The organism is Nocardia sp. 852002-51101_SCH5132738, from assembly GCF_001665695.1.
Classification (GTDB): Bacteria; Actinomycetota; Actinomycetes; order Mycobacteriales; family Mycobacteriaceae; genus Nocardia; species Nocardia nova.
Map to the genome: position 1 here is coordinate 1 of NZ_LZML01000061.1, position 57,009 is coordinate 57,009.

Annotated in this window: 54 protein-coding genes and 1 pseudogene (1 of these 55 only partly in view); 23 read left to right on the plus strand and 32 right to left on the minus strand. The window is 68.8% G+C overall.

Translation table 11 applies throughout. The features are described from left to right. Positions 1-109: 109 nt before the first annotated feature. The 4 genes from A5789_RS08730 to A5789_RS08745 form a co-directional block, all read right to left on the minus strand. A complete protein-coding gene (locus A5789_RS08730) occupies positions 110-1,900 on the minus strand; it encodes a long-chain fatty acid--CoA ligase (protein ID WP_063019029.1) in 1,791 nt (596 codons plus the stop codon). Between the two features lie 124 nt (positions 1,901-2,024). After that, positions 2,025-2,951 (minus strand): alpha/beta hydrolase, encoded by a 927-nt coding sequence (locus tag A5789_RS08735; protein ID WP_064902044.1) that lies wholly within the window; start codon positions 2,949-2,951, stop codon positions 2,025-2,027. Positions 2,952-2,973: 22 nt separating this feature from the next. Continuing rightward, positions 2,974-3,804 (minus strand): SDR family oxidoreductase, encoded by an 831-nt coding sequence (locus tag A5789_RS08740; protein ID WP_064902043.1) that lies wholly within the window; start codon positions 3,802-3,804, stop codon positions 2,974-2,976. Continuing rightward, positions 3,801-5,420 carry an NAD(P)/FAD-dependent oxidoreductase gene (locus tag A5789_RS08745; protein ID WP_082940561.1) on the minus strand — a complete coding sequence of 540 codons (1,620 nt, stop codon included), beginning with the start codon at positions 5,418-5,420 and terminating at the stop codon, positions 3,801-3,803. Before A5789_RS08745 ends, A5789_RS08740 begins: the two co-directional genes overlap by 4 nt. Before the next feature lie 60 nt (positions 5,421-5,480). Between A5789_RS08745 and A5789_RS08750 the strand changes: the two genes are divergently transcribed. Then, positions 5,481-6,140, plus strand: a complete 660-nt coding sequence (locus A5789_RS08750) for a TetR/AcrR family transcriptional regulator (RefSeq protein WP_063019023.1) — start codon at positions 5,481-5,483, stop codon at positions 6,138-6,140. A 27-nt stretch (positions 6,141-6,167) separates the two neighbouring features. Here A5789_RS08750 and A5789_RS08755 read toward each other — a convergent pair whose 3' ends face one another. The 5 genes from A5789_RS08755 to A5789_RS08775 all read right to left on the minus strand — a co-directional run bounded on the left by A5789_RS08755 (position 6,168) and on the right by A5789_RS08775 (position 12,702). Beyond that, on the minus strand, positions 6,168-7,913 hold the full coding sequence (locus A5789_RS08755; protein WP_227462695.1) for an MFS transporter: 1,746 nt from the start codon (positions 7,911-7,913) through the stop codon (positions 6,168-6,170). Positions 7,914-7,920: 7 nt separating this feature from the next. After that, the gene (locus tag A5789_RS08760) at positions 7,921-8,484 is read right to left on the minus strand and encodes a hypothetical protein (protein WP_063012320.1); all 564 of its coding nucleotides are present in this window, start codon (positions 8,482-8,484) and stop codon (positions 7,921-7,923) included. Positions 8,485-8,553: 69 nt separating this feature from the next. Continuing rightward, a complete protein-coding gene (locus A5789_RS08765; RefSeq protein WP_064902041.1) occupies positions 8,554-10,614 on the minus strand; it encodes a phosphatase PAP2 family protein in 2,061 nt (686 codons plus the stop codon). Between the two features lie 31 nt (positions 10,615-10,645). Further along, positions 10,646-11,563, minus strand: coding sequence for a DMT family transporter (locus tag A5789_RS08770; protein WP_063012324.1), 918 nt, complete (start codon positions 11,561-11,563; stop codon positions 10,646-10,648). A gap of 98 nt (positions 11,564-11,661) precedes the next feature. Next, a complete protein-coding gene (locus A5789_RS08775; RefSeq protein WP_064902040.1) occupies positions 11,662-12,702 on the minus strand; it encodes a glycine betaine ABC transporter substrate-binding protein in 1,041 nt (346 codons plus the stop codon). 178 nt (positions 12,703-12,880) lie between these two features. Between A5789_RS08775 and A5789_RS08780 the strand changes: the two genes are divergently transcribed. The 3 genes from A5789_RS08780 to A5789_RS08790 all read left to right on the plus strand — a co-directional run bounded on the left by A5789_RS08780 (position 12,881) and on the right by A5789_RS08790 (position 15,487). Next, positions 12,881-13,555, plus strand: a complete 675-nt coding sequence (locus tag A5789_RS08780) for a response regulator transcription factor (protein ID WP_063026572.1) — start codon at positions 12,881-12,883, stop codon at positions 13,553-13,555. Continuing rightward, positions 13,552-15,051 carry a HAMP domain-containing sensor histidine kinase gene (locus tag A5789_RS08785; RefSeq protein WP_082940563.1) on the plus strand — a complete coding sequence of 500 codons (1,500 nt, stop codon included), beginning with the start codon at positions 13,552-13,554 and terminating at the stop codon, positions 15,049-15,051. Before A5789_RS08780 ends, A5789_RS08785 begins: the two co-directional genes overlap by 4 nt. 106 nt (positions 15,052-15,157) lie before the next feature. After that, positions 15,158-15,487, plus strand: a complete 330-nt coding sequence (locus tag A5789_RS08790) for a heme-binding protein (RefSeq protein WP_064902039.1) — start codon at positions 15,158-15,160, stop codon at positions 15,485-15,487. 79 nt (positions 15,488-15,566) lie between these two features. Here A5789_RS08790 and A5789_RS08795 read toward each other — a convergent pair whose 3' ends face one another. From A5789_RS08795 to A5789_RS08810, 4 genes are all read right to left on the minus strand, one after another. Further along, the gene (locus A5789_RS08795) at positions 15,567-16,787 is read right to left on the minus strand and encodes an NADP-dependent malic enzyme (protein WP_369817480.1); all 1,221 of its coding nucleotides are present in this window, start codon (positions 16,785-16,787) and stop codon (positions 15,567-15,569) included. Positions 16,788-17,389: 602 nt separating this feature from the next. Further along, positions 17,390-18,973 carry an FAD-binding protein gene (locus A5789_RS08800; RefSeq protein ID WP_369817479.1) on the minus strand — a complete coding sequence of 528 codons (1,584 nt, stop codon included), beginning with the start codon at positions 18,971-18,973 and terminating at the stop codon, positions 17,390-17,392. 51 nt (positions 18,974-19,024) lie between these two features. After that, on the minus strand, positions 19,025-19,291 hold the full coding sequence (locus A5789_RS08805) for a hypothetical protein (protein ID WP_063012332.1): 267 nt from the start codon (positions 19,289-19,291) through the stop codon (positions 19,025-19,027). Then, positions 19,288-20,142 (minus strand): PHP domain-containing protein, encoded by an 855-nt coding sequence (locus A5789_RS08810; protein WP_064902056.1) that lies wholly within the window; start codon positions 20,140-20,142, stop codon positions 19,288-19,290. Before A5789_RS08810 ends, A5789_RS08805 begins: the two co-directional genes overlap by 4 nt. Positions 20,143-20,174: 32 nt before the next feature. Between A5789_RS08810 and A5789_RS08815 the strand changes: the two genes are divergently transcribed. Next, the gene (locus tag A5789_RS08815) at positions 20,175-21,257 is read left to right on the plus strand and encodes a magnesium and cobalt transport protein CorA (protein WP_063012334.1); all 1,083 of its coding nucleotides are present in this window, start codon (positions 20,175-20,177) and stop codon (positions 21,255-21,257) included. Between the two features lie 35 nt (positions 21,258-21,292). On the opposite strand, the gene A5789_RS08820 is transcribed toward A5789_RS08815, so the two are convergent. The 4 genes from A5789_RS08820 to A5789_RS08835 all read right to left on the minus strand — a co-directional run bounded on the left by A5789_RS08820 (position 21,293) and on the right by A5789_RS08835 (position 24,685). Continuing rightward, positions 21,293-21,892, minus strand: a complete 600-nt coding sequence (locus A5789_RS08820) for a suppressor of fused domain protein (protein WP_082856862.1) — start codon at positions 21,890-21,892, stop codon at positions 21,293-21,295. A 22-nt stretch (positions 21,893-21,914) separates the two neighbouring features. Next, the gene (locus A5789_RS08825; protein ID WP_030514914.1) at positions 21,915-22,406 is read right to left on the minus strand and encodes a general stress protein; all 492 of its coding nucleotides are present in this window, start codon (positions 22,404-22,406) and stop codon (positions 21,915-21,917) included. A gap of 161 nt (positions 22,407-22,567) precedes the next feature. Then, positions 22,568-23,617: a fused (3R)-hydroxyacyl-ACP dehydratase subunits HadA/HadB gene (locus A5789_RS08830; RefSeq protein WP_082940566.1), complete on the minus strand. Its 1,050-nt coding sequence runs from the start codon at positions 23,615-23,617 to the stop codon at positions 22,568-22,570. Between the two features lie 120 nt (positions 23,618-23,737). Further along, complete coding sequence (locus tag A5789_RS08835) at positions 23,738-24,685, minus strand: CoA ester lyase (protein ID WP_063012496.1); 948 nt, start codon at positions 24,683-24,685, stop codon at positions 23,738-23,740. A 50-nt stretch (positions 24,686-24,735) separates the two neighbouring features. Between A5789_RS08835 and A5789_RS08840 the strand changes: the two genes are divergently transcribed. The 9 genes and pseudogenes from A5789_RS08840 (at position 24,736) to A5789_RS08880 (ending at position 33,878) form a co-directional block, all read left to right on the plus strand. Further along, on the plus strand, positions 24,736-26,103 hold the full coding sequence (locus A5789_RS08840) for a magnesium transporter MgtE N-terminal domain-containing protein (RefSeq protein WP_082856864.1): 1,368 nt from the start codon (positions 24,736-24,738) through the stop codon (positions 26,101-26,103). Continuing rightward, the gene (locus tag A5789_RS08845) at positions 26,100-26,708 is read left to right on the plus strand and encodes a DUF1003 domain-containing protein (protein WP_063012338.1); all 609 of its coding nucleotides are present in this window, start codon (positions 26,100-26,102) and stop codon (positions 26,706-26,708) included. The genes A5789_RS08840 and A5789_RS08845 overlap by 4 nt, the downstream gene beginning before the upstream one ends. Before the next feature lie 163 nt (positions 26,709-26,871). Continuing rightward, positions 26,872-28,317 (plus strand): lytic transglycosylase domain-containing protein, encoded by a 1,446-nt coding sequence (locus A5789_RS08850; protein ID WP_227462873.1) that lies wholly within the window; start codon positions 26,872-26,874, stop codon positions 28,315-28,317. Positions 28,318-28,480: 163 nt separating this feature from the next. Beyond that, positions 28,481-29,317 (plus strand): lytic transglycosylase domain-containing protein, encoded by an 837-nt coding sequence (locus A5789_RS08855; RefSeq protein ID WP_030514908.1) that lies wholly within the window; start codon positions 28,481-28,483, stop codon positions 29,315-29,317. Between the two features lie 141 nt (positions 29,318-29,458). After that, positions 29,459-30,595: an Mrp/NBP35 family ATP-binding protein gene (locus A5789_RS08860; RefSeq protein ID WP_030514907.1), complete on the plus strand. Its 1,137-nt coding sequence runs from the start codon at positions 29,459-29,461 to the stop codon at positions 30,593-30,595. A 62-nt stretch (positions 30,596-30,657) separates the two neighbouring features. Continuing rightward, a pseudogene (locus A5789_RS08865) lies at positions 30,658-30,931 on the plus strand (DivIVA domain-containing protein); the annotation flags it as partial. Positions 30,932-31,913: 982 nt separating this feature from the next. Continuing rightward, on the plus strand, positions 31,914-32,486 hold the full coding sequence (locus A5789_RS08870) for a DNA-3-methyladenine glycosylase I (RefSeq protein ID WP_030514905.1): 573 nt from the start codon (positions 31,914-31,916) through the stop codon (positions 32,484-32,486). 180 nt (positions 32,487-32,666) lie between these two features. Continuing rightward, positions 32,667-32,834, plus strand: coding sequence for a DUF3117 domain-containing protein (locus tag A5789_RS08875; RefSeq protein WP_064902036.1), 168 nt, complete (start codon positions 32,667-32,669; stop codon positions 32,832-32,834). A 291-nt stretch (positions 32,835-33,125) separates the two neighbouring features. After that, positions 33,126-33,878 carry a methyltransferase domain-containing protein gene (locus tag A5789_RS08880; RefSeq protein ID WP_227462874.1) on the plus strand — a complete coding sequence of 251 codons (753 nt, stop codon included), beginning with the start codon at positions 33,126-33,128 and terminating at the stop codon, positions 33,876-33,878. A gap of 16 nt (positions 33,879-33,894) precedes the next feature. On the opposite strand, the gene A5789_RS08885 is transcribed toward A5789_RS08880, so the two are convergent. Continuing rightward, complete coding sequence (locus A5789_RS08885) at positions 33,895-34,755, minus strand: sigma-70 family RNA polymerase sigma factor (protein WP_063012500.1); 861 nt, start codon at positions 34,753-34,755, stop codon at positions 33,895-33,897. 87 nt (positions 34,756-34,842) lie between these two features. Between A5789_RS08885 and A5789_RS08890 the strand changes: the two genes are divergently transcribed. Next, positions 34,843-35,334, plus strand: a complete 492-nt coding sequence (locus A5789_RS08890) for a DoxX family protein (RefSeq protein ID WP_082940570.1) — start codon at positions 34,843-34,845, stop codon at positions 35,332-35,334. Here the strand turns inward: A5789_RS08890 and glgA are convergent. Beyond that, entirely contained in the window at positions 35,310-36,467 is a 1,158-nt protein-coding gene (gene glgA / locus A5789_RS08895; RefSeq protein ID WP_064902053.1) for a glycogen synthase, read from the minus strand. The genes A5789_RS08890 and glgA overlap by 25 nt on opposite strands. A 171-nt stretch (positions 36,468-36,638) precedes the next feature. On the opposite strand from glgA, the gene glgC reads away from it, so the two are divergent. Beyond that, a complete protein-coding gene (gene glgC / locus A5789_RS08900; protein WP_030514900.1) occupies positions 36,639-37,853 on the plus strand; it encodes a glucose-1-phosphate adenylyltransferase in 1,215 nt (404 codons plus the stop codon). Positions 37,854-37,881: 28 nt separating this feature from the next. Here the strand turns inward: glgC and A5789_RS08905 are convergent, their stop codons facing one another. The 5 genes from A5789_RS08905 to A5789_RS08925 all read right to left on the minus strand — a co-directional run bounded on the left by A5789_RS08905 (position 37,882) and on the right by A5789_RS08925 (position 42,343). Beyond that, entirely contained in the window at positions 37,882-38,130 is a 249-nt protein-coding gene (locus A5789_RS08905) for a hypothetical protein (protein WP_030514899.1), read from the minus strand. A 129-nt stretch (positions 38,131-38,259) separates the two neighbouring features. Then, positions 38,260-39,918, minus strand: coding sequence for an ABC transporter permease (locus A5789_RS08910; protein ID WP_082940568.1), 1,659 nt, complete (start codon positions 39,916-39,918; stop codon positions 38,260-38,262). Next, complete coding sequence (locus A5789_RS08915) at positions 39,915-40,880, minus strand: ABC transporter ATP-binding protein (protein ID WP_064902035.1); 966 nt, start codon at positions 40,878-40,880, stop codon at positions 39,915-39,917. The genes A5789_RS08910 and A5789_RS08915 overlap by 4 nt, the downstream gene beginning before the upstream one ends. Positions 40,881-40,904: 24 nt before the next feature. After that, positions 40,905-41,558 (minus strand): TetR/AcrR family transcriptional regulator, encoded by a 654-nt coding sequence (locus A5789_RS08920; protein ID WP_064902034.1) that lies wholly within the window; start codon positions 41,556-41,558, stop codon positions 40,905-40,907. Positions 41,559-41,704: 146 nt separating this feature from the next. Further along, complete coding sequence (locus tag A5789_RS08925; RefSeq protein WP_104364296.1) at positions 41,705-42,343, minus strand: O-methyltransferase; 639 nt, start codon at positions 42,341-42,343, stop codon at positions 41,705-41,707. 215 nt (positions 42,344-42,558) lie between these two features. Between A5789_RS08925 and sigE the strand changes: the two genes are divergently transcribed. The 5 genes from sigE to A5789_RS08950 all read left to right on the plus strand — a co-directional run bounded on the left by sigE (position 42,559) and on the right by A5789_RS08950 (position 46,865). Continuing rightward, positions 42,559-43,401 carry an RNA polymerase sigma factor SigE gene (gene sigE, locus A5789_RS08930; protein WP_063012350.1) on the plus strand — a complete coding sequence of 281 codons (843 nt, stop codon included), beginning with the start codon at positions 42,559-42,561 and terminating at the stop codon, positions 43,399-43,401. 65 nt (positions 43,402-43,466) lie between these two features. Further along, entirely contained in the window at positions 43,467-43,856 is a 390-nt protein-coding gene (locus A5789_RS08935; protein ID WP_030514893.1) for a hypothetical protein, read from the plus strand. Further along, complete coding sequence (locus A5789_RS08940) at positions 43,841-45,415, plus strand: S1C family serine protease (RefSeq protein WP_064902050.1); 1,575 nt, start codon at positions 43,841-43,843, stop codon at positions 45,413-45,415. The genes A5789_RS08935 and A5789_RS08940 overlap by 16 nt, the downstream gene beginning before the upstream one ends. A 9-nt stretch (positions 45,416-45,424) precedes the next feature. Beyond that, the gene (tatB, locus tag A5789_RS08945) at positions 45,425-45,889 is read left to right on the plus strand and encodes a Sec-independent protein translocase protein TatB (RefSeq protein WP_063012354.1); all 465 of its coding nucleotides are present in this window, start codon (positions 45,425-45,427) and stop codon (positions 45,887-45,889) included. Positions 45,890-46,028: 139 nt separating this feature from the next. After that, on the plus strand, positions 46,029-46,865 hold the full coding sequence (locus A5789_RS08950; RefSeq protein ID WP_030514890.1) for a hypothetical protein: 837 nt from the start codon (positions 46,029-46,031) through the stop codon (positions 46,863-46,865). A gap of 48 nt (positions 46,866-46,913) precedes the next feature. On the opposite strand, the gene A5789_RS08955 is transcribed toward A5789_RS08950, so the two are convergent. From A5789_RS08955 to dapE, 6 genes are read right to left on the minus strand one after another with little or no spacing between them, the layout of a single operon-like run. Next, positions 46,914-47,837, minus strand: coding sequence for a glucosyl-3-phosphoglycerate synthase (locus tag A5789_RS08955; protein WP_082940569.1), 924 nt, complete (start codon positions 47,835-47,837; stop codon positions 46,914-46,916). Continuing rightward, on the minus strand, positions 47,834-48,712 hold the full coding sequence (gene folP / locus A5789_RS35400; protein WP_082856867.1) for a dihydropteroate synthase: 879 nt from the start codon (positions 48,710-48,712) through the stop codon (positions 47,834-47,836). Before folP ends, A5789_RS08955 begins: the two co-directional genes overlap by 4 nt. Before the next feature lie 45 nt (positions 48,713-48,757). Next, on the minus strand, positions 48,758-50,527 hold the full coding sequence (locus A5789_RS08960) for a long-chain-acyl-CoA synthetase (protein ID WP_082856868.1): 1,770 nt from the start codon (positions 50,525-50,527) through the stop codon (positions 48,758-48,760). A 41-nt stretch (positions 50,528-50,568) separates the two neighbouring features. After that, entirely contained in the window at positions 50,569-51,132 is a 564-nt protein-coding gene (locus A5789_RS08965; protein ID WP_104364295.1) for a TIGR00730 family Rossman fold protein, read from the minus strand. Beyond that, positions 51,129-51,932: a TIGR00730 family Rossman fold protein gene (locus A5789_RS08970; RefSeq protein WP_063012360.1), complete on the minus strand. Its 804-nt coding sequence runs from the start codon at positions 51,930-51,932 to the stop codon at positions 51,129-51,131. The genes A5789_RS08965 and A5789_RS08970 overlap by 4 nt, the downstream gene beginning before the upstream one ends. Before the next feature lie 18 nt (positions 51,933-51,950). After that, positions 51,951-53,051, minus strand: a complete 1,101-nt coding sequence (gene dapE, locus A5789_RS08975) for a succinyl-diaminopimelate desuccinylase (RefSeq protein WP_063012362.1) — start codon at positions 53,049-53,051, stop codon at positions 51,951-51,953. A gap of 109 nt (positions 53,052-53,160) precedes the next feature. On the opposite strand from dapE, the gene dapD reads away from it, so the two are divergent. Next, positions 53,161-54,114: a 2,3,4,5-tetrahydropyridine-2,6-dicarboxylate N-succinyltransferase gene (dapD, locus tag A5789_RS08980; RefSeq protein ID WP_064922994.1), complete on the plus strand. Its 954-nt coding sequence runs from the start codon at positions 53,161-53,163 to the stop codon at positions 54,112-54,114. A 75-nt stretch (positions 54,115-54,189) separates the two neighbouring features. On the opposite strand, the gene A5789_RS08985 is transcribed toward dapD, so the two are convergent. Next, on the minus strand, positions 54,190-54,561 hold the full coding sequence (locus A5789_RS08985; RefSeq protein WP_030514882.1) for a PPOX class F420-dependent oxidoreductase: 372 nt from the start codon (positions 54,559-54,561) through the stop codon (positions 54,190-54,192). A 68-nt stretch (positions 54,562-54,629) separates the two neighbouring features. Beyond that, positions 54,630-56,054 (minus strand): acyl-CoA synthetase, encoded by a 1,425-nt coding sequence (locus A5789_RS08990; protein WP_064902031.1) that lies wholly within the window; start codon positions 56,052-56,054, stop codon positions 54,630-54,632. 164 nt (positions 56,055-56,218) lie between these two features. Between A5789_RS08990 and A5789_RS08995 the strand changes: the two genes are divergently transcribed. Next, positions 56,219-57,009: the 5' portion of an oxygenase MpaB family protein gene (locus A5789_RS08995; protein ID WP_063012366.1), read on the plus strand. The gene runs 58 nt beyond the window's last position; 791 of the gene's 849 nt are visible here — the first part of the coding sequence; it begins with the start codon at positions 56,219-56,221; the stop codon falls past the right edge of the window.

Below are 57,009 nucleotides of genomic sequence, written 5' to 3' on the forward strand. Positions count from 1 at the left end.
ACGGCGGCAGCCGGAGAAAATCATCGCCGGATATCGCGCATATCGTCGCACGTCGAAACGCCGAACGGCCCGCCTTCGAGAAGGCGGGCCGTTCGGCGTTCGGGCGGGCTCAGCCGTAGATCGCCTCGACCTCGTCCGCGTAGTTCTTCATCACCACGTTGCGCTTGAGCGACATCTTCGGCGTCAGCTCACCGCTCTCCTCGGTCCAGTCGACCGGCAGGATGCGGGTCTTCTTGATCGCCTCCGCGTGCGAGACCAGCTTGTTGGTGTCCTTGACCGCCTTGTCGATCTCGGCGTTCAGTTCGGGCAGCTCGATCAGCTTCTCGATCGGGGTGTCCTCGGGCACGTTGTTGCGGGTCTTCCAGCCGGGCAGCGCCTCCGGGTCGAGGGTGATCAGCGCGCCGACGAACGGCTTGCCGTCGCCCACCACCATCACCTGACTGATCAGCGGATGCGAGCGCAGGGAATCCTCGAGCATCGCCGGGGAGACGTTCTTACCGCCGGCGGTGACGATGATTTCCTTCTTGCGGCCGGTGATCGTGATGAAACCCTGTTCGTCGATCGCACCGAGATCGCCGGTCTTGAACCAGCCGTCGTCGAAGGCGTCCTCGGTCGCTGTCGGGTTGTTCCAGTACCCGGCGAAGACGACCGGGCCGCGCAGCAGCAGCTCGCCGTCGTCGGCCACCTTGGCGGCGTGACCGCCGAGCGGGCGGCCCACCGAGCCGACCTTCAGGTGTTCGGGGGTGTTCACCGAAACAGCGGCGGTGCTCTCGGTCAGGCCGTAGCCCTCGTAGATCGTGACGCCGATGCCGCGGAAGAAGTGGCCCAGCCGCGCGCCGAGGGGGCCGCCGCCGGAGACGGCGGACTTGCAGCGCCCGCCCATGGCCTCGCGCAGCTTGCCGTAGACCAGTTTGTCGAACACGGTGTGCTTGACCTTGAGCACCAGCCCCGGGCCGCCGTTGTCCAGTGCCTGGCTGTACTCCACGGCGGTGTCGGCGGCGAGATCGAAGATCTTGCCCTTGCCGCCGTCGTGCGCCTTCTGCTTGGCGCCGTTGAACACCTTCTCGAACACCCGCGGCACCGAGAGGATGAAGTCCGGCTTGTACTCGCCGAACTGCTCGACCAGCGTTGACCAGTCGGCCGTGTGCGCGACGGTGACACCGGCGTCGAAGGCCGCCAGCGCGACCGCGCGGGCGAAGACGTGGGCCAGCGGCAGGAACAGCAGCGACCGGTGGCCCGGCTTGAGGAACTGCGGCATCGCGGCGCGGTCGGCAGCCGATTCGGCGTAGAGGTTGGCATGCGAGAGCATGACGCCCTTGGGCCGGCCGGTGGTGCCCGAGGTGTAGATCAGCGACGCCGGCGAGGCGGCCTCGACCTGCTTGCGGCGCTCGTGCACGACCTCGTCGCCGAGATCCTTGCCGCGGGCGACCAGGGTGTCGATCGCGCCGTCGTCGATCACCAGCGGCTCGCCCAATTCGGGCAGACCGTCCTCGATCTCGGCGATGGTGGCCCGGTGCCGGGCGTTCTCGACCACGATCAGCTTCGTGCCCGAATCCGAGAGGATCCAGCGCGCCTGTTCGGCGGAGGAGCTGTCGAAGATCGCGACGGTGCAGCCGCCGGCCGCCCAGATGGCGAAGTCCAGCACGACCCACTCGTACCGGGTGGAGGCCAGGATGGCGACCCGGTCGCCGAGTTCGATGCCCGAGGCGATCAGTCCCTTGGCCACCGCGGTGACGTGCTTCGCGAACTCCGCCGCGGTGACATCTGTCCAACCGCCCTTGCCGTCCGGCCTGTTGAACACCACCAGGCCGGGCGTGCGCTCGGCGTGCCGGAAGGCGCCATCGGACATATTGGCGTCTTCGGGGATGGTGTAGGTAGCCGGGACTTCGAACTCTCGCATCGGTGCCCTTCCACGTGGTCTACTCGCCAGTAATTTACGCCAGCCGCAACGGCAGGTTCCGCCCGGCCGCCCGGTCGAGGATTTTCGACGTGGGTGCGGCCGGGCGGAACCTGTCCTACGGCTCCTATCCTATGGATCCGGTTTGCGCTGGTTGCAGCGATTGACCGAGGAATCCCGCCAGTTCGCGCGCGGCGAGCGCGGCCGGCGCCACCAGCGACGCCTGCAACTGCGAGACGTGCCAGAGCCCGCGCGTCACCGAGAACTGCATCGGCACCTCCGCGGCCCGCAGCGCCGCCGCCAGGCGCACGCACTGCGAATGCAGCAACTCGCCCTCGTCGACCTGGACGTAGGTCGCGGGCAGCCCACCCAGGGACCCCAGCAGTGGCGCGTAGCCCGGATCCAGCGGATCGCCGTCGCCCAGATAGGCGGCGGCGCACAACCGCGACCACGCCTTGTTGACCACCAGATCCCGCTCGCGCGCCGGCAGCTCGTTCGGATCGGCCCACGGGGCGATCAAACCCAGTGCGGCGGGCCGCATTCCGTGCCGGTCGCGCAACCGCAACGCCAGCGCGAGCGACAGTCCGCCGCCGGCGGAATCGCCCGCGACCGCGATCTGCTGCGGCGCGAGTCCGGTGGACACCAGCTCCAGGAAGGCCGCCTCGGCATCGTCGAGCGCGGCCGGATACGGATGTTCCGGCGCCAGCCGATAGTCCGGAACATAGACCGGACAACCGATTTCGCGCGCCAGATGCGCCGCCAGCGACCGATGGGTCGCCGACGACCCGATGGTGTACCCACCACCGTGCAGATACAGCACCGCAGCCGGGCCGTCGGCCGGTCCGGCGGTCACCCGCTCGGCGGGACGGCCGCCCAGCCGCATCCGATGCACCCGGGTGCCGGCGGGCAGCCTCTGCAACACCGAACCGGCGTCGAGCAGGTAGCGCTGGGCCTCCCACGGCAGCCGGCTGTGCATCGCGAACCGGAACATCGGCCCGAGGACGGCCCGCGCGACGGGCAGCGGCAGGGACAAGGGTTTCGAAAGACCAGGCATCACAGTCGGTTCCCGCGGCGGATCAGGGCAGGAACCGGCTGTTGACGACGTTCGCGATGCGCTGATAGTAGGACGCGGTGGTGCGCACGAACAGATCGAGCGCTTTCGCCTCCCAGCCGATCAGCACGCGGCCGTGGCCCTTGCGCACGGCCTCGGTGATGGTCTGCGCGGCCATCTCCGGGGTGTGCAGGGCGAGCTGCTTGTCGAAGAACGAGGAGAACTTCTGGGCGTCGATCCCCTCGGCGTAGGTGGCGTTGCGCGCCACGGCGGTCTTGATACCGCCGGGATGGACGCAGGTCACCTTGATCGGATGCTTGCGCGCCATCATCTCCTGGCGCAGCGATTCGGTGAAGCCGCGGACCGCGAATTTGGCCGCGTTGTACGCACTCTGACCCGGCACCGCGATCAGGCCGAACAGACTGGACACGTTGATCACGTGCCCGTCACCGGATTCGATGAGGGCCGGCAGGAACGCCTTGGTGCCGTTGACGACGCCCCAGAAATCGACATCCATGATGCGCTCGATGTCTTTGAACTGGGAGTCGATCACCTCGCCGTGGAAGGCGATACCGGCGTTGTTGTAGATCTGGTGCACCACGCCGAAGTGCTTTTTCACCTCGTCGGCGTAGAGCAGCACCGCTTCACGCTCGGCCACGTTGAGCCGATCGGACTTCACCTGCGCGCCCAGCGCCTCGACGCGGCGGACGGTTTCGGCCAGACCCTCGGTATCGATGTCGGAGAGGGCGAGTTTCGCGCCCCGGCGGGCCAGATTCTCGGCCAGCGCGCGGCCGATACCCGAGCCGGCGCCCGTGATCACACATACCTTGCCCGTGAAATAAGCGTCATTGCTCACTGTGCTGCTACCACTTTCAGATCGGGACCCGCGGCCCCGTCGGTCGATCGGGTCGTGTCGTACGCCGCGACGTCGAATTTCTCGGTCAGCTTGCGGAAGCGGAACGTGAAATCGGGCCACAGCGTGGTGTTGTTGCCGTGCTTGTCCAGATACCAGCTGGCACAACCACCGTTGAGCCAGACGCTGTTGGACATGCGGTCCTGCAGATCGCGGTTGTAGCTGTCCTGCGCGTCTTTCCTCACCTCGACCGTACGCAGGCCGCGCTGGTCGAAGGTGGCGATCGCGTCGGCGATGTAGTTGATCTGCGATTCGATCATGTACACCATCGAGGTGTGGCCGAGGCCGACGTTCGGGCCGAGCAGGAAGAACATGTTCGGGAAGTTGTGGATCGCCGCACCCTTGTAGCCCTGCTGCCCGATCTCGTCGAACAGTTCGGTGAGCGTGCGGCCGTCGCGACCGGAGATCGTCTCGTACACCGGCGAATCGGTGACGTGGAATCCGGTCGCCACGATGAGCGCGTCGATCTCGCGCTCGGTGCCGTCGGCGGTGACGATGGAATTCGCGCGGATCTCGCGGATGCCGTCGGTGACCACGTCGACGTTGTCGCGCCCGAGCGCCGGGTAGTACTCGTTGGAGATCAGCATGCGCTTGCAGCCGATGCGGAAGTTCGGCGTGACCTTCTCCCGCAGCTGCGCGTCCGGCACCTCGAGCCGCAGCTTCAGCCGGGCCAGGCCCTCCAGCGCGAGCATAGCCGGCGGGAATTTCGCCAGGCCGACGACCTGCGTTTCACGGGCGGCGTAGATGGCCGCGCGCGACAACTTCTGCACGCCCGGAACATATTTGAAGGCCAGGCGCTCGGGCAGGGTGTACGGGCGGTCGATCCGCGGCAGCAGCCACGGCGCGGTGCGCTGGTAGACGTCGAGATGGGCCACCTTCGGCGCGATCGACGGCACGATCTGGATGGCGGAGGCGCCGGTGCCGATCACCGCGACCCGCTTGCCGGTCAGATCCGCGTCGTGATCCCAGCGTGCGGAGTGGAAGATGCGGCCCCGGAAGTCGTTGATGCCCTTGATATCCGGAAGATTCGGCTCGCACAGCGCGCCGACGGCGGAGACCAGGATATCGGCGGTGAACGCGCCCTTGCTGGTCTGCACCTCCCAGCGGGCTTGCTCCTCGTTCCACCGGGCGCCGGTCATCTCGCAGTCGAAGATGTGCTTGTCCCGCACGCCGTGACGGTCGGCCACGCCCTGGATGTAGGACTGGATCTCCGGCTGCTTGGAGAACGAGCGCGACCAGTTCGGATTGAGCGCGAACGAGTAGGAGTACAGCTGCGACGGCACATCGCAGGCCGCGCCGGGGTAGGTGTTGTCGCGCCAGGTACCGCCGACGTCGTTGCCGCGCTCGAGCACCAGGTAGTCGTCACGACCCTGCCGGCTCAAACGGATGGCCAGGCCCAGGCCCGAGAATCCACTGCCGACGATCAACGTATGCACATGACGCGCCCCCGCTGCACTGCGGCTCCGCCCATCACGGCCTTCGCGGCGCTCTCCGTGGTCACGCAAGCTACCGCCTTCGAGCGCGTCGCTACGGCCGTTGTCTGTAACCCTACGACTCATGTATCAAACCCTACGATCCTATTGAGCAGGAGTCAACAGTATTGACTACCGTTCAGTAGGATGGCAACCGTGAGTGACAACGGTCCCGGCACCAAACGGGTGCGGCTGAGCCCGGACGAACGCCGCGAACAGCTGGTGTCCCTGGGCGTGAAAATGCTGCGCGACCGCACGCTGGAGGACATTTCCATCGGGGAGATCGCACGGCAGGCGGGAATCTCGCGCGGCCTGCTCTTCCACTACTTCGCCTCGAAACAGGATTTTCAGCGCGCCATCGTGCGCCGCGCCAACGAGGAACTACTCGCTCGCACCATGCCCGACCGCAGCCTCGATCTGTTCAGCATGCTGCGCGACGCGGTCGAACGCTACATCGACTACGTCAGCGAGAACCGGATCTCCTATCAGGGCCTGCTGCGCGGACCCGCCAGCGGCAGCCCCGAACTGGTAGCCCTCGCCGATGCCACCCGCGATGCCATGGTGGACCGCATCCTCACCGAAACCCCGCTGGCGGCAGACGATCCCGAACTGCCGCGACTGCGCCTGGTCTTCCGCGGCTGGATCGCGTTCGTCGAGGAGACGACGCTGATCTGGTTGCGGGAGGAGCAGATCGGCCGTACCGAGTTGATCGACACCCTGGTCGGCGCACTACCCGCGCTCGCCATGCATCCCGTGCTCACCGAATGGCTGGCCGGTTCGGCCGACGGCAGCGTGCTGCCCGCGTGATCCCGGCCGCGTGCTGCCCGCGTGGTCTCAGTTTTCGTGCAGGTATCCGGCGCGATCGCCGCGCCGCGGTAACCAGAGCGCGGTGACCACGGCGGCGACCAGGATCATGATCGCCGACACCAGCAGCGCCACCTCGAGTCCGCGGTGGAAGGCCTCGTAGGTGGCATGGATGACCCGGTTCACGATCGGCCCGTAGGCGGCCGAGGCCGCCGCGTCACCGCCGGCCGGAACGTTGCCGGTCTCGATGGCGTCGATGACGATGGCCTGGAAATTCGCCGGAACGCCGATCTGCTGCAACCGATCTCGCAGATCGGAGTTCAGGAATGAGTTGACCAGCGACCCCAGCGCGGCCACCCCCACCACCGCGCCGACCTGACGCATGGTGTTCGTGGCCGCGGCGGCCATACCGGAGTGTTCGGCCGGAACACCGGACAGAACGGCGGAGGTCAGCGGCACCACCGCGATCCCGAAACCGAGTCCCGCCAGCATCAGGGCCAGCGCCAGGGGCGTGAATTCGACTGTGACGCCGAGGAACTGGCGAGTGAGCAGAATACCTGCGGCGCCGAGCACACAGCCGGCGATCATCGGCGTGCGGGAGCCGCGCAGTGCCACCCAGAATCCGGAGATCAGCGAGCCGACGATGATGGCCACGGCCATCGGGCCGAACACCGCGGCGGTTCGCCACCCCGAATAGTCGACCACTTCCTGCAGATACAGCGCGGTAAAGAAGAAGATCGAGAAGATCCCGAAGTACACCGCGAACGCGACCACCAGCGCACTGCGCACCAGCGGTCGCTCCAGGTAGCGGAAGTCGAACATCGGATTGGCCGCGCGCGACTCGACCACCAGGAAGGCGACGAAGGCGATCGCTCCGATCACGAACAGCGTGATCACCGAGGCGGCCGAATACCCCACCTGCTCACCGGAGATGGCCGCGTAGATCACGCAGCCGAGAAAGGTCGCGCCCAGGAAGAATCCGGCCCAGTCGACCGGGCCGGGCTGCGGATCGGCGCTTTCCGGGACGAATTTCAGCGCCGCTGCCAGCACCACCACGCCGACGATCAGGTTGAACCAGAAGATCGAGCGCCAGCCGAACGCCCCGACCAGCAGGCCGCCGATCACCGGCCCCAGCGCCAGCGCCAACCCGGAGACCGCCGCCCACGCGCCCAGCGCCTTCGCGCGGGCGCCGCGATCGGGGAAGATGTGCCGGATCACCGACAGCGTGCCCGGTTCGGAGGCCGCCGCACCGACACCCATCACCGCGCGCCCGGCGATCAGGATCGAGACACTGCCGGCCACCGCGGACAATACCGAGCCGAGGGCGAACACCACCAGCCCGCCGACCATGACGCGTTTGCGGCCCCACCGGTCGCCGAGAGTGCCCGCGGTGAGCATCAGACTCGCGAACACCAGCGTGTAGGCGTTCACCACCCACTGCAGCGACACCACACCGGCATGCAGGTCGGACTGGACGGCGCCCAGGGCGACGCTGACGATCGTGGTGTCGAGGAAGGTGACGAACAGGACGGCGGTGACCACCGCGAGCGCCACATAGGGACGCTCGGCACCGGGCGACACAGGCTGCGCCGCAACGGAATCCATCGAAGCCGCACCGCTCGCCGCCGCGGGCTCGGCCCGTGCACTCGCGGCGGGGCCGGTACCGGGCACAGCGGATTCGGAGCCCGCCCCGGCAGCCGAGGCGGCCGATGCGGCGCGGTGCGGCGGGCGGCCCGATCCGGCGCCGCGGCGGTCCGACGGGTCCGACGACGTCATCGCGATCTCAGCTGGTCGGCGCGGGAAGGATGGTGGGGTTCGCGGGTGTCGCGCCGGGGGCCGGCGTCGCACCCGGACTCGGGGCGCCCGAGGCCGTTCCGCAGACCGGCGGGGCCGCGCCCTCCAGGGTGAGCAACGCGCAGAAGGTCGCGGCCGTCACCTTCCAGGTGCCCTCGACCTGCACCGCGCCGCCCTGCTGCCCGGACAGGGCCGGGGTGCCGTTGAACAGCACGTCGAAGGTCACGTCGGCGTGGTCGGTGCTGGTGCTCGCGACATTGGTGACCTTGGCCGAGGCGGATTTGGCCATCGGCGAATCGGCCTGTGCCTTGATCGCGGCGGCGAATGCGGGCCCGTTCTCGAGGAGGGCGATCTTCTGGTCGGCGGGGGTGGATCCGTCGAAGAAGCGCTCGAAGTTCCGGCTGACCGCCTGGGTCACCGTCGGGGTCCCGCTACTGGACGATTCGGCGGATTTGCTGCCGGAATCATCGCTGCCGCAGGCGGCCGCCACGGTCACCAGCGCGGTAAGTGCGCATGCCGCAAGCATTTTCGCCGCGATCCCATGATCGAACATAATGCGGCCTCCCTCGGTGACGGTAGGCTCGGTGATCAACTCGCTCGAAGACTACTCGCCGGACCGGGGCTACGGACGCTTATCGGCCACGAATGCGGTATCGGCGAGTTCGGCCAGTACGTCGGGCAACTCGGCGGCGACCGCCCGGGCATCGAGGATCGCCGGATCCACCGAAAGCCCGATCCCCAATTCGCCGTTCCAGCTCAGCACCCCGGCGACCAGCGGCACTCCAGGCGCCGACGGCAGAATCGGAAATACCTGGGTGATCGGCATATTCGCGAAAGTCATCGCCATATCGGGGCCGGCCATATTGGAGACGATCGCGTGGAAGAACCGCCCGCCGTACACCGACCGCGCGAAGGCCCCCACCGCCGGTTCGGGAAACAGCCGGAGCACCCGATCCATCACGAAATGCGAGGCGAGCGCCCGGGTTCCGGAATGCAGCCGGTCGCTGCGGGAGCGGATCTCGGCCAGTCGCTGCGCCGGGGTCGCCGCCGTCAGCGGGATATCGATCATCACGGCGGCGGTTGAATTGCCCTCCGCTCCCGACGTGGGGTCGCGCACCATCAACGGCACCGCCACCCGGATCTGCCCGCGCAATCGCTCGTCCAGGTCGGGGCGCAGCCGGTGCAGCGCGGTGACGGTGACGCTCAGCAGCACGTCGGTCACCCGGGCACGGTGCGAACGAGCCACGGCCCGAACGGTTTCCAGGTCCAGCGAGCAGACGGTGAACACCCGTCGCAGACAGTCGTCGGGCAGTATTCCCTTCGGCTGCGCGTCGGCGGCCAACTGCGCCAGACCGGCCGCGGTACCGGCGACGAGGGTGCCCCAGCTCGGCGGTTTGCGCTCGGCCACCGGCAGATCGATGGTCGGTCGCAGCAGGCGCAGCGCCTGCACCACGGTGCCGATGCCGTCGGCGACCACATGGTGCAGCAGCAGGACCACGCCGATCGCGCCGGCCTCCGGGTCGCGCACCAGGACGAGGCGCCACAACGGCCGATCCTTGGGCAGCACCTCGGCGGCCAGATCCGTCACCACCCGGCCGATTCCGTCCACTCGCCGCGCCACCGCGCTCGGCGTCATGGTCGCTTCGGCCGTCGCCGCACCGAAAGCCGTCCCGGGGCCGGCCTCTCGACCACTCGGGTCGGCGACGGTAGCCGGATCGGTGCCCGGAACCGTGCGCTCGGTGACATGCCAGTCCCAGTCGACCGGACTGTCCACCCAGCGTGCCCTGCGCCACCGCCCCGGCTGGTCCAGACGCTGCTGGAACCGCGGCAGATGGGCCAGCTCGCCCTGGACCAGTTCCCGCACCACGTCGAGGCCGGGCCCGCCGTCGGCCCGCGGCCGGAACACGACCATGCCGCCCACCTGCTGCGGAATGCCGGACTTCTCGATGTGCAGGAAGAACGCGTCGGCAGGAGGCACCACGGGCGGCCGCGCGTACCAGCGATCGACCAGCTGGATACTCACAGCGACGAAGGCCACCGCGATCACCGCGTCGAGGACGAAGTGGTTCGCGGTCGCGACGATGACATAGGTGGTCAGCCCGACGTGGAAGGCGCTGAGCACCTGCACCACCCAGCCGCCGGAGACGCGGGCCAGCACCACGCTCACCCACAGTGCCCAGCCGACGTGCAGCGAGGGCACCGCCGCGAGTTGATTCGCCCCCGACACCAGCGACGAACCCCAGGACCCCCAGGTGTGGCCGTCGACGACGGTGTCGGTGAAGCCCAGCTCGGGCAGCAGCCGCGGCGGGGTGACCGGAAAGAGCGCGAAACACGCGATGGACAGGATGTTCAGCAGCAGGAAGGAGTCGCGGGCGCGGGCGTAGTCGGCGCGGCGGCGAAAATACATCCAGAACAGCAGCGCGAAGGCACTGACGATGTAGGTGAACGCGTATTCGTAGTTGGCCAGGGTCGCGAGCAGCACGCGCGACTCCAGCCAGCGGTTGAGTGGACGCTCGAAGTCGATGGCGAGCCACTGCTCGAGATCGAAGATGCGATGGGCATTGCGATCGGCCAGTTCGCGGCGGGCCGGGGTGTGCAGCGCGTCGACCGCCAGGTACAGCCCGAATACCGCGAGCCCGACCACACAGTCCCGCCACAGCACCGGACGCGACGGATTGCCCACACAACCGTCATAACACATGTGTCGCAAGCTTTTACGACATCAAGCTGGGCGATTCGTCGGTTATCTCCTTGTTACCGGCGTAGAAGGCGCGGGCCAGCGGCGAATGGGCGAGTCCGCCGATACCGGCGGCGATCAGCGCTCCGGCGACCGCGACCCCGGCCAGCGCCCCGGCGGTGTGCGGTAGCGCGACCTTGAAGGCCAGCACGCCGACCACGTAACTGACGATCGGATTCGTCACGCTCATGGCTGCGATCGCCCATGGCAGCGGCCCGGCGGCGAAGGCGGTCTGCTCCAATACCAGCCCGCTGAGGGTGGAAACGGCGAGCAGATAGCCGGGCCAGTCGCCGGCGGTGGCGGGAATGCCGCGATAGATCAGATCCTCGGTGGTCAGCTTCATGAAGACCGCGCTCATCGCGAAACAGACGCCGGCGGCCACCGCGACGAGATTCGCCGCCACCCAGATCGGGCAGCGGATGCTGATCAGGGCGAGCAACGCCACCAGCGCCGCGGCGGAGAAGGTGGCCAGCAGTACGCGGCCGCGATCCGGGTCGCCCTCGAGCGGCGCCACGCCGCCGACGCCGAACAGCACTCCCAGCCCGGCGCAGACCAACAGCGCGAACCAGATGTCGCGCCCGCGCGGGCGACGACGGCGGCCGAACGCCTCGAGCGGAACCGCGAACAACAACTGCGTCGACATCAGCGGCTGCACGGCCGCCACCGAACCCAGATGCAGCGCTGCCGCCTGAGTGAGGAAACCCGCGAGATTCGTGATCCAGCCGCGCAGCCACGTGCCACTGCGCAGCAGACGGTGCATCAGTGTGGTCATACCGAAGACCCGGGCCGCCCGGGGTTGTTCGGCGACCACGGTGCGTGCCGCGCGCTGTTGCAGATAACCGGCCGCGGCGAACAGGAATGCGGCCAGCACTCCCAACGCAATGACCAGGACCATGCGGAACTCCGCTCAGGTGATCTATTCGCACTGTACGCCCGACTCCGTGTCGAACCTGATCATGAACGATGAGCGGGAACGGCGGACGAGCGGGGTGCTCAGAGGGCGTGTTCGTCGAGCCAGGTGCGGGCGAGGTCGGCCGCCGAGGCGTGTTCGTCACGCACGCGGCGGATCATGGTCGCGAATTCGGCCGTGGTGAGCTCGCCGGCGACGTAGTTGAGTTTCTTGATCTGCCGCTGGTCCAAGGCGCCCTGACGCAGCAGCGGGACGACGTTCTGCGCGCGGAAGGCATATGCCGGATCCGTGACGACGGCCGGATCCGTGCGGGCGGCCGAATCGCCGGGGCCACCCGGCAGCAGTGCGACGGCCGAGGTGAACACGCCCGCGTCGACGGTTCCGTCGCGCAATGCCTTTCGTAGTTCGGCATCGCCGGGAAATTCGACGTGACGGGTGATATCGCAGCCGTAGACCGTGCGCAGCGGCGTCACGACGTCGCGCTGCGGGTCCGGCGGCGGCCGCAGCGGGTCGAGTTCGCGTCCGCCGGCGATGCCGACGGTCAGCTCACCGCAATGCGGTGCCAGATCGGCGGCATTCGCCGGATAGCGCGCGGCCGCGGCGGCGCCGAGCGCGAGTTGCGGGCGCAGGTCCGTGGCGTCGGCGAGATCCGACACCGCCAGTCCCTCCGGAACGGCCCGGCTCAAGTCGTCGGCGACCGAGCCGACATAGCGCGCCTCGAGCGTGACCGGCGACCCCGCCGTCATGTCGACCGCCGGGCCGGGGGCATGGTGTGCCGCGACGCTCTCGGCCGTCGCCCGGTCCGGCGCGGTCGCCGAGGACGAGGAGTCGAAGGTCGTCAGGAGATCGCCGCTGGTATCGCCGACCAGAGTGATCGTGCCCGCGTCCAGGGCCGCCAGATAGTCCGCACGCTGTCCGAGATGCTTCTTCACCGTCGTCGGCGTGCCGGCGCGCGCGAGCGCCTGCGCGTAGATTTCGGCGAGCACCTCCGACTGCGCCGAATCGCCGGCGCCGACGGTGATCGTCGCTCCACCGTCCTCGTTGGCACATGCCACCGCCAGCGTGGCGGCGGTGACGGCGACCAGAACCCGGGCCGTCACTCGCACCGATCCGGCCAATCCCATCCGGCGACACCCACTCCCGATAGTCAGCGACAACCACATCCGGCGGCCGGGGCGCCCCGGCACAGGAATCGTAGGTGGGCCGCGTCCGTGCCGACGCCCCGCACCCCTGCCGGCCCGCGAACCGGACTCTCGAGCAGTATTCAGCCGGGTCTCAGCCGGGGCGACGAATAATGTGCGGGTGCAGCCGGGACGCATTCTCCTGATCGAAGACGCCGACGCCATTCGCACGGCGGTCGCTGCGGCCGTGCACGCCGCCGGGCACGAGGTTCTGGCACGCGAACACGGCGACCGGCTCGAGCCCGACCTGGAGCGATTCCGTCCCGATGTCGTCGTGCTCGACGTGATGCTGCCGGGCCGCGACGGTTTCGGCCTGCTCGAGGTGGTGCGCGCCCGCAGCAGCGCCGGAGTGGTGATGCTGACCGCGCGCGACGGTGTGGAGGACCGGGTGCGCGGACTGCGATCCGGTTCCGACGACTACGTGGTGAAACCCTTCGACCTCGCCGAACTGGTGGCACGGATCGAGGCGCTGCTGCGGCGGATGGGGCGCATGCACAGTCGCATCGCCATCGACGATCTGGTGCTGGAAACCGATTCCGGCGTGGTGCTGCGTGGCCGCGAACCGATCAGCCTCACCGCCACCGAATTCAAACTCCTCGCCTACCTCGCCGCGCACCGCGACCGAGTCGTCACCAAAACCCAAATCCTCACCGCGGTCTGGGGTTACGAGGACTACGACCCGAACCTCGTGGAGGTCTACGTCAGCGCGGTGCGCCGCAAACTGGAGGAACACGGACCGCGACTGCTGCACACGGTGCGCGGTATGGGCTACGCGTTACGGGCGAATCCGCGATGAGCGGCACCCCCGGCCACCGCGCGCCCCCACCGCCCGATCTCCCGGACGACGCGGGCGACGCGGGCGAATCCGGACCGCACACGTTGCCGACGATATCGCTGCGCCGCCGGGTAACCCTCACGGCGGCAACGGTTTCCGGGCTCGCACTGGTCGTGGTGGCGCTGGCGGTGCACAGTCTGTTCGGCATCGTGGCGGCGCGCAGCGAGAACACCGTGCTCACCGATCGGGCGCAGCTGGCCCGGCAACTCGCGCAGCAGAACACTCCGCCCGCGGAATTGATCGCCCGCGTGGACAATCGCTCGGTCCGGGCGCGGCTGGTCCTGGCCGACGGCACCGCCTACGGCAGTCTCTCGCCCCGGCACGCCGGCGACAGCGGTATCCGGACCAGAACCATCACCCTGGGCGGTGGCGGCACCGTGGACCGCGCCCGGCTCACCCTGCAGGTCGACACCCCGCTGCTGACCAAGCTGCGGTCGCGCCTGGGCCTGGTCCTGATCGGGGTGACCGCGACCGCCCTCGTCGTGATCATCGCGGCGCTGTGGTGGGGACTGCGCCGAGCGCTGGCACCCTTGGATTCGATGACCCGGCTGGCCCGCGACATCGCCCGCGGCCGCCGTGGACGCCGCCTCTCCCCCGCCCGTACGGATACCGAATTGGGCCGCACGGCGAGCGCATTCGACGAAATGCTGGACGCCCTGGAGGGCGCGGAGGCCCGGGCCCGGGCCTCGGAACAGCAGATGCGCGCCTTCGTCGGGGATGCCGCGCACGAACTGCGCACCCCGATCGCGGGGATCAAGGCCATGGCCGAAGCGGTGCTGCATCAACCCGCCGATATCGACACCGAAGAGCGTGAGCGCATGTACCTGCTGCTGGTGCGCGAGGCGCAGCGGGCCGGCCGCCTCGTGGAGGATCTACTGGACATGGCGCGCATCGACGCCGGGCTCACCCTGCAACCGCAGCCGGTCGACCTGCACGAACTGGCCCGCACCCAGCTGGACCGGATGCGAGTCCTGCATCCCGGGACAGCTTTCCGGCTCACCGGCCCCTCGGTGCCGGCGGTCGCCGACCCCGAACGCATCGGCCAGATCCTGATCAACCTCCTGGCCAACGCCTGCCAAGCCATGGGACAGGACGGAACGGTGAGTGTCACCGTCGTCGAGCCCGGTGCGCCCGGCGGCCGGTCGGACATCCTGCCCCCCATGGCCGAAATCCGTGTCGCCGATACGGGTCCGGGCGTGCCCGCCGCGGAACGCGAGCACATCTTCGACCGCCTGGTCCGCCTCGACGCCGCCCGCGACCGGCGCCGCGACGGCGCGGGTATGGGCCTGGCGATCGCGCGCGGGATCGCCCGGGCCCACGGGGGTGACCTCCGCTGCGTCGAGCCGCCGCCCGGAACCGCCGGCGCGGTATTCGTACTGACGCTTCCGCCGGCCCCGCCGACGGCCGATGGTCACACCGGCCGCGCGGTGAGCGCCGAAGGCCGCCCGCCTTTCTGAAGTTCGGCTGAAGATCCGTCCGGCCCACTCGGCGTTTTCAGGGTCCTTTCAGATTCGGCGCGCAGATTCGGACCCGACACGTTCCCGTATGAATGGAGTTACCGGTATGAAGCGCACTGTCGCCGCCCTGCTGGCCGGCACCGCCGGAATCGCCGCCCTCGCCATCGCCGTGCCCGGCGTCGCCTCGGCCGACGCCCCGCAGTGCAGCCCGCAGGCACGCGCCCAGGTCCAGGCCCAGACCGCCCCGCAGGTCGCCGCATTCCTGGCGGGCCACCCGGATCTGGCCGCCGAACTGGCCAAGGTGAAGGGTATGCCGAAGGATCAGCGCAAGGCCGAGATGCAGGCCTATCGCCAGGGCCACCAGCAGGAGCTGAAGGACTTCCGCGGGGTGCGGCAGCCGATGATCGACTACCGCAAGGCCTGCCACAAGAAGTAGCGGCCGCGCGTCGGCGTCCGAATACGGCGAGGGCGCCCCGGGAGTTCCCGGGGCGCCCTCGCTGTGATCGAACCTGGTGTTACGCAACGCCTTCCGCGCGCGCGGCCGCGGCCACGGCCTCGGCGACCGCCGGAGCGACCCGGGGATCGAGCGGGCTCGGGATGATCTTGTCGACCGAGAGTTCGTCGGCCACCACACCGAAGATGGCGTTGGCGGCGGCCACCTTCATGCCCTCGGTGATCCGGCGCGCACCGGCATCCAGCGCACCCTTGAACACGCCCGGGAAGGCGAGCACGTTGTTGATCTGGTTCGGGAAGTCGCTGCGGCCGGTCGCCACGATGGCGGCGTAGCGGCGCGCGACCTCCGGGTGGATCTCCGGATCCGGGTTCGACATGGCGAACACGATGGACTCCGGCGCCATCGAGGCGATCAGTTCCTCGGCGATGGTCCCGGCCGACAGGCCCAGGAACACATCCGCACCGGCCAGCGCCTCGGCCGCACCGCCGGTGACGCCACGCGGGTTGGTGCGGGCGGCCAGATCGGCCTTCACCTCGTTGAGGTCCGCGCGCTCCCGGCTGACGATGCCCTTCGAGTCGAGCACCACCACATCCGACACGCCGGCGGCCAGCAGGATGTTCGAGCAGGCCACACCCGCGGCACCGGCACCGGAGACGACCACCTTCAGGTCGGCGATATCGCGCCCCTGCACCTTGGCCGCGCCGTTGAGCGCCGCCAGCACCACGATGGCGGTGCCGTGCTGGTCGTCGTGCATGACCGGGCAGTCCAGCGCCTCGACGACGCGCTTCTCGATCTCGAAGCAGCGCGGGGCGGAGATGTCCTCCAGGTTCACCGCACCGAAGCTCGGACGCAGGCGCACCAGGGTTTCCACGATCTCGTCGACATCCTTGGTGTCGAGCACGATCGGAATCGAGTCCAGCCCGGCGAACTTCTTGAACAGCGCGGCCTTGCCCTCCATGACCGGCAGCGACGCCCGCGGACCGATGTCACCCAGGCCGAGGACCGCGGTGCCGTCGCTGACCACGACCACCAGACGGTCGGTCCACGTGTAGCGCTTGGCCAGCGCCTCGTCCTGGTGGATGGCGCGACTCACCTGCGCGACGCCCGGCGTGTACGCGATGGACAGATCACGCTGGGTCTCCAGCGGTGCGGACAATTCCACCGAAAGCTTGCCACCGAGATGGCCGGCGAAAATTTCCTCGTGCGTGATAGCGGACAGATCGGTCGTATCGGTTTCACGGCTCGCTGTAGTGGCATTCGGTGCGTCAGTCACAGATGACACGATTTCACTCCTGCTCGGTCCGGGCTGAACCGGCTCACGGTTACCGCCGGGTTTTTCGTATAAAAGGTCTTCGAAATTCGAACGATGTGCGCCGACCGCGCGTTCACGTGGCCGCGCAAAACCGTTCGGTGATTACATCGCGGCATGCCGTGGGGGTACCGGCTGGTACGGCATACGCGCGTTCGCGCCTTTGCGGGCTTGCTTCTTTGCGATCTGGCCGCGCACGATCCGTCGAGCGAGAACCGGACGGGTGGTCCGGGCAAGGCTGCGGGGTGATCCGCGGATCGGAGCCGTGCGTCACGAACCGAAGGTCACCAACCGTCCCGGACCGGGCGGTGGCGTCGGCCGGGAATCCGCAACATTCTGCCAGTACCGACAGGGAGTTGCAAAATCGCTCCTCGACCGGGCCGCGATCCTCTCGATGCGGGGCCGGCCCTAGCGCGGGTGTCTACTGCCATCTTCCGAGGGTAGGGCCCCCGAATTACCTGCGCGTAAGGGGAAACTCGCCCCTGCTGGGAAGCAGCGGTGAACAGTCCCACCGCCACCCGGAACGCCGATGTGAGCTCAGGGTTGACGCAGGCTGTCACCTCCGGGCCTGTCCGCTACGCCGGGCGCACCCAGATCTCGTTCACGCCGCCGGTCAGCAGGCGGCGCCGCCAGTTGCGGGCCGGGCCGGGATGATCGGTGCGCCGATGCAGGCCCCGGGTCTCGGTGCGCGCCAACGCGCTGTACTTCGTCCAGCGGGCCACCGCCAGCAAGGCCGCGGCCTGCCGGGCCCGCACCTGGTCGGCGCCGGCGCCGCCGAGCCCGTATTCGGTGACCGGCCACATCGCGTCGAGTTCGGCGATGCTGTCGCGCAGGCTGCCCGCACTGCGCCAATAGCTGCGCCGCAGCGGCAACGTATGTTCCTGCACCAGCCCGATCACCGCACGGGGATCGATATCCGCGCGCGGATCGTCGCCGGGATGGGAATTCAGCCCGGCCCCCGGAACCGGCCGCGCGTCGCCGACGCGGCCCCGGTGGCGAGCGAACCGCGCCGCGCCCGATCCGGCCCACATTCCGGACGAGATCGCCCACCCGCCGCCGTGCCCGTCGAACCCGCCGACCGCACCGGTGATCGGTTCCCGGGATGCCACGTCCCCCGCGGCATACAGTCCGGGAACCGTTGTGGCGCAATCGAATCCGGTCAGCTTGATGCCACCGGAACCACGCACGGTGCCCTGCAGGACCGGACGCAGTCGCACCCGGCCGGCCGACGGCGACGCGTCGGCACCGGCGCTCGCGGGCACCGCCGTGGTTCCCGATGGCGCCGCCGACGCGGGGCCGTACCGTACGGCGGACTCCGGCGGAATCTCGGCGTAGACCGCCCTCCCCTCCGCCAGCGCGGTGAGGGCCGCGGACCGGACGGTGAAGTCGTCACCGTCGATGCGAGCCCCCGATTCGTCGTACAGCGAGGCGAACCGGGGCTCACGCAGATCGCTCATCGTCGCGAGACCGTAGGCGCCGGAGAACTCCATGCCCGACAATTCGGTGCCCGCCTCCGCCGCCATCAGCAGGCCCTCACCGGTATCGACATCGGTTCCCGCGCCACCGGCCAGAAACGCGCACCCACCCGTCGCGAGCACCACCGCACCCGCGCGGATGGTCCAGCCGCGGTATCGGTCGTCACCGGCGAGCCCACCGGCCCCGCACACCACGCCGTCGGCGTCGACCAGCAGATACAGCGCCGGGTGATGATCGACGACCTGGACACCCAATCGGAACAGCGTGCGCCGCAGCGCCGCCAGATACCGCCGGCCCTCGAGGTGGACGCGCGTCGACGGCCCGTCTCCGGCCTGCCGGTATCCCCAGCGCAGCAAGTGGGCGATGCGGTGATGGGTCTCGCCGAGCACCCGGTCCATCCACTCGGGGTCACCGAGGTCACCACCGCGCGAGAGACTGTGCGCCAGCGCCCGCTCCCGCTCCGGCCCGGGCGGGATATCCCACAGCGCGACAACGCCTTTCGACGTCGGACCGCATTCACCGCAACGACCCTTGTCGACCAGGATCACGCGCGCTCCGGCCGTCGCCGCCGTCAACGCCGCCCAGGCACCCGCCGGGCCGCCACCCACCACCAGCACATCGGCGGACGTCTCCGCCGCGAACTCGGATACCGCGCGAATAGTGGACCGGCTACGCACGCTCACAAAGGAAAATATTCGGCCACAATTCATCCGGCCGCAACTGTTACGCGGAGATCAATTCCACCATTGCGTAACCAATAGGTAACCCGCCGCCACAAAGACGACCAGAGATCCGAAAAACGCCGGAATTCCCCGACGCCGGTCGGAAAAAATTTGCGCGCCGAGCGCCAGCGCCGCCATTCCGATATGCCAGCCGACACTGCTCGCCCCCGGTCCGGGAAATCCGCGCCGCACCCCCAGGACCGCCGCGCCGACGACGACCGCCGCCAGCACCACCAATCCGGCGGCCACCGTTCCGCTGAGCGCCCGCACGACCCTCACGAGGCGACCACCGCGACGCCGCTCGCCTTCTCGGCCAGACGCTCGAATTGCTCTGCGTCCGTGAGGCATTCGCCCAGTCCCACGGGTTTGTCGGCGCCGTGGTAATCCGAGGATCCGGTACCGATGAGGTCCAGTTCGCGTGCCAGCTCGCGCAGCACCGCCCGGTCGGCGGGATTGTGGTCGGGGTGATCGATCTCGAGTCCGCCCAGCCCGCGCTCGGCCAGATCGCGGATGTCGTCGAGCGCCAGCAGCCGCCCCCGGGTGCGGGCGCGCGCGTGCGCGACCACGGTCACCCCACCGGCCGCGGCCGCCATCTCCACCGCCTGCCGCAGCGGCGTGTCGGCCTTCTCGACGTAATAGCGGCCGCGCGGCGCGAGCAGATCGTCGAAGGCCGCGCCGACCGTCGGGACCACACCGACCTCGACCAGCGCTCGCGCCAGATGTGGGCGTCCCGCTGCCGGGCCCGCCGCGGCGAGTACCGCGTCCGGGTCGATCGGCAGGCCATCGGCCACCATGAGATCGGCCATCGCGCGCACTCGCGAGACGCGTTCGGTGCGCAACCGCTCGCGTTCGGCGGCGAAGGCGGCATCGGCCGGATCGAACAGGTAGGCCAGCAGATGCACCGGCACCGGCCAGCCGTCCTCCCCCATACCGACGCAGGACATCTCCATCCCGCGCACCAACCGCAGCCCCGCGGGCAGCGCGGTGACCGCCTCGTCCCATCCGGAGGTGGTGTCGTGATCGGTGATCGCCACCACATCCAGCCCCGCCGCCGCGGCCGCGCGCATCAGATCGCCGGGAGTGTCGGTGCCGTCGGATGCGGTCGAATGGGTGTGGAGGTCGATACGCACGCGTTCCATCTTGCCCAACTAGCATCCGGGGCGTGCCCTCGATACCGCCGTTTCCCCCGTTCCGTGGCTCCGGGAGGTCGCGGCGCGGGCCGCAGCTGCCCCGGATTCCGGTTCCCACCGCCCGCGCGATCGTCGACTGCGGCGTCTATGTCGACGGCCGCCGCCAGTCCGGACATGTGACCCCGGCGGCCGCGCTGGCTCAGGTGCGCGAGCGCGGCGACGGCTTCGTCTGGGTGGGCATGCACGCTCCCGACGCCGACCAGATGGCCGAGGTGGGCGAGATCTTCGGCCTGCACGAACTCGCGGTCGAAGACGCCGTCCACGCCCATCAGCGCCCCAAACTGGAACGCTACGACGACACCCTGTTCCTGGTGTTGCGCACTGTGAAATACCTCGAACACGACCCCAACTCGGTCAGCGAGATCGTGCAGACCGGCGAGATCATGATCTTCATCGGCGCGGATTTCGTGGTCACCGTCCGCCATGGCGAGCACACCGCGCTGAAGGTGGTGCGCGAGGAGATGGAGAAGCATCCCGAACGCCTGGCACTGGGACCGGGCGCGGTCCTGCACGCCGTGGCCGACCATGTGGTGGATACGTATCTCCTGGTGACGCAGTCGGTCGAAGACGATGTCGAGGGCATGGAGGAAGAGGTCTTCACCCCGCGCAGCCGGCTCACCATCGAGGCCATCTATCAGCTCAAGCGCGAGGTGGTCGAGTTGCGGCGGGCGGTCAACCCGCTGGCGCTGCCGCTGCAGGTGCTCAGCCGCAGTTCGGAACTGCCGATGCCGAAGGAGATCCGCCGCTATCTGCGTGACGTCGCCGACCACCACACCGCGGTCGCCGAGCGGATCAGCGATTTCGACGAGGCGCTCAGCGCGCTGATCAACGCGGCGCTGGCGAAGGTCAGCGTGCAGCAGAACACCGATATGCGCAAGATCTCGGCCTGGGCCGCGATGGCCGCGGTGCCGACCATGATCGCCGGCATCTACGGCATGAACTTCACCCATATGCCGGAGCTGTCGTGGACCTACGGATACGGGATGGTGTGGATCGTGATCCTGGTCATCTGCGGTGCGCTGTTCGTCGCGCTGCGGCGCAACAAGTGGTTGTGAGGCTGGACGTTTCGCTGCCGGGTGCCCGCACGGTCTTACAGATTCGCGGCGGCCCGGTGCGGATCCCGGATGTCGATCCCCGCTTCGGCCCACGCGTCCCGGAGCGCCGCGGCCCCACGCACCCGCACCCACGCCGCCTCGGTGGCGGTGATCGGCGCGACCGACAGGAATCGCACCGGATCGGCGGGTTCCGGCAGCGCCACCTCGGCGATATCGGCCTCGCCCAGCAGGACCGCGGTGAAGGGAGCGTTGTGCCACAACGGTTCTCCGAGGTCGAGCAGCGCATCCGGTTGCAGCACAACGCCTTCCACCGCGGGCGCGGCGATCAGCACGCCGAGTCCGCGCGGCAGGCCCGCCTGGGCACCGGCTCCGCCGCGCAGCGTCAGCACCAGTTCGGCGCGCGGGCCGCGCACGGGGTCGGCCAGCGCCGCCGCGGAATCGGTCATCGGATGCCGGGAGCCGCCGAGGGTGACGTAGTGCACGAACTCGCCGTCGGGGATGCGCAGGATGTCGATCGGCTCCAGGCCGAGGAAGGTCACCGACGCGGAGTCGAAGCGGGTATCGTCGAATCCCGACCCCGTCCGGGGGATGCCGAAATGCGTCAGTACCGCGGACCGCACCTGATCGAGTTCCATAGCCCTAGAGCGTGCCAGAGCCCTACAGCGCCAGGCGCGCCAGCATATCCCGCGCCTGCTCGGCCACCTTCGGGTCGCACAGCACGTCGTAGCGGCCGGCGACCAGCTGCATGGTGGAGGCGAAGTCGCGGGTGCCGCGGGTGGCGGCGTACGGGATCACCGCCGAGATGAGCCCGAAGATGATGCCGCCGACCAGGCCGACCACCAGCGGCCCGATCACGCCGCCCGTGGTGAACAGGCTCAGCAGCAACCCCAGGAACAGGCCCAGCCAGGCGCCCGAAACCATGCCGCCGCCAATGACTTTGCCCCAAGTAAGCCGGCCCAGCACTCGTTCGACCTGCATCAGATCGACACCCACGATGGTCATGTTCTCCACCGGGAACTGGTTGTCGGCCAGATAGTCGACCGCCCGCTGCGCCTCGGCGTAGGTCGGATAGGAGGCGACCGGCCACCCCGACGGCGGCGTCGGCAAGCCGGGCCGATTGCGATTCGGACTACCCAACGGATTGGTCATAACTCCACGATCCTAGGTCGATATCGCCGCTGCGGCTGGATGCGACGACTCAGCGGCGCACCGCGTGTCCGATTTTACCGCCGAAAGGCAGCAGTTCGGACATTGCACCGCCGAGGATCACACCGGGTGGACCGCATGCATCGACCCGGACGAACCCCGGCTCACGCCAAGCGGACCTCGGCGGTGGCCAGACCGAATATCTTGCGGCCCGCCGACTTCGCGACGACCACCACGACGGCGGTGCGGGCCTGCGGATCGAGGGATTTGATCCGGCCGGTGAATTCGACGACGCCCGCGGACCGGTCGTCCACGATCGTGTAGTTCGACAGCCGCACCGCGTATCGGGTCAGCGCTCCGGGGTCGCCCAGCCATCCGGTGACGAAGCCCGCGCCGAGCCCCATCGTGAGCATGCCGTGCGCGATGACGTCGGGCAGGCCCGCGAGCGCGGCGACGCCGTCGTGCCAGTGGATGGGGTTGGCGTCACCCGAGACACCCGCGTAGTTCACCAGATCACCGCGTGTGACCCGCGCGGTGCGCGGCGGGAGCTCGTCGCCCACCGCGACCTCTTCGAAGCGAATGACATTGTGCAGTACGCGCTTTCGCGATACCTCGGAGAAGCGGTGGTCGCGGCGGGGCGCGACGGCGGCTTCCAGCACTTCCGCCTCGGAAAGCCCCTGCGCCGCCGACGGCGCCCCGACACCCTGCATGATCACGCGTTCGATCGCACCGCCGACACCCGCGTCGATATCGTCGCCGACGACACCGACCGCGGTCGTGTGCATCACGTGGACGACCTCGTCGAACTGATCGGTGAAGGTGTTGGTGACGGTGATCAGATCCTTTCCGGCGATGGTGCGCACCGCGGCGACCTCGACGTCGCTCACCAGACGATCACCGGAGACCACCGGCCGATGGAACTCGAAAACCTGATCGGTCTGCACGTACACGTCGTAGCCGGTGATGACGCGTTCGAACAGCCGGCGATTGGCCAGCATCGCGGGAATCGACAGGAACGTGGGCGGCGCGACCACCGCGCCGTAGCCGTACTCCGCGGCGGCCGCCTCCCGCCAGTGCACCGGGCCGTGATCCTGCACCGCACGGGCGTACTCGCGAATCTTCTCCCGCCCGACCTCGTAGTAGTCCTCGGCACGGTAGGCATATCCCACCAGGGACCGCGTGTATGCCGCCACATCCACGGTTAGCTCGGACAAGCCACACTCCTCAACGCTCGGCTGCGCTGGAGCGTATGCACGCCGCAGCCACCGGTCGCCGGATCCGCCTACCTTTCGGAAGGTTTCACGACACGCGGGCGGGCCGATTGTGAGTTGTCGCTATGCCTGCGGCGGGACGAAACTCGTGCTGCGGGCCATCCCCGCGGCCCGGCCCTTCTCCGCGACGACCTGCGCCATCTTCGCGCTGGCCTCGTCGATCATCTCGTCGCCGAGCATGACCGCGCCGCGGGCGCCGCCGGCGGTCGAGGTGTGATACGCGTAGGCGTCGAGGATCTCCTCGGCGCGGTCGTAATCGGCCTGGCGCGGGCTGAAGATCTCGTTGCACGCCTCGACCTGCGTGGGGTGCAGCACCCATTTGCCGTCGAAACCGAGGGCCGCGGTGCGGGATGCGGCGCGGCGGAAGCCGTCGAGATCGCGGATCTGCAGATAGGGACCGTCGATGGCCTGCAGGCCGTGGGCCCGGGCGGCGAGCAGGATGGTCATCAGAATGTGGTGGTAGGCGTCGCCGGGCGCGTAGCCCTCGGGCTGTTCACCGACCACCAGGGTGCGCATGTTGATACTGGCCATGAAGTCGGCGGGACCGAAGACCAGGGTCTGCACGCGCGGACTGGCGGTGGCGATCTCGTCGATGTTGCGCAGTCCCTGCGCGTTCTCGATCTGCGGCTCGATCCCGATGCGGCCCACCTCGAGGCCGTTGGCCTTCTCCAGCTGGGTCAGCAGCAGATCGAGCGCGCGCACCTGGGCACCGTCGAGCACCTTGGGCAGCAGAATCGCGTCCAGATCGCGGCCGGCGCCCTCGACCACCGAAATGACGTCGGCGTAGGTCCATTCCGTCGTCCAGTCGTTGACCCGCACCACCTTGATCTGATTGCCCCAGCCGGGCGAGTTCAGCGCGGCGACGATATTGGCGCGGGCAGCGGCCTTGGCGGGCGGAGCGACGGCATCCTCGAGGTCGAGAAAGATCTCGTCGGCGGGCAAACCCTTGGCCTTGTCGATCATCCGAAGATTACTGCCGGGTACGGCTAGCACCGATCGACGCGTTGACATGGGCGGCTCCTGAATCGTCTCGCGGGGCGGCACCACATAGCCTTGCACTTATGGCAGCAACGAAAGTTTTCGCCGCCAGGCTGGCGGGCCTGGTGGTACTGGGTCCGGACGGCGAGTCTATCGGCCGTCTGCGGGACGTGGTGATCTCCATCCGCTACGACCGCCAGCAACCCCGGGTGCTGGGACTACTGGTCGAATTACCCACGCGCAAACGTATTTTCGTCCCGATGCTCCGGGTCAACGCGATCGAGCCGAACTCGGTCAACCTCAACACCGGCACCGTGAGCCTGCGCCGCTTCGAACAGCGGCCCGGCGAAATGCTGGCGTTGGCGCAGGTGCTCGACTCCAAGGTGCGCGTCGTCGATCCCGAACTCCCGGACCTGGAAGGGGTGGACGTCTTCGTCGTCGACCTCGGCATCGAACAGAGCCGCACCCGCGACTGGGTGCTCTCGCGGGTGGCGGTGCGCGGACATCGGCGCCTGGGCCGGCGACGCGAGGTGCACGTGGTCGAGTGGTCGGATGTGCGCGGGCTGACCCAGCACGAACTGAATCTGCCCGGGCAGGACGTCACCCAGCTGCTCGGCCAGTTCGAGGGCCTGCGCCCGGCAGACGTGGCGCATCTGCTGCGCGAACTGCCCGAGAAGCGCCGGATCGAACTGGCCCGGGCCCTCGACGACGAACGGCTCGCCGACGTCGTGCAGGAACTTCCGGAGAACGACCAGGTCGACGTGCTGCAGAATCTGGGTGTCGAACGCGCGGCCGACCTGCTCGAGGCGATGGACCCCGACGACGCCGCCGACTTGCTGGGCGAGCTGCCCACCGGCGAGGCCGAGGCGCTGCTGGCGCTGATGGATCCGGAGGAATCGGAGCCGGTGCGGCGCCTGCTCGAATATTCGCCCTACACCGCGGGCGGCATGATGACGCCGCGCCCGGTGGTGCTCACGCCCGCGGCGACCGTCGCCGAGGCATTGGCCCGCATCCGCGACCCCGACCTGACCCCGGCGCTGGCGTCGATGGTGTTCGTGGTCCGCCCGCCGACCGCGACGCCGACCGGCCGCTATCTGGGTTGTGTGCACACCCAGGCGCTGCTGCGGGAACCGCCCGCGACCATGGTGGGCGGGTTGGTCGACAGCGACCTCACCCAGTTGCATCCCGATGCCGCGCTGACGGCGGTCACCCGCTACTTCGCGACCTACAACCTGGTCTGCGGGCCGGTGGTGGACGAGGAGAATCACCTGCTCGGCGCGGTGAGCGTCGACGACGTGCTGGACCATCTGCTGCCCGAGGACTGGCGCGAACAGGACGAGGACGCCACCGAACCGGCGAGCACGATCCATTCCATCGCGGCGGCGTCGCGCGCGGCGGCGACGGGTAACGCGGGGGCGGGTAAAGCGGCGGCCGGAAGGGCGAAAGCATGAGTGAGCGCAGCGAACGCGCGAGCCGCCCGGACAAGCCGATCGCCCGGGCGCGCTTGGAGACACCTGTCGAATCGCGGTTCCGATTCGAGATCGACCCCGAGGCCGTGGCGCGGGGCAGTGAGACCGTGGCCCGCTTCCTGGGGACCGGTCGTTATCTGCTGTTGCAGACGGTCGTGGTCGTGGTCTGGATCGGCCTCAACGTCTTCGCGGTCAGCCTGCAGTGGGATCCGTATCCGTTCATCCTGCTCAACCTGGCCTTCTCCACCCAGGCCGCATATGCCGCACCCCTGATCCTGCTGGCCCAGAACCGGCAGGACAACCGCGACAAGGTATCTCTCGAGGAAGATCGCCGCCGGGCGGCACAGACCAAGGCGGACACCGAATTCCTGGCCCGGGAGCTGGCGGCGCTGCGGATCGCGGTGGGCGAGGTGGCTACTCGCGACTATCTGCGCCGCGAACTCGAGGACATCAAAGACGCTCTGGCGCGGCTCCAACTCCATGCGCCTCTGGACGACGAAGATGCTGTCGAGACGGCGAAGTCCAAGAAAAGTACCGATCGAAAGAGGGGTCGAGTACCGATTTCGCCTCAAATAGATGGCGGCTGACCGCAATTATCGATAACAAGGTGCTGACCGACAGGTAACCTGGATCACGTTGTCCGTGGCGGCCCCGCGCGAATCAGGTCGCTCAACGACTACGAGGGGATTGGTTGTGCCGATGCGAATATCTGGACCGATTACCGTATCGGCGCTGGTGGTTGCGGGTTTGATGGCTACAGGTTCGGCGGCGCACACGACCGCGCGAACCAGTGCGCCCAGGACGGCCGAGGCGCGCTTGGCGGCAGCAAGCTCCCCCACCGACGCCGGCAACTCCGACCCCGAGGCGGTGGGGCTGGTACCGGCCGCTCCCGAACCTCCTCGCAAACTCAGAGCTATGACGGCGCCCGCGGATGGGGCGCCGTTGTTCGGCGGTACCGTGCCGCTGCAGGACATCGCGTTGCCGGGCGGTAGCGGAGCCTTCGGAATTCCGGAGATCGTGCTCGCCGCCTATCGCAATGCCGAACTGACACTGCAGTCCTCGGAGCCGAACTGCGGTCTCAGCTGGAGCCTGCTCGCCGGGATCGGGCGCATCGAGTCCAATCACGCCGGGCACGGCCGCACCGACGCCGCGGGCACGACCATCGGCACCATCTACGGACCGTCGCTGGACGGCACGCTGCCGGGTAACGAGGTCATCAAGGCCGCCGACGGCAATTTCGTGCGGGCGGTCGGCCCGATGCAGTTCCTGCCCGGCACCTGGTCGCTGTACGCGTCCGACGGTAACGGCGACGGCGTCGCGGATCCGAACAACGTCTTCGACGCGTCGCTGGCCGCGGGCAAGTACCTGTGCTCGGGCGGGCTGAATCTGCGTGACCCGCAGCAGGAACTGCGCGCGGTCCTGCGCTACAACAACTCGATGGCCTACGCCGCCAACGTGCTGAGCTGGGCCAATGCCTACAAGACCGGCGGCGCGCCGACCCAGGTGCAGATCTCGCCCGATCTGATTCCGCCGGGCACGATGCAGGCCCCGCCCGCGGGCCCGGACATCCTCGCCGCCAACGGCAGCATTCCGACCACCACCGCGCCGCCGTCGCAGGCCACCACCACCGCGCCGACGCCGCAGCAGCCGACCCAGGTGATGATCAATATTCCGGGGCTGCCGCCGATCCCGTGCGGCATCTTCTGTCCGCCGCCGAAGCCGAATCCGTGCGACCCGGCCGTGGTACCGGCGCCGATGCCGCAACCCGGGCAACCCGCACAACCGGCCGCACCCACGCAGACTCAGCGCTGGGCGGCGGGCGACCCGGTGCGCCCGATCGATCCGCAGGCCGCCGAGGGCAAGCCCGTCGATCCGAACGCGCCCGCGAATCAGAATGCGGCCCCGGCCGATCCGAACGCACCGAAGCCGGCGGCCCCGGCGTGCACGCAGCCGCAGGGCCAGCCGGCGCCCGGCAGCCAGCCCGGGGCACCGGCACAGCCGGACGGGGCACCGGCACCGGCCGCGCCCGAGCAGCAGTCGCAAACGCCTTCCAAGACACCGGAACCCGGCCCGGAGGCTGCCGCGCCCGCACCGGCGGCGCCGCCGAGCCCGACCCAGCAGCCGGGAATCACGCTGCCGTTCGGAATCGTCGTCCCGCTGCCCGTCCTGCCGGGTCCGCCGGCGCCGCCGCAGTAGTCGCTCGATACCCTCGCCCGATCCGAAACCCCCGCTGAGACGGGGGTTTCGGCGTAAACGGGAGAGGCGGTCACGAAGCAGTAACAAAAAGGTCTCGGATGCGGTAATCTGATCTCGTTGTGTCACGAAAAGCTCACAGCGAGCATTGGAGGGTCACCACATCGTGGGACGTCACCGTAAGCAGCCGGCCACCCCTGTCCGGCGCGGATCCGTTATCGCTCTGACCGGACTCGTCCCCGCGGGACTCGTCGCCGTCGGCGCCTCTGCCGCCGAGGTCAACACCGGCGAATTCACCGCTGTGGCTCTGCCGCAACACACTCCGGACGCCCAGCAGGCCGTCGACCAGCAGGCCGCGCCGGACGAAATGATGCGCGCCGCAAAGCATCCCGGCCCGCCGATCGTGAAAACCGTTGCGCAGCCGGAAGGCCGGGTCGCCGCCGATCTGCCGCCGGGACCGAACGGTATGCCCGGCATCGCCTACGCGGCCTACCAGAACGCGGAACGCATTCTGGCCCAGGAGGAACCGGACTGCCACATGCCGTGGTCGGTGCTGGCCGGTATCGGACAGGTCGAATCGCATCACGCCTACGGCAAGGCCGATTCCAAGGGCGTCGCGCTCGACCCGATCTACGGGCCCGTTCTCGACGGCAGCCTGGCGGGCAACAACGTCGTGCACGCGAACGGCGACGACCTCGACGGCGGTATGCAGGGCTTCACCCGGGCGGTCGGCCCGATGCAGTTCCTGCCCGAGACGTGGCGCAAATTCGCCGGAGACGGCGACGGCGACGGCATCGCCGATCCGCAGAATCTGTTCGACGCCGCCCTGACCGCGGGCAACTACCTCTGCTCGGGCGGACTGAACATGACGGATCTGTCGCAGCAGTCCAAGGCGATCATGCGCTACAACAACTCGATGGCCTACGTCGCCAATGTGATGGCATGGGAGGTCGCGTACCGCACGGGTGTGGCGCCCAAGCCCAGCCAGCTGCCGCGAATCTGAGCCGGACAGTGACGGGGCCAGGCTGCCGCCTCCGGCCCCGTCGCTCCGGTCGCTGTGTCTATGGCGACCTACGCGGCGGCCTCCGGGGTTACGCAGGCTGCCGCCTCCGGCCCCGTCGCTCCGGTCGCTAGACTCACGGCTATGCCAGTGGTTACGGAAACGGATGTGCGGGGCGCGCTCGCAAAGGTGGACGACCCGGAGATCCGCAAGCCGATCACCGAACTCGGCATGGTCAAGAGCGTCTCGGTCCGCGACGACAGCAGTGTGCACGTCGAGATCTATCTGACGACCGCGGCCTGCCCGCTGCGCACCAAGCTCACCGAGATGGTCACCAAGGCGGTAGCCGACGTCGCGGGCGTCGGTGCCGTGACCGTCGACCTCGATGTGATGAGCGACGAGCAGCGCACCGAACTGCGCAAGCAGCTGCGCGGCGATTCCGCCGACCCGGTGATCCCGTTCGCCCAGCCCGGATCGCTGACCCGCGTGTACGCGGTCGCCTCCGGTAAGGGCGGTGTCGGAAAGTCGAGCGTCACGGTCAATCTCGCGGCCGCGCTCGCCGCGCGCGGTCTGTCGGTCGGCGTCCTGGACGCCGATATCTACGGCCACTCCGTACCGCGCATGCTCGGCACGGACCAGCGGCCCACGCAGGTCGAGCGGATGATCATGCCGCCGGTCGCCCATGACGTGAAGGTCATCTCGATCGCCATGTTCACCCAGGGCAATACCCCGGTGGTGTGGCGCGGCCCGATGCTGCACCGGGCGCTGCAGCAGTTCCTGGCCGACGTGTTCTGGGGCGATCTGGACGTGCTGCTGCTGGACCTGCCGCCCGGCACCGGTGACGTCGCGATCTCCATCGCTCAGCTCATTCCCAACGCCGAGATCCTGGTGGTGACCACGCCGCAGCCCGCCGCCGCCGAGGTCGCCGAACGGGCCGGGGCCATCGCCCTGCAGACCCGCCAGCGCATCGCCGGTGTGGTGGAGAACATGTCGTGGCTGGATCTGCCCGACGGATCCCGCATGGAGCTCTACGGGTCGGGCGGCGGCCAGGCCGTCGCCGACCGGCTCACCCGCGCGGTCGGCGCCGAGGTGCCACTGCTCGGCCAGATCCCGATCACCCAGGAATTGCGCGAGGCCGGTGACGAGGGCACCCCGATCGTGCTGAGCGACCCGGAAAACCCCGCGGCACAGGCCCTTCAAGGGATCGCCGATAAATTGGCGGTGCGCCGCCGCGGGCTGGCGGGCATGTCGCTGGGCATCGACACCACCCGTCACCTGTAGGGCGGTACCGGCCCGCCACAGCTGCCGAGATCGCTGTCGGTGTCGCCACCTAAGCTCGACCTATGCTCACGCTGCTGTTGTACGTGCTCATCGTCGGCTTGGTGGCCGCGTTGCTGTTCCTGGTGGCCAGTGCGGTGTTCGGGCGCGGGGAGGAATTGGGGCCGCTGCCGGAGGGGACAACGGTGACGGTGCTGCCCGCCGCGGGTATTCGCGGCTCGGATGTGCGCGCGTTGCGGTTCCAGCAGGTGTTCCGGGGATACAAGGCGGGCGAGGTCGACTGGGCGCTGAGCCGATTGGCCGCCCGGATCGACGAGCTGGAAATGCAACTCGAGCGCAGCCGCAGCACCTACCCATCCGCCGCCGGAGAACCCGAAATCACACCGGCGCAACCGAATACGGGAACCACGCTCCCTCCCACGGACACGCCCCCGGCCGCCGGCAACGCCACGACCACCAACTTCAGCACTGGAACCTTCTTCGGCGGCGCCACCTTCGCCGGTCCCGGCGGCGCCACCTTCGCCGGTCCCGGCAGCGCGAATCCCAACGGCCTGGGCGGACCGGCTCCGGCCGGTCCGGGTACCCCGGCTGTCGGCGGTGCGACCGGTCAGATTCCTGCCGATAGCTCCGGCAGCGGCTTCACCCTCGGCGCGAGCTCCACCTCCAGCACCGGCTCTGCTCCCGGCGCAGGCTTCACACCCGGCGCGGGCTCTACCCCCGCCGCCGGCTTCACCCCCGCCGCCGGCTTCACCCCCGGGGCGGGACCTACCCCTGGCGCGGGCTTGACCCCGGGCGCGGGCTTCACCTCTGGCGCGGGCTTCGCCCCCGGCGTCGGTTTCGGCAGCCTGCCCGCCGGGGCGGGAATGCCCACCGGCACCGCCCTCCCCGGAACCGGCTACCCGGTGAACGGATATGCACCGGCCATCGGTACCGCCCCGACCGTCGCGGGCCCTCACGCCACCACACCCACCGGGTCCACTGTCGGTGAGCCGGGCAGCATCGGGCAGGCCCCCGGCACGGTCGGTGTCGCTTCACCGACCGACGCCGCCGCGCAAGCAGCGGCATCGGGCTCCGTCGAGCAGGGCACCACCCCGCAGGCTTCCGCCGGGCACGACGGGGTGGCGCCGACCGACCGGCCGGCGACCGTCCGCCCCGAGTCGGAGACCACGAGCGAATCGGGAGTGGCCGGAACCACCGGTTACATCGCTCCCTCCGGGCCGGACTGGGCGACCGGATTCGCCCCGGCGACGGAGACACCCGCGACCGGCTGGGCGCCGCCGCCGTTACCGGGAGACCCCCCTTCGGCCGCCGGAGGGCCTCGATGAGCGTCGAGGCGGTGGTGGACGACGGGAAGGTGCGCTGCGGCTGGTCGCAGTCCTCGCAGCTCTACCGGGACTATCACGACACCGAGTGGGGCCGGCCGCTGCACGGCGACGATGCGCTGTTCGAGCGGATGTGTCTCGAGGCGTTCCAGTCCGGGCTGTCCTGGATCACGATCCTGCGCAAGCGGCCGGCGTTCCGGGCGGCCTTCGCCGGATTCGCCATCGACCGGGTGGCCGAATTCGGGGACGACGATGTGGAGCGGCTCCTGGCGGATCCAGGCATCGTGCGCAATCGCGCCAAAATCCTTGCGTGTGTCGCCAATGCCCGGGTTGCACGGGAGTTGAGCCCCGGGCTGGACGAGCTGCTCTGGTCGTTCGCGCCGCCCGCTCGCCCGCGCCCGCGCGAACTGTCCGACGTGCCCGCCGTCACACCCGAATCCGTCGCTCTCGCAAGAGAACTCAAGAAGCGCGGGTTCCGGTTCGTAGGTCCGACCACGGCGTACGCATTGATGCAGGCGACCGGAATGGTCGATGACCATCTGGCCGATTGCTGGGTCGATCTGCGGCGTTGATCACGCGCCACGCCGGTCGGTTTTCGAACTCAGGTACCCGGCCGGTTCGCTGATAAGGAAGAATAGGCGTGGTGCAGCCCAACCGGACATGCCTGTCGCGTCCGGCGGCTGCCTGTTGGTGACAACACATTAGTTCCGAGAAGTGCGCAGCAGACCGCGCGGATCTGGAGGGAGCAGAGGATGGCGGCCATGAAGCCCCGCACCGGGGACGGTCCCCTCGAGGCAACCAAGGAAGGGCGTGGAATCGTCATGCGGGTTCCACTCGAGGGTGGCGGGCGTTTGGTCGTCGAGCTCACGCCGGAGGAAGCGGCAGCTCTCGGTAAAGAGCTCACCGCGGTCACCAGCTAGCCGCTCGACCCAACGAAATACACCGGTGATGAAATTGCCGGCGCGAACCCGCGCGCGCAGATCCGGCCGGGTCACCGGCTGGATCTGCGCCCGTCGCGTCGGCCTCCTCGGCCGTGCGGCCGAGAATGCCCGGCGGATCACATGACCGGACCGAACCGCGGAACACGGCAGGCGGCACCCGGCACGACGCCGGAGCCGCCCACAGACCACGCCTCGTCCTTGGCCGCGATCGCATCCGCGGTGGCCTGCCCGGAATGTCGTGCGGGCGTCGAGCTCCGGGATCGTCGCCTGATGTGCGAGGCGGGCCACAGCTTCGACATCGCCAAACAGGGGTACGTCAGCCTGCTGACCGGCGCCGCCACCAAGATGACCGGCGATACCGCCGACATGCTGGACGCCCGGGCGCGATTCCAGAGCGCGGGCCATTTCGACCAGATCGCGCGCGCAGCGGCCGACGTCGTCGCGGATGGCGCACCGACCGGCACGATCCTCGAAGTCGGCGCCGGCACCGGTTACTACCTGGCCGCCGGGCTGGAGGCGGCGCCCGACGCGCACGGCATCGCACTCGACGTCTCGAAACCGGCGGCGCGCCGGGCCGCTCGCGCCCATTCGCGTGCGGCGTCGATCCTCGCCGACGTCTGGCGGGGGCTGCCGATTCGCGACCGTGCGCTCGACCGGGTGCTGTGCGTCTTCGCCCCGCGCAATCCGGCCGAGGTCGCGCGGGTGCTGCGCCCCGGCGGCGCCTTCGTCGTCGTCACACCCACGCCGCGCCACTTGGCCGAACTCATCGCCCCGTTGGACATGGTGGGCGTGCAGACGGACAAGGACGCGCGCCTGACCGACGCGCTGTCCGCGGATTTCCGGCCCGCCGGACGCGTCACGGTCGAATACGAGATGACCCTCGATCACGCCGCGATCGCGAATGTGGTCGGCATGGGTCCGTCGGCTCATCACGCCGCCGCATCCCGCGACCACCTGATCGCCGGCCTCCCCGAAGCGATGCCGGTGACGGCCTCGGTCACCGTCGCGTCCTACCACCGCTGACCGGCGGCCACCCTGCTCACCGGAAGAAGGCCGCAACCCGCTCCCGGTCGGCATAGACGTAGATCTCCGCGATGCGTCCGTTCGTCACCGTGAAAGCGAGCAGCACCCCGGGCTGCCCGTCGAACATGATCACCGCACCGGCGGCGCCGTTCACCAGCACCGGCCGCACATCCGAGGACGGCCGGGCGAACAGCAGGGCGCGGGTGGCGGTGTCGCGCGGGCCGTGAATTTCCCAACCGACTCCCGCACCGGCGTCGGCGCGCAGCACGATCTCCGGGGCCAGCTGCGCCACCAGAGCCTCGAAGTCGCCACGGCGGGCGGCGGCGAAGAACGCCTCCACCACCGCCCGCTGGTCGGCGAGTTCCCCGTCGGGTGTCGGCGCGGCCCGCAGTCGGCGACGAGCGCGACTGGCCAATTGGCGGGTGGCGGCCGGGGTCCGGTCCAACAGCGCGGCGATGTGATCGAACGGCACCGCGAAGCTGTCGTGCAGGACGAAGGCGATACGTTCGGCCGGCTCCAGCTGTGACAGCACCATCTGCATCGCCAGGCCCACCGAATCCGCCAGCAGCGCTTGCTCTTCCGGCGCCGCGGGACCGTCGGCGGCGACGAGCAGCGGATCCGGCAGCTGGGTGCCGCTCGGCTGTTCGGGCCGAGACCGTCGGGTGCGCAACAGATCCAGGCAGGTGTGCGCCACAGCCGTGGTGAGCCAGGCATCGAGGTTGCCGACCGTGCGGGGCGGGCTGCGATGCACGCGCAGCCAGGTCTCCTGGACGGCATCCTCGGCATCGGTCGCCGAGCCGAGCATGTGGTGCGCGAGCGCCCGTAATCGCGGCCGCTGGTCGTGCAGCCGTTGCAGGGCCTGCTCGCGCTCGCTCACGCCGGTCACATCCTCGCCACGCGCTACGCCGTATCAAGTGTGGCCGTATCAGTGCGACCACTCACCATCATCAGCCAGGAGGCAGCCATGCGCAGTCTTTCCCGCTCCGCGCCGGACGGTACGACCACGTCGGCCGGCACCATCGGACGCCTTGCCCGCCCGCCCGTGCTCGCGATCGCCGACGGCCGCTACCGCACCGTCGGTTATCGGGTCGCCACCGCGGCCATTGTCGCCGAGGCCGGGGTGGGCGGCGTCTGGGATCTCGCCCGCATCCCGTTCGTGACCGATGTGGTCACCCAGCTCGGGTACCCACGCTATTTCCTGGTGTTGCTCGGCGTGTGGAAGATCCCGGCCGCGATCGTGCTGGCCGCTCCCCGGCTCCCACTGTGCAAGGAATGGGCTTATGCCGGAACGTTTTTCGTCTACACCGGCGCGATCGCCTCACATCTGGTCACCGGTTACGCCCGCGCGGAGGTCGGGATTCTGAGCGTCATGACCGCGCTGACCGTCACGTCCTGGGCGCTACGGCCCGCCGACCGTTGCCTGCCCGGCCGTCAGCCCTTGCGGATGCGGTCGTAGAGGTCGGTCGTGCGCGCGGCGACCTGCGCCCAGCTGAATTCGGCCGTCGCGCGTGCCCGGCCGGCCGCCCCGAACCGCGCCGCGGTCTCCGCGTCCCCGGCGAGGTCGTTCACCAGGTCGGCGAGGTCTCGTTCGAAGTCGCGCGGCGTCTGCGGGTCGTAATGCGCCAGTCGTCCGGTCTGCCCGTCGAGAACCACCTCCGGAATCCCGCCGACGTCCGAGGCGACCACCGCGGTACCGCAGGCCATCGCCTCCAGATTCACGATCCCGAGCGGCTCGTACACCGATGGGCAGATGAAAACGCTTGCGGCGGAGAGGATCTGGCGCACCTGCTCGGTCGGCAGCATATCGCGGACCCAGAACACGCCGCCGCGTGTCGCCGCGAGTTCGCGCACCGCCGCGGCCGCCTCGGCCTCCAACTGCGGCGTATCCGGTGCGCCGGCGCACAGCACCAGCTGAATCCCCGGGTCGATATCGCGCGCCGCGGCGAGCAGGTGGGCGACCCCCTTCTGCCGGGTGATGCGGCCGACGAACGCCGCGATCGGCGCATCGTCGCGTACCCCCAATTCGGCGAGGACATCGCGGGCCTCGGGCACCGGCCCGCCCGGGAACCAGGCCCGCGTGTCGATCCCGTTGTGCACGACGTGTACTCGCCCGGGGTCGACGGTCGGGTAGGCATCGAGCACATCGTGGCGCATGCCCTCGCTGACCGCGATCACCGCGTCGGCATTCTCCATGGCGGTGCGCTCCGACCACGACGACAACCGGTAACCGCCGCCCAGCTGTTCGGCCTTCCACGGCCGGCGCGGTTCCAGCGAATGCGCGGTGAGGACGTGCGGGATGCCGTACAGACTCGCGGCCAGATGTCCGCCGAGCCCGGTGTACCAGGTGTGGGAGTGAACCACGTCGACCGCGCCGACGGCATCGGCCATGCGCAACTGCGCCGACATCATCTGCAGGGCGGAATTGGCGGCGTAGAGCATCGGATCGGGCTGATGGACCACCGCATCACCGCGTTCGGCGCCCATGCAGTGCACCGTCACGTCGCACAGCCGGCGCAACTGCGGGACCAGTTCGGTCACGTGTACTCCGGCCCCGCCGTACACCTCGGGGGGATATTCGCGGGTCAACATCGCGACCCGGAGCCGGTCGGGGTCGGCAGGCGATATCGGCTCGCGGCCGCCATCCGCGAAACTCACCGGTCCAACCTAATCGGTACGCCCCCGCCCCACCACACCTGCCCGGCCACGCCGGAGTGAACCGGCATCGGACACGCCGTGGCCTGGGACGGTAGGTTGAATTCCGTGAGGAGCCAGCCGCACGTACTCGGAGTAGTGCTAGCCGGTGGTGAGGGCAAACGACTCTTTCCCCTCACCAAGGACCGCGCCAAGCCGGCGGTCCCGTTCGGGGGCGCGTACCGCCTGATCGACTTCGTCCTCTCCAACCTCGTCAACGCCGGTTATCTGCGCATCTGTGTGCTGACCCAGTACAAATCGCATTCCCTGGACCGGCACATCTCGCAGACCTGGCGGCTGTCCGGCTTCGGCGGCGAATACATCACTCCGGTCCCGGCCCAGCAGCGGCTGGGACCGCGCTGGTATACCGGCAGCGCCGACGCGATCATGCAGTCGCTGAATCTGATCTACGACGAGGACCCCGACTACATCGTGGTGTTCGGCGCCGACCACGTCTATCGCATGGATCCCGAACAGATGGTCGCCCATCACATCGATTCCGGTGCGGGGGTGACCGTGGCGGGGATCCGGGTGCCGCGCAGCGAGGCCAGCGCCTTCGGCTGTATCGATTCCGACGAATCGGGCCGCATCACGCAATTTCTGGAGAAACCGGTCCATCCGCCCGGCACACCCGACGATCCGAATATGACCTTCGCCTCGATGGGCAATTACGTCTTCACCACGAAGGTGCTCGTCGACGCGATCCGCGCCGATGCCGACGATGTCGATTCCGATCACGACATGGGTGGCGACATCATCCCGGCGCTGGTCTCCCAGGGGCAGGCCGGTGTCTACGATTTCGCGCGCAACGACGTTCCCGGTTCCACCGACCGCGACCGCGGCTACTGGCGCGACGTCGGGACGATCGACGCCTTCTACGCGGCCCATATGGATCTGGTCTCGGTGCACCCGATCTTCAATCTCTACAACAAGCACTGGCCCATTCGAGGCACGGCCGAGAATCTGGCACCGGCGAAATTCGCGCAGGGCGGGCTCGCCCAGGAGTGCATCGTGGGCGCGGGCAGCATCCTGTCCGCGGCGACGGTCCGCAATTCGGTGCTGAGCTCGAATGTGTTCATCGAGGACGGGGCGACCGTGGAGGGCAGTGTGCTGATGCCCGGAGTGCGGATCGGCCGCGGCGCGGTGGTGCGGCGCGCGATCCTGGACAAGAACGTGATGGTCGGCGAGGGCGAGATCATCGGCGTCGATCTGGACCGCGACCGCGAGCGGTTCGCGGTGAGCAACGGCGGCGTGGTCACCGTCGGCAAGGGCGTCTGGGTCTGAGCCCCCGATGTCGGGGTGAGCAACCGGCTCAGCGGCCCGGCATCGGATACTGCGGCGGCGGGGCCGGTTCGGTGACGCCCGGACTTTCCGGCGTGTAGCAGAACGGCGCACAGGTACCGTGCGGCACTCTCGGATATCTCGACGGATCGTCGAACTTGTCGTCACTGACCAGCAGCATCACCAGCAGTGCCACGAAGACCGCCGCGCCGAGGCTGACGAGAGCCAGGACCAGCCACCCGCGAGGCGCGACCTCGATCAGGATTCCGCGCTCGTACACTCCCCGCCTCCCGGTACCGCCGAATTACCCACTGTGCCAATGGTATCGGCAGTCCGGTGGTCCCGGCCACGGAAAGTGCCGCCCAGCGCTCCGGGAGAGGAGCGACCGGGCGGCGAAATACCTTGCGGATCAGCGCAGATCGCGTCGGCGCCAGCCCGCGAGTCCGACCGCGGTGATCACCGCCGCGAGCACCAGCAGCACGATCACCGGCATCGCGCGGAAGTCCTCCGCCGGCAGTTTCGGCAAATGACCGTAGGGGTTGAGGTCCAGAACCCATTGCGGCATACCGGAGATCGAGCCGAGCAGATAGATCGCCACCCCCGCGGTGAACACACCCCACGCCACCGGGGTCCAGCGCGGCAGCAGTCCGAACAGCAGCACGGTGATCGCGGTGAACACCCACACCGCGGGAATCTGGATCATCGCCGCTTCCAGCGCCTGCGGGAACTTGCCGCCCATATCCGACGCGGCGATCCCGTAGGACAGGCCGCCGATCACGCCGGAGGCGAACAGCGCCACCACCGGACCACCGAAGGCGAAGATCAGATGGCTTGCGGCCCAGCGAATTCGGCCGACGGCGCCGGTGAGCACGGTTTCGGCGCGATCGTCGCTCTCCTCCGCGTACATCCGCAGCGCGGCCGAGATCGAGAAGGCCGCCGCGCCCAGGCCGACCATCGAGAAGGCGGTGTTCAGGAAGGCCTGTTCCACCCCCTGCGAACCGCCGAGCCGGGCGATGATGTCGCGGACGGTCTGGCTGGAGCCGATCTCGTCGCCGATGCCGTGAACCACGCTGCCGATGATCAGGCCGTAGAGCGCGAGCCCGACCGTCCACGCCGCCAGAGTGCCGCGCTGCAACCGCCAGGCCAGCCCGAACGGCCCGCTCAGCAGGGCCGATCCAGCGGTGGGACCGGGCCGGTCGGCGATCAGTCCGGCCCCCATGTCGCGCCGCCGCAGCAGCGTGTAGGCGACCGCGACCAGCACGACAGTGGTCACCGCATGCAGCAGCAGCACCCACCAGCGATCGTCCGCGAAGGGGCGGACCTGCAGCGACCAGCCCTGCGGCGACAGCCAGGTCAGGATGTCGGTCGGACCGTCTCCGGCCCGCGCGTCACCGATGGCGCGCAGGGTGAAGGTCACCGCGAGCACCGCCAGCGCGATGCCGCGGGCCAGCCGGGCACTCGCACTCAGCTGCGCGGCGACCGCGGCGACGGCCGCGAAGACGATGCCCGAGGCCCCCAGCGCCGCGCCGAAGGCCAGCGAGCCGTCGAACGGCACTCCCGCCGAGGCGATGCTCAGCGTCGCGACGATTCCGACCGCCACGCAGGCGGCACAGGTCAGCAGCAGGGTCGCGGTCAGGGCGGCGAAGCGGCCCACCCGAGTCGAGGCGAGCAGCTCCTCGCGTCCCGTCTCCTCCTCGGCGCGGGTGTGCCGGATGACGGTGAGGATGGTAGCGATGCCGATCAGGGTGTAGAACGCCCCTGCCTTCCACACGCCGGCCGCACCGATGCTGGTGTTGTAGATCGGGCCGTACAACGCCAGCTGCGCCGGACTGGACAGGATGGTGTGCGCGAAATTCTGCAGATCGGCCGGCGACGAGTACAGATTCTTCACGCTGGAGACGTAGACGCTGCCCAGCGGCGCCGAGAGCAGCAGCACCCACAGCGGCAATACGATGCGGTCCCGCCGCAGATACAGGCGCAGCAGCTGCCCGGTGCCGGTGAAATCCGAGGACCGAGTGGAGCGTTCGGCGAATCCGCCGTGCGGGCGGTCGAGGGTCGCGGTGGTCATTTCGTCGCCTCGCTCAATGCCTGCTCGTCTCGCGACGCGGAGGTGTGCGCGGGTCGCCGGGCATCGGCCGGCGCGTCGCCGTCGAGCGAATAGTGGCGCAGGAACAGCTCTTCCAGCGTCGGCGGCTGACTCACGAGGCTGCGCACTCCGGCGGCGCCGAGCACCCGGATCAGTTCGCCGAGATGTTCGCTGTCGACCTGGCAGTGCAGGGTGTGGTCCTCGATCGTGACGTCCTCGACGCCCGCGATGGCGCCGATATCGCCCGGGTCGCCGATGAGTTCGGCCTTGATGGACGTGCGGCTGAGATGACGCATCTCGGCCAGAGTGCCGCTCTCGACGGTTTTACCGGCGCGGATGATCGTGACCCGATCGCACAGCGCCTCCACCTCGGAGAGGATGTGGCTCGACAGCAGCACGGTAGCGCCGCGCTCGGCCGCCTCTCGCGCGCATTCGCGAAAGACCTGTTCCATCAACGGATCCAGGCCCGAGGTCGGTTCGTCGAGCAACAGCAGTCGCGCGTTCGAGGAGAACGCGGAGACGAGTGCGACCTTCTGCCGGTTGCCTTTGGAGTATGCGCGCGCCTTCTTGCGCGGATCGAGTTCGAAACGCTCGATCATCTCGGCGCGGCGCGCGGTATCGATGCCGCCGCGCATCCGCGCCAGCAGATCGATCGTCTCCCCGCCCGACAGCGACGGCCACAGCGTGACATCGCCCGGAACGTAGGCGATATCGCGATGCAACGCGACCGCATCGGTCCACGGATCGCGCTCGAGCACCCGGGCCTGCCCCGAGGTGCGCGCCAGGATGCCGAGCAGAATGCGGATGGTGGTCGACTTGCCGGCCCCGTTGGGCCCGAGGAAGCCGTGCACCTCTCCCTCGGCGACCTCGAGGTCGAGGCCGTCCAGGGCGCGTACCGATCCGAAATGCTTGTGCAGCTTCCGGACCTCGATTGCCGATGACATCGAATCTCCTTGTGAGATAAGGGTTCACATTTCGGCGAGCAACGAGTCGAGCACCGAGGAATCGGTGAACAGGCCGTGGGTGTTGGCCTCGACCGCCGGCAGCATCATCTGGTCGGCATACTCGCGCAACGCTTTTCGAAAGTCGAGCTTTCCTTCGTGGCGGGCGGCGTAGAGCTGCAGGAAGAAGAAGAATCCGCCGCCGTTCTGCACCGCCAGATAGTTCGCCGTCGCCGATACATCCCTGGGCCGGCGCAGGGTGCCAGCCTCGATACCGACCTCGAGATAGGACTCCACGTCCGCGCGCATCTGGTCGAACAGCGAGGTCATCAGCGTTCCGCCGGCCTGGAAGCTGCGCATCAGATACGCGGTGTAGGGCGCGAACTCCTCGATTTCGGCGAGGGCCTTCAGGGTCGAATTCGGCGAGGGCTGCTGGACGTATTCCGTCTTCGCGGCCCGGATGACGGCACGTACGTGCTCGTCACACGCCTCGCGCAGGCCGTCCTTGGAACCGAAGTGGTGATTGACGAGGCCGGGCGAAACCCCCGCCGCCTTGGCGATGGCCCGCACCCCGACCCCGAATCCCTCTTCGCCGAAGACGACGATCGCCGCGTCCCGGATTCGGGCGGGCGTGCTCAGATCCGAGGCGGATCCTTCCGGTACGGCTGCTCCCTTAAACACATGTTCAATATACTAAACACTCGTTCAATCCGCACGCAAGACTCGGCCCGTGACAAATTTCGGAAGCCGAACGCGCAGGTAGACAGCTTTCAGCGAGCTATTCCGGAACCGGCTCGATCGAACCGCCGGACCACGGGGAGCGGCGACTAGCCGCGCGAGGCGCAGAGCAGCCCGTCTCCGACCGGGATCAGCACGCTGGTCAGGGCGGGGTCCTCGGCCACGGCCCGGGTCGCCGCCCGCACCGCCTGGGTCGCGGCGTCGCGCTGCGCCGGATCGGGCACCCGCCCGCCCAGCAGCGCATTGTACATCAGCACCGCCCCGCCCTCACGCAGCAAACGTACGGCCTGCTCGACGTATTGCGGATGCTCGAGCGGGGCTGCGTCGATGAACACCAGGTCGTAGGCGCCGTCGGCAAGCCGGGGCAGCACGTCCAGAGCGCGGCCGTTGATCAGCCGGGTGCGCGCGGGCGCGACATCGGCCGCGCGGAAGGCGTCCTTGGCCGCACGCTGATGCTCCGGCTCGGAGTCGATCGTGGTCAGCGTCCCGTCCTCGCGCATGCCGTCGAGCAGCCACAGGCCGCTGATTCCGGCGCCGGTGCCGACCTCGACCACCGCTCGGGCGCCGAGCAGCTGGGCGTACATGCTGAGCAGCGCTCCCACCGACGGCGGCACCGGCGCGGCGCCCAGTTCGGTGGCCCGCTCCCGCGCGGCGATGAGGATCTCGTCCTCGACCACGGATTCCTCCACGTAGGCGAGGTTGCGCTGCAGGGCCGATGCCGCTGGGATGTGGCTCACGAATATGAGGCTAACGGCGTGGCTGTCCGGTTGCGCTACGACGGCCGGTGTTTTTCTCAGGTGTCCCTCAGCCTCCCCATACCACCGGCACATCGGGAACCGCCAGAGTATTGACCAAGCAAGGGCCGGCCGACCGCCGGACGGCGCCCGGGAACACCGGACTCGGGTCCGGGGTTGTACCCGGTACGCGACGACCACCAGTCGTCGTGCGCCTTCCACGGTCCCGAGTAGGAGGTCACCCCATCCACAAGGTCGATGCGGCGCGCGAGTACGCCACCCTGCCCGAGTCGAGTCTGCCGATCGGCGTCTCGGCCGATTACGAGCTGCCCGCTGCCGCTCGTAGCGATGTCCGTACCGAAGTCGAAGTTCGTCCGGAAGCCGAAGTCGGTCCCGAAGCCCGGGCCGTCGTCGCGAACGGCGCCGACTTCGACGATACCGAATCCGTCGCGGGCGAGGCCGCGGACGACGACGCGCTCAGCGGTACCGCCGCCTTCGACGCCACCGGCGACCGCACCATGATGCCGACCTGGGACGAACTGGTCCGCGAGCACGCCGACCGGGTCTACCGGCTGGCCTACCGCCTGACCGGTGACCCGCAGGATGCCGAGGATCTGACCCAGGAGACGTTCATCCGGGTCTTCCGCTCGCTGCAGAACTACCAGCCCGGCACGTTCGAGGGCTGGCTGCACCGGATCACCACGAATCTGTTCCTCGACATGGTCCGCCGGCGCAACCGCATCCGGATGGAGGCGCTGCCCGAGGACTACGACCGGGTGCCGTCGGAAGGTCCCGGGCCCGAGCAGGTCTATCACGATGCCCGGCTGGATCCGGACCTGCAGCGGGCGCTCGACGCGCTGGCGCCGGAATTCCGCGCGGCCGTCGTGCTGTGCGATATCGAAGGTCTGTCCTACGAGGAGATCGGCGCTACCCTCGGTGTGAAGTTGGGTACCGTGCGCAGCCGGATCCACCGCGGCCGTCAGGCACTGCGGGAATACCTTGCGCATAATGGTTCTCAGCAGCGGTTCGCCGCTGAGGAGAAAGTCGGGTAAACAGCGGTGCAGCGCCGCGGCCGTGCCCGGCGAAGCTGTAGTCCGTCGGAAGGGTGTGCATCCGTATGACCGGCGAGGGTCGTTTCGCCCCCACCGAACACCTGGCCAATGAGGCCGTCGTCGCATATGTCGACGGCGAGCTGAGAATGAACGCCTATCTGCGCGCGGCCGAACATCTGTCCCGCTGCCCCGAATGCGCCGCCGAGGTCGAGGCGCAGCAGCAGGCCCGGGTGGCATTGCGCCGGGCGGCACAAATGCAGATTTCCGCGCCGACCGACCTGCAGGACACGCTGAGCAGAATTCCGCTGGCCGACCTGACCGGACGTAGCACCGAAGATATGTCGCGCGGCGCGAGTTTCCTCGGCCTGCGGGCGGATTCGTTCCGTTTCGCTTCCTCCTCGAATCGAGAAATGGGATTCGAGAGCAGGCGGTGGACGGGATGGTGGCGCAAGTAGAGTTTGCGAACGTGACCACCGAATCGACGCCGTCCGCTTCATCGGATTCGGCGGCCAGGGGGAACCTGAGGCCGTCGGACGCGCCCGTGCTGGGGCCGCGCCCGGTGTACCGCCCGGATATCGATAAACACACCGCCCGCGCTTTCCGCCGCCCCGAGGGGCAGGCCGGATCCTTCGCATCGCATACCCAGGCCGCGTCCGCGCCGCGCCACGACAGTCCCGAATTGGTCAATCGCCCGCCGGACGCGGTGCTGGCCGAGGCCTTCGGCCGGCCCGCCGGTTCGGACGAGCGCCTGCAGCGCGATCCGGACGCCGCAACCGACACGCCCGATAGCGGCGCACCGGTCGATCCCTGGCGCGATCCCGCCGCCGCGGCCCGCCTCGGTGATCCCGCCATCCACACCCCCGCCCCGCAGCCGCTGCCGCCGGGTACCAAACTCGGCGCTCGCGAGGTGCTGTTCGGCGGCAGGGTAGCGCCCAAGGCGTTGGCCGTCCTGGGTGTGGTCGCCCTGATCATCGGCGTGCTCGGCGGCCTGGTGGGCCGGTTCACGGCCGAGAACACCGGGGCGCTGACCTCGCGCAAGATCGCGCTGCAGCAGGAGAGCAACACCGACAAACCGCACAGTCAGGTCGCCAAGGTGGCCGACGCGGTACTGCCCTCGGTCGTCTCGATCCGCGAGACCGTCGGCGACAACGGCGCCCTCGGTTCGGGCGTGGTCATCGACGGCAACGGCTATATCGTCACCAACAATCACGTCATCTCGATGGCGGCACAGGACAAAAGCGGGCGGGCCAAGATCCAGGCCACCTTCTCCGACGGCACCAGGGCACCGGCCCGGCTGGTCGGCCGCGACCCGAAGACCGACCTCGCGGTCCTGAAGGTCGACGTCAAGAACCTCACCGTGGCCCGGCTCGGGAAGTCGAGCGATGTGCAGGTCGGTGACGACGTGCTGGCCATCGGCTCACCGCTGGGCCTGAGCAAGACCGTCACCTCCGGCATCGTCAGCGCGTTGCATCGCGCGATCCAGGAGAGCCCGGAGGCCGGCGACGACACCGCCGGCGCCTTCGACGCCGTGCAGACCGATGCCGCGATCAACCACGGCAACTCCGGCGGCGCCCTGGTCGACGGCGAGGGCCGGCTGATCGGGATCAACACCGCCATCCGCAGCGAGAGCGGCGGATCGGTCGGCCTCGGCTTCGCGATTCCGGTGGATCTGGTGCAGCGGGTGTCGCAGACGCTGATCCGCGACGGTGTGATGTACCACCCGTGGCTCGGCGTGAGCGCGAAGACCAAGCAGGTCGAGAACGACGTCATGAGCGGCGCCGCGGTGGCCGATGTGGTCGGCAACAGCCCGGCCGCCAAGGCGGGTATCGCCGAGGGCGACGTGATCGTCAAGGTGGGTGATCGGCAGGTCACCGAACCGGCCGAACTCACCGTCGCCGTCCAGTCCCACCAGATCGGCGAGACGGTGAATTTCCAACTGATCCGCGACGGCCGTCAGGTCGATGTGCCGGTGACGCTGGAATCCGATAAGAACGCCCCGCAAGCACCCCAGTAGCCTGGTCTTATGTTCAATATCGGCTGGCCCGAGATGGTGATCCTGGTGGTCGCCGCGCTGGTGATTCTCGGCCCGGAACGGCTGCCGGGGGCGATTCGCTGGACCGCGCAGAGTCTGCGTCAGGTCCGCGACTACGCCTCCGGCGCCACCAGCCAGCTGCGCAACGATCTGGGACCCGAGCTCGACGAACTGCGCAAACCACTCGAAGAGCTCAACGAGCTGCGCAAACCACTCGAAGGTCTGCGCGGTATGACGCCGCGGTCGATGGTCACCAAGCACCTCTTCGACGGTGACGATTCGCTGTTCACCGGCACCTTCGGGGCAGCCAATCCGGGCAACGGCTCGTCCGGCGATTCCGGCACCTCACAGACCGGCTCGCCGAATTCTGTGACCGCACCCAGCTATTCGGTGCCCGAGCCGCCGAAACCGCTCGACCGCAACGAAAAACCGCCGATCGATTTCGACGCCACCTGACCGAAAAGCACTGATAGCACCCATTACGGACCGTCCGGTCCGGCCCAAATGCCCGGTGCGCTCGATGGATTCGGCCCCCGCGGCGGATTCGTCAACCGGACTAGACACATCCGGCTGTCGAGCTATCTAGACTTCGCACATGTCAGCCGACGAGGTGGCACGGGTGTTCGCGATCGAAGACAAGGTCGAACGCCTCAAGGCTGCCACCGAAGGGGTCGCGGCGGCCCAGCAGACCATCAACGAGCTCACCCGCATCCGCCGAGCGGTGATCAGGGAGTTGCACGCCGAGGGCTGGACCTTCGCCAGGATCGGTGCGGCAGCAGGACTTTCACGCGCCCGGATTCACCAGGTCAGCACCCAGGGCCCGGTGCCGGAGGGCCTGTTCTTCGGGCACGGACCACTCACCGTGCTCACCCCGGACCTGCGCGCGGTCACACGGGCCACGCCGCTGATCGGCGCGCCGGATGCCGCCGCCCCGCACCGGCTGGCAGAACTGTTGCGACAGCTGGGATTCACCGTCACGGTCGAACGATTCCTCCCCGGACGTCCCCTGAATCTCGACCGCGAGGGCCTGATCGTGCTCGGCGGGCCCGAATTGTCGCCCAGTCTGCGCTATCTGGTGTCGGCCGATCCGCGGCTGCGTCGGACCCTGGCTCGGGCCGGGCGGGTCCGCCGCGCGATCGAGGACCGGGCCGCCCGCCGGATCTACCGGCCGGGCGGCACCGAACCCTACGACATCGCCTATCTGGCGCGCCTGCCCCGCCCCGACGGCCACGGAACCATTCTCGTCATCGACGGACTACATCCGCCCGGATCGCTGGGCGCGATACGGCTTCTCGGAACACGGCTGGCGACTCTGCACGAACGCGCCGACACCCGCGCCTTCTCGACGGTGGTCGGCGTCCGCTACGACCGCCACACCGGCGAACCGATCGAAGTGGATCTGTTGACCCCGATCTACCGTCACGAACGCTGAGTTCTCGGCCTCCGCTTCGCTCCGGCGGGGTTTCGGCCCGTAGCGGATTCAGGCGGCAACCTCTTCGGGGCGCAGGGTGTTCATCGGCGGCCGATCCGCGAGATGCACATCGGTGGTCAATGCCGTGAATTCCTCACCGACCAGCGGGAATTGCGTCAATGCCGCACCCGAATCTCGAATTCCGCTGCGTCCCAGCACGGTTCCGAGAATCTGCCGGCTCATGACACCCAGATCCGACAGCGGACGATTGCGATGCGTGCGCACGCCCAGATTCACCTGGCCGATCGCCGAGAGGCCCAGCATGTCGAAAGTGTCCAGCAGCAGACCGATCTCCACACCGTATCCCGGGGCGAACGGCACCGCGGTCAACAGCTCGCGCGTTCCCGCGTACTCACCGCCCAAGGGCTGCAACACCTTCGACAGATCCGGACGCAACGCCGCCAGCAGCGGCCGCGCCACCAGTTCGGTCACCCGGCCACCACCGTGCTGCTCCACCGCCGCGCCCTGGCGCAGCGGCCGCCGGTAGTAGGCCTTCACCAGATGCATACCGTCCACGGTCAGCAGCGGACCCAGCAGTTTCGGCACGAACATCGGATCGGGATCGATCAGATCCGAATCGACGAACGCCACCAGGTCGCCGGAGGTCGCGGCCAGCGAGCGCCACAGCACCTCGCCCTTGCCGGGCACCGGCTCCAGTTCGGGCACGGCCTGCTCGCGGGTCACCACCTGCGCCCCGGCCGCCCGCGCCCGCTCGGCCGTCGCGTCCACGGACCCGGAATCCAGCACCACCAATTCGTCGACCAGCGTGCCGAGCAGCGGCCGGATACTGGCCACCACATCGGCGACCGTGCGTTCCTCGTTCAATGCGGGCAGCACCACCGACACGGTGCGCCCGTCCTTCGCGTCGACCAATTCGTCGATCGCCCACTGTGGTCGGTCCCACGTATTCGTGGCAGTCCAATCGAACGTCATACCAGACCTCGCAAGGTTCGTGCGGGGGGCCGGATGCCCTGAATCGCCGCGATCATGTCCACTACTCGCCGGGTTGCGGCGACCTCGTGAACTCGGAAGACCCGGGCGCCGGCCGCGGCCGCCCACGCGGTTGCCGCCAATGTCCCCTCCAATCGCTCGGAAAGTCCGACACCAAGAGTCTCTCCGATGAAATCCTTATTACTCAGCGCCATCAAGACCGGCCATCCGGTATTTACAAGAATGTCCACGGCCCGCAACAGTTCGAGCCCGTGATACGTGTTTTTCCCGAAATCGTGGGTCGGATCGATGAGAATCGCATCCGCCGCGACCCCTGCCGCGCGCGCCGCCTCGGCGGCCCGCACCAATGTGTCGGTGACCTCGGACACCACGTCGGCGTACCGGACCCGATGCGGGCGGGTGCGCGGCCGAGCGCCGCCGGTGTGGCTGCACACGATCCCCACGCCCAGTTCGGCGGCCACGCCCGCGAGCTGCGGATCCGCCCCGGCCCAGGTGTCGTTGATCAGATCCGCCCCCTCGGCCACCGCCGCCCGCGCCACCTCACTGCGCCAGGTGTCCACACTGATCAACAGGTCCGGATAGCGGGCACGGATGGCCGCCACGAACGGCACCACGCGCCGCGCCTCCGCCACGGCGTCGACCTCGTCGCCCGGCCCGGCCTTCACCCCGCCGATGTCGACCAGATCCGCCCCCTCGGACACGGCGCGCGCCACCGCGGCCATCGCGGCGTCGTCGGAGAAGGTGGCGCCCCGGTCGTAGAAGGAATCGGGGGTTCGGTTGACGATCGCCATCACCAGCGCCCGATCCGTCGCCACCGGCTTACCGCACAGGGTGGACAGCGGTGACGCAGAACTCATGGAGGTGAGTCTAATTGCCGGGCCGTCGGCGCCCTCGGACACGACCTAGCCTCGGGGTGCGGTACCGGCCGCCACCTCGTCGGGATAGCTCGGGTAGAACGGCACATATCCCTGGTCGCGGCCCTTCAGCGCATAGACCTCGGTCGAATCGTCCGGGGTGAATCCCTGCTTGCGCAGGTCCACCTTGCGGCTCTTGAAGGTCGACGTGGTCTCCAGTTCGGGCACCACGCGGACGAACAGCGGCACCGCATATCCGGGCAGGCGGTCGTAGAGCTGAGCGGCCAGGCCGGAGCCGTCGAAGGCGGCGCCGGCGGCGAGGGTCACCGCGGCCATCCCCGCCTTGCCGTCGGCTCCGGGCACGTCCACGCCGTACACCACCGCCTCGGTGATACCGGGCGCGCCGTCGAAGGCGCCCTCGACTTCGGTGGTCGCGACGTTCTCGCCCTTCCAGCGGAAGGTGTCGCCGAGGCGGTCGACGAAGGCGATGTGGCGCCAATGCTGGTCGCGCACAAGATCTCCGGTGTCGAACCAGCAGTCGCCCTCGTCGAATGCGTTGCGCACCAACTTCGATTCGGTCGCCGACTTGTCTGTGTAGCCGTCGAACGGGGAACGGTCGGTGACCTTCGCCAGCAGCAGGCCCACACCGCCGGAGGCAACCTTGCGCAGTCGCCCGTCGGGGTATCGCCGCGCCTTGCCGGTCTCCTCGTCGAATTCCACCACGGCGTAGGGCAGCGGCCCGAATCCGGCGGTGCGGTCCACGCCGAAGGCGTTGATGAAGGCGATATTTCCCTCACTCGCGCCGTAGAACTCCACCACCCGGCCGATGCGGAAGCGCCGCCGGAATTCGTCCCACAACTCCGCGCGCAGGCCGTTGCCGACGGCCAGCCGCACCGAATGTTCGTGTTCGCGAGACGATTCCGGCTGGTTGAGCAGATAGCGGCAGAGCTCGCCGATGTAGATGAAGGCCGTCGACCTGGTCGCGATGACCTCGCTCCAGAAGTTCGACACCGAGAATTTGCGTCCCAGCGCCAACGTCGCGCGCGAGCCGAGCACCGCGCCGAGCGCGACGGTCAGCGCGTTGTTGTGATACAGCGGCAGGCAGCAGTACATGGTGTCGCCACCACGCAGGCGGATGCCCAGACCGCCCAGCCCGGCCATACTCTTCGTCCAGCGCAGATGGGTCATCACGCTGGCCTTCGGCAAGCCCGTCGTGCCGGAGGTGAAGATCAGGAACGCACGCTCCCGGGCACGAATATCGGCGCACACCTCCGGGTCCGCCGGATCGGCGTCGCGGGCCAGTTCCCGCAGTTCCTCGGAATACAGCAGATTCGGCGGCGGCTCGGGCAGCGAGCGCACCGCGTCCTCGCATTCCTCGCCGATCACGTTGACCGCGCTGTCGAGCAGACCGAAGCTGTGGGCGAGCACCTGTTCGCGCTGATTGTGATTGAGCAGTCCGACGGTCGCGCCCAGCTTCGCCGTCGCCAGTACCACGAACAGCGTGTCGGGGCGGTTGGTCATCAGCACGCCCACCACATCGCCGCGGCGCACACCGCGCTGCGCCAGCACCTGCGCGAAGCAGTTCACCTCGGTATTGGCCTCGCCGTAGGTGTATTCGCGACCCTCGAAGCGCAGGAACGGCCGATTGGGATACCGCCGTGCCGCCTTCTGGAAGTACAGCCCGACCGAGGATTTGTCGTCGGCGCGCACGAGCATGCCGGTGGCGCCGCGCAGCATGCCCGGCGTTTCCACCGCCATCGCGGGCAGCCTGCGCACCAGATCCCAGAGACTGATCGTGTTGCGGGCCTCGGTGCTCACATTCTCCTCCAACGGGTTCCGGTCGAGCGGTGTCGAATCGCTCAGGCAGTGCCGATGCGCGGCGCGGTCAGGGCTCGGAATGCGGATGCCACATCCGCGGTCACGGTAATCCGATCCAGTGCGGGCCGTCCGATGAATCCGGCCGCGCTCAGTTCGTCCAGCCACGCGAACAGCCCGCGGTAGTGGCCGTTCGGATCCAGCACCACCAACGGCTTGCCGTGCAGTCCCAGATATCCGCCGGTCCACGCCTCGAAGAATTCCTCCAGCGTGCCGATTCCGCCCGGCAGGGTCAGGAAGGCGTCGGCGCGATCCTCCATGATCTGTTTGCGTTCGCGCATGGTGTCGGTGACGATCAGCTCGTCGCTGTCCACATCGGCGACTTCCTGATGCACCAGACGTTTCGGGATCACGCCCGTGGTGCGAGCGCCCCCGGCGCGCGCGGCCACCGCCACCGCACCCATCATCGACACATGCCCGCCGCCGGAGACCAATTGCCAACCGCGCCGGGCGATTTCACTGCCCACCTCGGCGGCCAGCCGCAGCGCGTCCGGATCCGTGGCGCTGGCCGAACAGTAGACACACACCGCGAACGGCTGCCCGTTCACCACTTGTCCTCCGTCCCCGTGGACTCCTCGCCGCGGCGCGCGGCGGCCTGCAGCACGATGTCGATCAGCTCCTCCACACTGTCGGTCACGTGCAGCAGTCCCAGATCACCGGGCGAGATCTTGCCCGAGCCGGCCGGCGAATCCCGCAGCCAGTCGACCAGCCCCGCCCAGTATCGACTGCCGAACAGGATGACCGGGAAGCGGGTGATCTTGTTGGTCTGCACCAGTGTGAGCGCCTCGAACAGCTCGTCCAGGGTGCCGAAGCCGCCGGGCAGGCAGATGAACGCCTGGGAATACTTGACGAACATCGTCTTGCGGGCGAAGAAGTAGCGGAAGTTGATACCGAGGTCGACCCATTCGTTGAGGCCCTGTTCCATCGGCAGTTCGATGCCGAGGCCCACGGAGTATCCGCCCGCCTCGCAGGCGCCGCGATTGGCCGCCTCCATCACGCCGGGGCCGCCGCCGGTGATCACCGCGAAACCGGCCTCGGCCAGCGCGGCGCCGATGGCCCGCGCCGCCTCGTATTCGGGGGTATCCACCTGCGTCCGCGCCGAACCGAAAACCGATACGGCCCTGGGTATTTCGGCGAGGGCGCCGAAACCCTCCACGAATTCGCTCTGGATCCGGAGCACCCGCCATGGGTCGGTGTGCACCCAGTCGGTGGGTCCGCGGCCGTCGAGCAGATGCTGATCGGTGGTTCCGGTGCCCTGTTTGCGGGCCCGGCGCAACATGATCGGGCCCCTGAACTTCGGAGTGGACTTCGGTGATCTGGTCGGTGCGGGCTCGGACGCGGTGGACATGGGACCGAACCTACCGGTTCAGCCCTTGTGACCGGTCAGGTAGTTGCGCAGGATCTCGGTGACGACGGTGATCTGGCGGGTGGGTACGCGCTCGTCCACCTTGTGCGCCAGGTTGGGGTCGCCGGGCCCGAAATTGACCGCCGGAATGCCGCGAGCGGCGAATCGCGACACATCGGTCCAGCCGTATTTCGCGCGCACCCCGCCACCGCCGTGGGAATGGACGCGTTCCACCAGGTTCTTCGCGGCCGGCGCCGACAGACCCGGCAACGCGCCGGGCGCACCGTCGGTCCGCTCGAAGCTCACATCCAGTCCGTCGAACACCTCGCGCACATGCTCGGTCGCCTCGTCGAGGGTGCGATCGGGCGCGAACCGGAAGTTCACCAGCACCTCGGCCTCGTCGGGCACCACATTGCCGGCCACACCGCCCTCCACCTTCACCGCGGACAACCCCTCGCGGTACACGCAACCGTCGATGTCCACCTCGCGCGGCACGTAGTCGCGCAGCCGCTGCAGGACGGGCGCCAGCTTGTGAATGGCGTTGTCGCCCAGCCACGCTCGCGCGGTATGGGCGCGGGTGCCGCCGAGGCCGAGGCGGACGCGCAGGGTGCCCTGGCAGCCGGCCTCGATCCACGCGCCCGACGGTTCGCCGAGGATGGCCAGATCGCCGTCCAGCCATTCCGGCAGCTCGCGTTCGATGCGGCCGAGACCGTTGTATTCGGCGGCGATCTCCTCGCAGTCGTAGAAGATCAGGGTCAGATCGCAGACCGGGTCGGCGACGGTCGCGGCCAGGTGCAGGAAGACCGCGTCACCGGATTTCATGTCGACGCTGCCGCAGCCGAACAGCACTTCCTCACCGTCGATCGTCTCGAACCGGCCCGGCACGTTGTCGGCGATCGGCACGGTATCCAGGTGACCGGCCATGATCACCCGGTGCGGCAGCCCGCGATTCGTGCGAGCCAGCACGGTGTTGCCGTGCCGCAGCACCTCGAAGCCCTCGGTCTGCTCACGCAGGGCCCAGGCGACGGTGTCGGTGATCGCCGCCTCGTCGCGGGAGACGCTCGGGATGTCGACGAGGGTCGCGGTGATCGAGATCGGGTCGGCGCGCAGATCGATGGTCACCGGACCAGCCTAATTGTTCGCACGTCTCACGACCGGGCCGAGCGGCTCCGGCCCTGGCGGCACAGGGAGCCCGCCACCTCGCGATCCGCACCCAGTAGGCTGAGGGGCCGTGAGCACACAGGGAGCATCCGCAGCCGGCCTAGCGACGGTGACCGTGAACGGGACGGTCCTCGACACCTGGTACCCGTATCCGGAACTGGGCACGTTCGAGACGTCCGAGACCACGCGGCTGAGCCCGAGCGACCCGGAGTACGCGCGCTTCGCCGATCTGGTCGGCCCCGACGAGGCCCGCCGGGTCGAGGTCGTCGCGGTGCGCACCACGATCGCGGACCTGTCCGCGCCGCCGATCGACACCCACGACGAATATCTGCGCCTGCATCTGCTCTCGCACCGGCTGGTCCGCCCGCACGGGCTCAGCCTGGAGGGGCAGTTCGGCCTGCTGGCCAATGTGGTGTGGACCAATTACGGCCCGTGCGCGGTCGAGGACTTCGAGCTGGTGCGCGGAAAGTTGCGCGCCCGCGGTCCGGTCACCGTCTACGGCGTCGACAAATTCCCCCGCATGGTCGACTACGTGCTGCCCGCCGGCGTCCGCATCGCCGACGCGGACCGGGTGCGGCTGGGCGCGCATCTGGCCGAGGGCAGCACGGTCATGCACGAGGGTTTCGTGAACTTCAACGCCGGCACCCTCGGCGCCTCCATGGTCGAGGGCCGCATCTCCGCCGGTGTGGTGGTCGGCGACGGTTCCGATGTGGGCGGCGGCGCCTCCATCATGGGCACCCTGTCCGGTGGCGGTAAGCAGGTCATCTCGATCGGCGAGCGCTGCCTGCTCGGCGCGAACGCGGGCCTGGGTATTTCGCTGGGCGACGATTGCGTCGTCGAGGCCGGCCTCTACGTCACCGCGGGCACCAAGGTCGCGCTGCCGGACGGCCGCACGATCAAGGCGGCCGAACTGTCCGGCCAGTCGAATCTGCTGTTCCGCCGCAACTCGCTGACCGGCAGCGTCGAGGTGGTCGCGCGCAAGGGCACCGGCATCGAACTCAACGCCGCCCTGCACGCCAACTGATCTCACGCGAAACGCCCCTTCCCGCTCGGCGGAAGGGGCGTTTCGTGTCTCGTGCCGGGCCTAGTCGGTGCCGGCCTAGTCGATGCCGAAGCCGAGCACGCGCTGCGGGGTGATGCGGATCAGTTCCCGCGAGCCGCCGTCGAGGTAGGTGTCGACATCTCGCAAAGCCTGTGCCACGCCACGGATTTCGAGGCAGCGCACCTGCCACGGATTCACCGAGGCGATATCGTCGACGACGAACGCGACCCGCTCCTCCTTGGCGAGATTGCGGAACTTCTGCGAGGCGCCCATGTTGTGGCCCGCGATATCGATGGTGCCGAGGGCTTCGTTGTAGCGGAAACCCACCGGGTTGTTCTGCGGCGATCCGTCCGGGCGGATGGTGGCCAGCCGACCCAGGCGTTGGCCCGCCAGATACTCGATCTGGGCTGCAGACAGCGTTGCGATCATGCGCCGACCTTAGAACCTCGAGTGCGGTACAGGTCAACCCGCCACGTTCCCGGCACCGGATCGTCGGATCAGCGCAACTGCTTCTTCTGCACCTTGCCCATGGCATTGCGCGGCAACTCGGTCACCATCAGCACCTCGCGCGGCCGTTTGTGCGCCGACAGCTGCTGGGCGACGAAGTCGATCAGTTCCCGCTCCGACATCGGGGTGTCCGCGCGCGGCACGACGTAGGCCCGGATGCGCTGCCCCAGATCCGCGTCCTCGATCCCGACCACCGCGACCTCGGCCACATTCGGGTGACCGAGCAGGCAGGTTTCGACCTCCCCGGCCCCGACGCGATAGCCACCGGATTTGATCAGATCCACCGATTCGCGCCCGACGATGCGATGGAATCCCTCGGCGTCGATCGCGGCGACATCGCCGGTGACGAACCAGCCGTCCTCGGTCCAGCTGTCGGCGGTGGCCTCCGGCCGGTTGAGATAGCCGTCGAACAGCATGGGCCCGCGCACCTGCAGTCCGCCGATACTTTCGCCGTCGTGCGGAACCGGCGCGCCCGTCTCGTCGCGCAACCGGGTCTGCACGCCCGCCACCGGCAGGCCGACCCAGCCCGGCCGGCGCTCGCCGTCGGCCCGAGTGGAGAGCGTGATCATGGTTTCGCTCATGCCGTAACGCTCCACCGGCGCCTGACCGGTGAGCTCACGCAGCCGTTCGAAGACCGGAATCGGCAGCGGCGCGCTGCCGGAGATCAACAACCGGGCATTCGCCAATTCCTTTGCGGCATCCGGGTCTTCGGCGATACGCGACCACACCGTCGGCACGCCGAAGTACAGGGTGCCGGCCGCGGCCGCATAGGCGGCAGGCGTGGGTTTTCCGGTGTGCACGAGGGGGCTGCCGACTCGCAGCGGCCCGAGCACGCCGAGGATCAGACCGTGCACGTGGAACAGCGGAAGGCCGTGCACGAGTGTGTCTTTCGAGGTCCACGCCCACGCCTCGAACAGGGCGTCGAGACCGGCGGCGATCGCGCCGCGACTGAGCACGACACCCTTGGGCGCACCCGTGGTCCCGGAGGTGTAGAGGATGAAAGCCGTTGTGTTCGCGGGCGGTTCGGGATGGCTGTGCCAGGAGCGGGCGTGTTTGCGCACCGGAATCACCGGCAGCGTGGGGTTGTCCGGCGCCGCGCCGAGCCAGGCCCGCGCCCCGGAATCGGCGAGGATATGGTCCAGTTCGGCCGATCCGGCATCCGGCGGCACCGGCACGGCGGCGACCCCCGCGATCAGGCAGCCGAGGATGCCCAGCACGGTGGTGGCGGTCGGGCGGGCGAGAATCGCGACGCGGCCGGCGCCGGCGATGCGTTCGGCCACCGAGGTCGCGGCGCCGACCAGGTCGCTGCGCGAGAGCGTCTCACCGTCGATGGTGACCGCATCGGGAATGTCGTATCCGGCGGCCACGGCGGCCGGATTCAGCGAGGGCAACAGCGGCAGCGAACCGTAGGACATCGCGCCAACCTATCAATCCGGCTCGACGATCCGGCACTGCCGGCACTCTCCCCGGCCGAGCGGCCGATTGCGAATTCGTCTCGTCGCCCCGCGGCCGTTGACAGCGCATTGAGGTGGTGAGACTGTCGAAGTGCAGCCTTCTCACGCGGAGATGGGGGTCGACGATGACCACGTCCATTCGCACGTCGCCCGGGCAACCGGTCGCCGACTACGATGTCGCGGCACACCTGGACGGTTCGGCCGCCTTCTTCGGTGCCGCGGCCAACGTCATCATGCAGCTGTCGCTTCCGCCCGTCGGCTACGGCGTGGTGGAGAGCACCGTCGACAGCGGCAAGGTGATGGTGCATCCGGTCAAACGCACCCGCACCACGCTGACCTACCTCGCCGTGGCCATGCTGGGCAGCGACGACGAACGCGCCGCCTACCGCGCCGCCGTGAACTGGCAGCATCGTCAGGTCCGCTCCACCGCACAGAGCCCGGTCAAGTACAACGCCTTCGATCCGACGTTGCAGCTGTGGGTGGCGGCCTGCCTGTACTGGGGTTCGCGCGACCTCTACGAGCGCATGCACGGCCCGATGCCCGAGCAGGAGGCCGAGGCCTTCTACCGTCACGCTGCCCGGTTCGGGACCACCCTGCAGATGCCGCAGGCACTGTGGCCGGCCGACCGCGCCGCCTTCGACGCCTACTGGAACCGGCAGATCGCCGAGGTCCGGATCGATCCGACGATCCGCGCATACTTCGACGATCTGGTGGACCTGAAGATGTTCCCGCCGCCGATCCGCCTGGCGTTCGGGCGATTTCACCGCTGGGTGGTCGCCGGGTTGCTGCCGCCGAATCTCCGCACGCAGATGGAGATGCCGTGGACCGAATCCGACGACCGCCGTTTGGCCCGGTTACTGCACGCGGTCGGCGCGGTGGAGGAGCGAGTCCCCAAGCAGCTCAAGATGTTTCCGGT

Excerpts from the sequence above, each read along its gene's own strand:
- A5789_RS08730 (WP_063019029.1), bottom strand. The coding sequence starts at position 1,900 with ATGCGAGAGTTCGAAGTCCCGGCTACCTACACCATCCCCGAAGACGCC.
- A5789_RS08735 (WP_064902044.1), bottom strand. The coding sequence starts at position 2,951 with ATGCCTGGTCTTTCGAAACCCTTGTCCCTGCCGCTGCCCGTCGCGCGG.
- A5789_RS08745 (WP_082940561.1), bottom strand. The coding sequence starts at position 5,420 with ATGAGTCGTAGGGTTACAGACAACGGCCGTAGCGACGCGCTCGAAGGC.
- A5789_RS08750 (WP_063019023.1), top strand. The coding sequence starts at position 5,481 with ATGGCAACCGTGAGTGACAACGGTCCCGGCACCAAACGGGTGCGGCTG.
- A5789_RS08755 (WP_227462695.1), bottom strand. The coding sequence starts at position 7,913 with ATGACGTCGTCGGACCCGTCGGACCGCCGCGGCGCCGGATCGGGCCGC.
- A5789_RS08760 (WP_063012320.1), bottom strand. The coding sequence starts at position 8,484 with ATGTTCGATCATGGGATCGCGGCGAAAATGCTTGCGGCATGCGCACTT.
- A5789_RS08770 (WP_063012324.1), bottom strand. The coding sequence starts at position 11,563 with ATGGTCCTGGTCATTGCGTTGGGAGTGCTGGCCGCATTCCTGTTCGCC.
- A5789_RS08775 (WP_064902040.1), bottom strand. The coding sequence starts at position 12,702 with ATGGGATTGGCCGGATCGGTGCGAGTGACGGCCCGGGTTCTGGTCGCC.
- A5789_RS08785 (WP_082940563.1), top strand. The coding sequence starts at position 13,552 with ATGAGCGGCACCCCCGGCCACCGCGCGCCCCCACCGCCCGATCTCCCG.
- A5789_RS08790 (WP_064902039.1), top strand. The coding sequence starts at position 15,158 with ATGAAGCGCACTGTCGCCGCCCTGCTGGCCGGCACCGCCGGAATCGCC.
- A5789_RS08820 (WP_082856862.1), bottom strand. The coding sequence starts at position 21,892 with ATGGAACTCGATCAGGTGCGGTCCGCGGTACTGACGCATTTCGGCATC.
- A5789_RS08825 (WP_030514914.1), bottom strand. The coding sequence starts at position 22,406 with ATGACCAATCCGTTGGGTAGTCCGAATCGCAATCGGCCCGGCTTGCCG.
- A5789_RS08835 (WP_063012496.1), bottom strand. The coding sequence starts at position 24,685 with ATGTCAACGCGTCGATCGGTGCTAGCCGTACCCGGCAGTAATCTTCGG.
- A5789_RS08840 (WP_082856864.1), top strand. The coding sequence starts at position 24,736 with ATGGCAGCAACGAAAGTTTTCGCCGCCAGGCTGGCGGGCCTGGTGGTA.
- A5789_RS08845 (WP_063012338.1), top strand. The coding sequence starts at position 26,100 with ATGAGTGAGCGCAGCGAACGCGCGAGCCGCCCGGACAAGCCGATCGCC.
- A5789_RS08850 (WP_227462873.1), top strand. The coding sequence starts at position 26,872 with ATGGCTACAGGTTCGGCGGCGCACACGACCGCGCGAACCAGTGCGCCC.
- A5789_RS08860 (WP_030514907.1), top strand. The coding sequence starts at position 29,459 with ATGCCAGTGGTTACGGAAACGGATGTGCGGGGCGCGCTCGCAAAGGTG.
- A5789_RS08870 (WP_030514905.1), top strand. The coding sequence starts at position 31,914 with ATGAGCGTCGAGGCGGTGGTGGACGACGGGAAGGTGCGCTGCGGCTGG.
- A5789_RS08875 (WP_064902036.1), top strand. The coding sequence starts at position 32,667 with ATGGCGGCCATGAAGCCCCGCACCGGGGACGGTCCCCTCGAGGCAACC.
- A5789_RS08880 (WP_227462874.1), top strand. The coding sequence starts at position 33,126 with ATGTGCGAGGCGGGCCACAGCTTCGACATCGCCAAACAGGGGTACGTC.
- A5789_RS08890 (WP_082940570.1), top strand. The coding sequence starts at position 34,843 with ATGCGCAGTCTTTCCCGCTCCGCGCCGGACGGTACGACCACGTCGGCC.
- glgA (WP_064902053.1), bottom strand. The coding sequence starts at position 36,467 with ATGTTGACCCGCGAATATCCCCCCGAGGTGTACGGCGGGGCCGGAGTA.
- A5789_RS08910 (WP_082940568.1), bottom strand. The coding sequence starts at position 39,918 with ATGACCACCGCGACCCTCGACCGCCCGCACGGCGGATTCGCCGAACGC.
- A5789_RS08915 (WP_064902035.1), bottom strand. The coding sequence starts at position 40,880 with ATGTCATCGGCAATCGAGGTCCGGAAGCTGCACAAGCATTTCGGATCG.
- A5789_RS08935 (WP_030514893.1), top strand. The coding sequence starts at position 43,467 with ATGACCGGCGAGGGTCGTTTCGCCCCCACCGAACACCTGGCCAATGAG.
- A5789_RS08940 (WP_064902050.1), top strand. The coding sequence starts at position 43,841 with ATGGTGGCGCAAGTAGAGTTTGCGAACGTGACCACCGAATCGACGCCG.
- tatB (WP_063012354.1), top strand. The coding sequence starts at position 45,425 with ATGTTCAATATCGGCTGGCCCGAGATGGTGATCCTGGTGGTCGCCGCG.
- A5789_RS08950 (WP_030514890.1), top strand. The coding sequence starts at position 46,029 with ATGTCAGCCGACGAGGTGGCACGGGTGTTCGCGATCGAAGACAAGGTC.
- A5789_RS08955 (WP_082940569.1), bottom strand. The coding sequence starts at position 47,837 with ATGACGTTCGATTGGACTGCCACGAATACGTGGGACCGACCACAGTGG.
- folP (WP_082856867.1), bottom strand. The coding sequence starts at position 48,712 with ATGAGTTCTGCGTCACCGCTGTCCACCCTGTGCGGTAAGCCGGTGGCG.
- A5789_RS08970 (WP_063012360.1), bottom strand. The coding sequence starts at position 51,932 with ATGTCCACCGCGTCCGAGCCCGCACCGACCAGATCACCGAAGTCCACT.
- A5789_RS08985 (WP_030514882.1), bottom strand. The coding sequence starts at position 54,561 with ATGATCGCAACGCTGTCTGCAGCCCAGATCGAGTATCTGGCGGGCCAA.
- A5789_RS08990 (WP_064902031.1), bottom strand. The coding sequence starts at position 56,054 with ATGTCCTACGGTTCGCTGCCGCTGTTGCCCTCGCTGAATCCGGCCGCC.